This is a genomic window from Steroidobacter sp. (assembly GCF_036402275.1).
Taxonomy (GTDB): domain Bacteria; phylum Pseudomonadota; class Gammaproteobacteria; order Steroidobacterales; family Steroidobacteraceae; genus Steroidobacter.
Genome location: NZ_DASWTF010000008.1, coordinates 1 through 41,639 on the forward strand (window position 1 = coordinate 1; position 41,639 = coordinate 41,639).

At 60.5% G+C, this 41,639-nt stretch carries 31 protein-coding genes, 1 pseudogene and 1 riboswitch; of the genes and pseudogenes, 11 read left to right on the forward strand and 21 right to left on the reverse strand.

All coding sequences use genetic code 11. The annotated features are described in order from the left end of the window. Window positions 1–253: 253 nt before the first annotated feature. The 4 genes and pseudogenes from VGD45_RS02500 to VGD45_RS34280 all read right to left on the reverse strand — a co-directional run. The gene (locus VGD45_RS02500) at window positions 254–2,065 is read right to left on the reverse strand and encodes an ATP-binding protein (protein ID WP_331153685.1); all 1,812 of its coding nucleotides are present in this window, start codon (window positions 2,063–2,065) and stop codon (window positions 254–256) included. Then, the gene (locus VGD45_RS02505; RefSeq protein ID WP_331153686.1) at window positions 2,062–3,258 is read right to left on the reverse strand and encodes a hypothetical protein; all 1,197 of its coding nucleotides are present in this window, start codon (window positions 3,256–3,258) and stop codon (window positions 2,062–2,064) included. The genes VGD45_RS02500 and VGD45_RS02505 overlap by 4 nt, the downstream gene beginning before the upstream one ends. A gap of 515 nt (window positions 3,259–3,773) precedes the next feature. After that, on the reverse strand, window positions 3,774–4,133 hold the full coding sequence (locus VGD45_RS34275) for an integrase domain-containing protein (protein WP_414717551.1): 360 nt from the start codon (window positions 4,131–4,133) through the stop codon (window positions 3,774–3,776). Window positions 4,134–4,150: 17 nt separating this feature from the next. After that, a pseudogene (locus tag VGD45_RS34280) lies at window positions 4,151–4,276 on the reverse strand (phage integrase N-terminal domain-containing protein); the annotation flags it as partial. Window positions 4,277–5,062: 786 nt separating this feature from the next. On the opposite strand from VGD45_RS34280, the gene VGD45_RS02510 reads away from it, so the two are divergent. Next, window positions 5,063–5,515 carry a YaiI/YqxD family protein gene (locus VGD45_RS02510; protein WP_331153687.1) on the forward strand — a complete coding sequence of 151 codons (453 nt, stop codon included), beginning with the start codon at window positions 5,063–5,065 and terminating at the stop codon, window positions 5,513–5,515. Window positions 5,516–5,614: 99 nt separating this feature from the next. Here VGD45_RS02510 and VGD45_RS02515 read toward each other — a convergent pair whose 3' ends face one another. Further along, on the reverse strand, window positions 5,615–6,112 hold the full coding sequence (locus VGD45_RS02515; protein ID WP_331153688.1) for a helix-turn-helix domain-containing protein: 498 nt from the start codon (window positions 6,110–6,112) through the stop codon (window positions 5,615–5,617). 226 nt (window positions 6,113–6,338) lie between these two features. Between VGD45_RS02515 and VGD45_RS02520 the strand changes: the two genes are divergently transcribed. Beyond that, a complete protein-coding gene (locus tag VGD45_RS02520; RefSeq protein WP_349263197.1) occupies window positions 6,339–7,493 on the forward strand; it encodes an MFS transporter in 1,155 nt (384 codons plus the stop codon). Between the two features lie 88 nt (window positions 7,494–7,581). Here the strand turns inward: VGD45_RS02520 and VGD45_RS02525 are convergent, their stop codons facing one another. Together VGD45_RS02525 and VGD45_RS02530 are read right to left on the reverse strand one after the other, a co-directional pair. Beyond that, window positions 7,582–8,037 (reverse strand): hypothetical protein, encoded by a 456-nt coding sequence (locus VGD45_RS02525; protein WP_331153690.1) that lies wholly within the window; start codon window positions 8,035–8,037, stop codon window positions 7,582–7,584. After that, window positions 8,025–8,375 carry a hypothetical protein gene (locus VGD45_RS02530; RefSeq protein ID WP_331153691.1) on the reverse strand — a complete coding sequence of 117 codons (351 nt, stop codon included), beginning with the start codon at window positions 8,373–8,375 and terminating at the stop codon, window positions 8,025–8,027. The genes VGD45_RS02525 and VGD45_RS02530 overlap by 13 nt, the downstream gene beginning before the upstream one ends. Before the next feature lie 343 nt (window positions 8,376–8,718). Between VGD45_RS02530 and VGD45_RS02535 the strand changes: the two genes are divergently transcribed. Continuing rightward, window positions 8,719–14,091 (forward strand): hypothetical protein, encoded by a 5,373-nt coding sequence (locus VGD45_RS02535; protein ID WP_331153692.1) that lies wholly within the window; start codon window positions 8,719–8,721, stop codon window positions 14,089–14,091. Continuing rightward, entirely contained in the window at window positions 14,088–14,606 is a 519-nt protein-coding gene (locus tag VGD45_RS02540) for a hypothetical protein (protein ID WP_331153693.1), read from the forward strand. Before VGD45_RS02535 ends, VGD45_RS02540 begins: the two co-directional genes overlap by 4 nt. 24 nt (window positions 14,607–14,630) lie before the next feature. On the opposite strand, the gene VGD45_RS02545 is transcribed toward VGD45_RS02540, so the two are convergent. The 7 genes from VGD45_RS02545 to VGD45_RS02575 all read right to left on the reverse strand — a co-directional run bounded on the left by VGD45_RS02545 (window position 14,631) and on the right by VGD45_RS02575 (window position 24,437). Continuing rightward, a complete protein-coding gene (locus VGD45_RS02545) occupies window positions 14,631–18,419 on the reverse strand; it encodes a right-handed parallel beta-helix repeat-containing protein (RefSeq protein WP_331153714.1) in 3,789 nt (1,262 codons plus the stop codon). Window positions 18,420–18,548: 129 nt separating this feature from the next. Next, window positions 18,549–18,806 (reverse strand): hypothetical protein, encoded by a 258-nt coding sequence (locus VGD45_RS02550; RefSeq protein ID WP_331153694.1) that lies wholly within the window; start codon window positions 18,804–18,806, stop codon window positions 18,549–18,551. A gap of 140 nt (window positions 18,807–18,946) precedes the next feature. Further along, complete coding sequence (locus VGD45_RS02555) at window positions 18,947–19,591, reverse strand: c-type cytochrome (RefSeq protein ID WP_331153695.1); 645 nt, start codon at window positions 19,589–19,591, stop codon at window positions 18,947–18,949. 613 nt (window positions 19,592–20,204) lie between these two features. After that, window positions 20,205–21,368 (reverse strand): hypothetical protein, encoded by a 1,164-nt coding sequence (locus VGD45_RS02560; RefSeq protein ID WP_331153696.1) that lies wholly within the window; start codon window positions 21,366–21,368, stop codon window positions 20,205–20,207. 29 nt (window positions 21,369–21,397) lie between these two features. After that, the gene (locus tag VGD45_RS02565; RefSeq protein WP_331153697.1) at window positions 21,398–21,625 is read right to left on the reverse strand and encodes a hypothetical protein; all 228 of its coding nucleotides are present in this window, start codon (window positions 21,623–21,625) and stop codon (window positions 21,398–21,400) included. 57 nt (window positions 21,626–21,682) lie between these two features. Then, window positions 21,683–23,485, reverse strand: coding sequence for an ATP-binding cassette domain-containing protein (locus VGD45_RS02570; protein WP_331153698.1), 1,803 nt, complete (start codon window positions 23,483–23,485; stop codon window positions 21,683–21,685). Window positions 23,486–23,501: 16 nt separating this feature from the next. After that, window positions 23,502–24,437, reverse strand: coding sequence for a hypothetical protein (locus tag VGD45_RS02575; protein WP_331153699.1), 936 nt, complete (start codon window positions 24,435–24,437; stop codon window positions 23,502–23,504). Window positions 24,438–25,214: 777 nt separating this feature from the next. On the opposite strand from VGD45_RS02575, the gene VGD45_RS02580 reads away from it, so the two are divergent. Next, window positions 25,215–25,916 (forward strand): lasso peptide biosynthesis B2 protein, encoded by a 702-nt coding sequence (locus VGD45_RS02580; protein WP_331153700.1) that lies wholly within the window; start codon window positions 25,215–25,217, stop codon window positions 25,914–25,916. A gap of 12 nt (window positions 25,917–25,928) precedes the next feature. After that, window positions 25,929–27,800: an asparagine synthase-related protein gene (locus VGD45_RS02585; protein ID WP_331153701.1), complete on the forward strand. Its 1,872-nt coding sequence runs from the start codon at window positions 25,929–25,931 to the stop codon at window positions 27,798–27,800. Here the strand turns inward: VGD45_RS02585 and VGD45_RS02590 are convergent. The 3 genes from VGD45_RS02590 to VGD45_RS02600 all read right to left on the reverse strand — a co-directional run bounded on the left by VGD45_RS02590 (window position 27,787) and on the right by VGD45_RS02600 (window position 32,910). Then, window positions 27,787–29,958, reverse strand: coding sequence for an alpha/beta hydrolase family protein (locus VGD45_RS02590; RefSeq protein WP_331153702.1), 2,172 nt, complete (start codon window positions 29,956–29,958; stop codon window positions 27,787–27,789). The genes VGD45_RS02585 and VGD45_RS02590 overlap by 14 nt on opposite strands. Then, the gene (locus tag VGD45_RS02595) at window positions 29,952–32,342 is read right to left on the reverse strand and encodes a TonB-dependent receptor plug domain-containing protein (RefSeq protein WP_331153703.1); all 2,391 of its coding nucleotides are present in this window, start codon (window positions 32,340–32,342) and stop codon (window positions 29,952–29,954) included. Before VGD45_RS02595 ends, VGD45_RS02590 begins: the two co-directional genes overlap by 7 nt. Window positions 32,343–32,628: 286 nt before the next feature. Next, window positions 32,629–32,910, reverse strand: coding sequence for a helix-turn-helix transcriptional regulator (locus VGD45_RS02600; RefSeq protein WP_331153704.1), 282 nt, complete (start codon window positions 32,908–32,910; stop codon window positions 32,629–32,631). Between the two features lie 248 nt (window positions 32,911–33,158). Between VGD45_RS02600 and VGD45_RS02605 the strand changes: the two genes are divergently transcribed. The 3 genes from VGD45_RS02605 (at window position 33,159) to VGD45_RS02615 (ending at window position 36,362) form a co-directional block, all read left to right on the forward strand. Beyond that, window positions 33,159–34,844, forward strand: coding sequence for an MFS transporter (locus VGD45_RS02605; protein ID WP_331153705.1), 1,686 nt, complete (start codon window positions 33,159–33,161; stop codon window positions 34,842–34,844). Between the two features lie 67 nt (window positions 34,845–34,911). After that, a complete protein-coding gene (locus tag VGD45_RS02610) occupies window positions 34,912–35,544 on the forward strand; it encodes a glutathione S-transferase family protein (RefSeq protein WP_331153706.1) in 633 nt (210 codons plus the stop codon). 58 nt (window positions 35,545–35,602) lie between these two features. Next, a riboswitch (yybP-ykoY riboswitch) is annotated at window positions 35,603–35,776 on the forward strand. Between the two features lie 4 nt (window positions 35,777–35,780). Next, the gene (locus VGD45_RS02615; RefSeq protein WP_331153707.1) at window positions 35,781–36,362 is read left to right on the forward strand and encodes a TMEM165/GDT1 family protein; all 582 of its coding nucleotides are present in this window, start codon (window positions 35,781–35,783) and stop codon (window positions 36,360–36,362) included. Between the two features lie 16 nt (window positions 36,363–36,378). Here VGD45_RS02615 and VGD45_RS02620 read toward each other — a convergent pair whose 3' ends face one another. Then, window positions 36,379–36,768, reverse strand: a complete 390-nt coding sequence (locus tag VGD45_RS02620) for a YchJ family protein (RefSeq protein WP_331153708.1) — start codon at window positions 36,766–36,768, stop codon at window positions 36,379–36,381. Next, a complete protein-coding gene (locus VGD45_RS02625) occupies window positions 36,765–37,703 on the reverse strand; it encodes a GlxA family transcriptional regulator (protein ID WP_349263198.1) in 939 nt (312 codons plus the stop codon). Before VGD45_RS02625 ends, VGD45_RS02620 begins: the two co-directional genes overlap by 4 nt. Window positions 37,704–37,813: 110 nt before the next feature. On the opposite strand from VGD45_RS02625, the gene VGD45_RS02630 reads away from it, so the two are divergent. Continuing rightward, window positions 37,814–38,605 carry an SDR family oxidoreductase gene (locus VGD45_RS02630; RefSeq protein WP_331153710.1) on the forward strand — a complete coding sequence of 264 codons (792 nt, stop codon included), beginning with the start codon at window positions 37,814–37,816 and terminating at the stop codon, window positions 38,603–38,605. 4 nt (window positions 38,606–38,609) lie between these two features. On the opposite strand, the gene sulP is transcribed toward VGD45_RS02630, so the two are convergent. After that, on the reverse strand, window positions 38,610–40,760 hold the full coding sequence (gene sulP, locus VGD45_RS02635; protein WP_331153711.1) for a sulfate permease: 2,151 nt from the start codon (window positions 40,758–40,760) through the stop codon (window positions 38,610–38,612). A 77-nt stretch (window positions 40,761–40,837) separates the two neighbouring features. Next, window positions 40,838–41,167, reverse strand: a complete 330-nt coding sequence (locus tag VGD45_RS02640; RefSeq protein WP_331153712.1) for a KTSC domain-containing protein — start codon at window positions 41,165–41,167, stop codon at window positions 40,838–40,840. A 121-nt stretch (window positions 41,168–41,288) separates the two neighbouring features. Between VGD45_RS02640 and VGD45_RS02645 the strand changes: the two genes are divergently transcribed. Beyond that, window positions 41,289–41,600 carry an HPF/RaiA family ribosome-associated protein gene (locus tag VGD45_RS02645; protein ID WP_331153713.1) on the forward strand — a complete coding sequence of 104 codons (312 nt, stop codon included), beginning with the start codon at window positions 41,289–41,291 and terminating at the stop codon, window positions 41,598–41,600. The last annotated feature ends 39 nt before the right edge of the window (window positions 41,601–41,639 follow it).

A 41,639-nucleotide genomic window follows, 5' to 3' on the forward strand; every position in this document is an offset into this window, starting at 1 on the left:
CTTGTGCTTGATGATGCTCTGATTTAAAACATTCATTGCGGGGTTACTCTTCTTGGTTAGGTGATTGCCTGGTAACAACCATCGAACCGGGTAACCCCGCTCTTTGCAAGAGGGGTGTCAGATCAAGTCGAAACTAATACATATAACTGGGCGCAAAGTTGATCTGTGACTCCGCTTTCCCCTTGATCACGCCAATTCCAAAGTCTGGGATATTGGCTGAGCTGGCAGTCAAATGGCGCATCAGCCCCAACCGCTATGCCGGAACGTTTGCCCCAGCAGCTTCGCTCCACAATTGTTCGAGATCAACATCTTCGCTGGCCGGCTGCTTGTCTCGATCAAGCCGATCGACTTGCAGCACCATTGGCAAATCGAACGCAGTTCCGGTGACAACGCAGCTACCCTGCGCAAGGCCCGGAATAAGACTGCGAGACAGTGCATCCAACGTGGTTATGGTGTTGTCGATCAGAAAGAGATCGCGATCATTGACCAGTCGATGAATAAAGAAATTGTGAAGTTGCGACACGATGGTAGGTGAGATATCAGCCGGACGTTGACTTGCAACCGTCACGAAAACTCCGAACTTTCGCCCCTCCTTGATTATTTCCTCGAATTGCTCCAGGCGATAATCCTTCCAGCTCTCACTTTCACGGGTTGACTGCTGTGACAAAATATTGTGCGCCTCATCCACGATGAGATGCACTGTCTTGTCGGGAGGCGTAGCCACCGTATCTTTGTGAAAATTGTAATAGTGCTTTGCGAACAGCAGCGGCAGCACTTTTTTGGTCTCGTTGTTGCACCGCCTAAGTGAAATAACTGTAAGTAGTTTCTCAGGAGGCGTCGCTTGCCCAATTATTAGAACTTTTCGAAGACTTACCAGCGATGACTCGACCCGCTTCAGTAATGGTTGAATATGATCGAACTGCACATAACCATTAATGAGATCACCGATTAGCTGAAGGTTCACTCTCAACAACAGCTGATCGAATGCATCCAAGCCACTAGCGTCTATCATTTCAACTGTAGGCGCGACTTCCGCATCGTAGCCTAAACCATCTGGATTAAACCAAGTTCCATTGCAGACAAATCTTGAGTGCACAGAATTCCAGCTCACATCCTTGAGTAGATCAATCAATGCTTGATTGGCCACCATTCTCGCCACTGATCGCATCAGATCCAGCGTAGCGGCTTTCGGCTGCCCAGCCGAGAACGCGTCTCGAAACTTCCTTTTCGCAAAGGCCGTGAGCGACCCCGGATTCTGTTCATAGCGTCGACGACCCTCTATCACCCGATTGAGAAAAGGTCGCTGTGTATTTGGTGTCGCTTGGAACAGCAGAGACAATGTCTCCAGATCCCAGAACTCCTCAGCCTTGAGTGGAAACAACGAACCCGGCAGTTGTTGACCCGCAATGTTCGATGACTGTGTCGCGAGTAAATAAACCATCTTCGATGCACTGGGGACCAGTTGGTTTCCTGTGTACTCGCCATTAAAATCAAGAATTACAAATTTGCTCTTTCCTGCTATGGCTTGCAACTTCTGCTCGAATAGGACTGTATATAGCTTTGCCAGTGTGTTCGACTTGCCACTACCGGTGTTTCCAAATATTCCGATGTGACTATTAAACAATCGCCTCCATGGAAGGCTAACGGCAATCTCCTCCTTCAGCATTCGACCTATCCTGAAGAAACTTGTTGCCCCACCGCGGTCAAATATGGACGCAATACGCTCCTCCTGCAGAAGAAAGGCTGCGTCTTTAATCATCGGCAAATACTTGATGCCTTGCTTGAATCCAATCTGATCAAAGAATCCTATGGGACGTGCCTCAACCTTGCGGATATAGCCCACCTTACCGTTTGTACTATCGACCCGCGTCTCGTCCAAATACTCGCCCTCAACGACACATATGATCTCGCGGAAACCTCTCTGGATCGCGAGATATTCACGGATCGAAACGCCTTTGTACTTCTCACCGGCGTAGAAAAGAGTCTCCTTGCTGGACTCCTCATCGATTCTTAGAGTGATCTTCGTTCCGTTGACAGCGATCACCTCACCAACGCGGATCGTCATGCAACATTCTCGTTCGCTGGCACGGCTGCCACGAGGGGAATGACGGCCGGCTGCCCTTGAATGTTCGCCGGCGCCATGGCCTCTACAGTCTTCTCGGTTCGGCCAGTGAAGATCTTGCTGTTAAACGCCGAGAAGTCCAACTGTTCATCATTGTCAAGCGTTATGCATTTCACGTTGCTGTATTGCCGGAACTGAGCGGATAGTATTTCGTGGGTAGACTTCCCATAACAACATATGAAAACTTGGAGATGAGGATTCGAGAGAGAACGCTTGACCAAGTTTAAAATGTGCTCGTCTGCGAAGGAGAAACCAAAGGTAATCAAGACTGCGTTTGGCTTCTCTAGCTCATAACTCAACAACCGTAGCATCTGGTAATAATGCTCTTCATACACCGTTTCGTGGAACTTCCATTTCGTGGGATTTACGACGGGAATAATTTCGTACTTTTCCCAGAAGGCGTCTAGCTCCTCGGGCTCGAACTCTGGTTGGACCAACTGCGCCAGATTGAACTCGGCATTCATCAACCCAGCCGAGAACGCGGCCAGCTTCTCTCGAGCGGCCCCATCCAGGAGATCATTACCAGTGTTAATCGAGTAGTTGACCTCGATCCCATCCTCAGCTTTGCTCCAATAAACCGACCCGTGCAGGTGGATGAGATTGATCTGCGGAACACTACTCTTATGTCTATCAAAAACGCCCGTTTGACAGAGAAAGCTATTGAAGTTGCGAGCCTCTAGCAATTTTCTGCGAAAGCCTCTCGTTCCATCGTTGAGAACGAAGTCATACGAACCGCGGCGAAGCAGGTCGTCCGCAACGAGCGGAATACAACCATCGTAGTTTGTGGTAAAGAGATTGCACCGCCGATCGAGAGCCGGCCGCCTTTGAAGCATGCTCAGCACCGTCTCCAAGAACATCCGATAGTTTGCAAGTACATTCTTGCCGACTTCGTCTGTAACTGAGCCAACATCTAAAAGCTGCGCAGGCCGTATGCATGATACGTAGTAGTGCATGAATAACGGGATGTATCGTTGATCTTTCGCGTTCTCGAACTGGGTTGCAAGCTCCTCAAGTGTCCAGCGCTGCCCGTTTTCCGTTCGAAGTCCCAGCTTCAGTGTTGGAAGAACTCCAAAGGACGCTCCCGAGCCAAGGAGAAAATTGATGTCCTTGTCATAGATTTCGCCAAGAGAAATCACAAATCTCCCCTCTTTCTATTAACCCTAAAACCCCGGCGCCCGCGTCTGCTGCCTTTCGCATGACGATAAGCCCTCTCAGATGCGGCAAGCAACGTGTGAGATCACATAACGCTCGCCACTGAGACGCCCCTGTCGGAATTCATTACATTGCACTCAAGCGTCACGAGACACAGTTGCTTCTCTCAGCATCCTGCTGCAGTGCCCGTACCGACCAGGATGCGCCCACCGTGAGGCAGAGCAATGGGCCCGCAGAACGGTTGCAACGGCGAACCTAACCGCTGGGGGCATACACGCTCGCAACGTATCGCCCTCGGCCACCATGACCGAGATCCAGAGAAGTCGCCGTACGTAGCCCTCACTTCGATACGCCTGGATACGATCTTCCGAGAAAGCATAGCGGGTGACGTGGCTCTGAAGGCCGGCGCGGTTGCAAATGTTTCTATATATGTTCGCCGCTTGCTTCAGGCTCGTTGTTTCAGCGCCATTGGCTTCGGGTCACAAGGAAGCGTGTTCCGCTAATTTCCAGGATCTCCAGCGCGTGCTGCGCGGCTGCGAGAGCTCGCCCCACGTCCGCAGGATGTACCTCCCTCGGCCGTCCATTCTTGGTCCCGGCCGAACACGCGCGCGCATCCGCTCTGCGCCAATTCGCGGTGCAAGCGATGTAGCGTGTCTTCCTGGCCGGCGCGAACGGCTTCCATTGCCCGAAGTCCGAGCGCTCGCTGTAGCCCCAAAAGTGCGCCGATCTTCGGTCTGCCCAATCGTTCCATGCGTTCCTGGAACGCACGAATCTTGGCGTCCGACAGCGGCTGCTTTGTTCCAATGCGGCTGCCTTGAGGAATACCCAGTGATCGATTGCTATAAGCGGGACTGCGCACCAGCCTTGCTTACCGACATGCTTCAGTACCGCACGCAAATGGCTCATCTCGTTTGCTACCGTTCGACCTGCAATTCCGATCTCCAACCGATCTCGGACGAACGCTTGCAGATGTTTGCCGCCAATCTGCGCGGCGGAGTGAATCCCGTAGTCTGCTCCCGCATTACTCTGGCGAACGTTTTAATGTTTTGCTCCGCGCCTGTCGTGTGAGATGTGCGCGACCCGATTGATAGCCGATCCGCTGAAGATCGGCCTGAAGCTCTGTTCTTCTGCTCATCGCTCTCTACCTCGTCATTTCGATCCACACAGTCACTTCGATCCGCACATCCGGGCAATCCCGGCAGAATTTTTTTCCTGCCTTCTTCCATCGCGAACGGCCGGATGTGCTACTCCGGCCTGTTGAGTTTCGTGGCCTCACCACAGCACGTGCCGGTGGCATGAGCTGTAGCTCGCGCGTGAGCGCGAGATCGAGGCTGCCCTTGGCGGGCCGCTCACGGTGGCTGACGTCGACGGAAGGAGCTTCGTTGCGCCGACCTCCGTGCGGTCCCTTACCCTCCCCATTTTCAAATGCGCGTCACGTCCTGCGTTGCCATCATTTGGCACCGCCTTGCGCGGCAAACTACGCAGTGAACGCCGACATCACCTCTTCGACCAGCGTTCAGCCATCCGGCTGACAGACGCCATGGGGCCGGTATCGCTCGAAGTTCTCAGGTTGCACCATGTCTTCCGCGACCTTGAGAAGGTCGATTGCATGCTTCAGACAGACGAGTTCATCCGTGATCGGTCGGTGTGTCATCGCGCACCTCTCCGACGGCGCTTGCTCTCTTCAGACATCCCCCGCTATCTCGAGACCCAGATCGTGAAGACCTGCACGAGGTCCGCTCCGCTGCTGTAAAGTCATCGCACCAGAAGCGAGAAACTGAGAGCTCGATGCAGATTTGGGTCGATGCAGACGCCTGTCCAGGCGCAATCAAGGAAATTTTGTTTCGCGCCGCCGAGCGCGAGCGCGTGCAGATCAATCTGGTCGCGAACCGGGCATTGCGGATCCCACCATCGCCGTATATTCGCTCGTTACAAGTGCCGCCCGGACTCGACGTTGCAGACGCACGCATCGTTGAGCTGCTCGCTGCGGCGGACCTGGTGATCACCGCAGATATTCCGCTGGCAGCGGCGGCAATCGACAAAGGTGGCCATGCCCTAAACCCGCGCGGCGAGTTGTACACGAAGGACAACATCCGGGAGCGACTGTCGCTGCGGAACTTCATGGACGAGCTGCGTGGCAGCGGCGTTGCGACGGCCGGACCCAGCGCGCTGAGTCAACGAGACCGACAGGCATTTGCAAACAGCCTCGATGCGTTCTTGGCAAAGCGCGCGCGTCGGTGAGCGCACGCCAAATACACTGGCGATGCGCGTGGTGAAACCCGCCTCACGGACGATAGTGACTACGTTGCCGGACACGGCATGACGAAAGTGCGGCTTCCCTCACTTGCGAGCGGGCAGTCGCGCCGTGACTCGATGCGGTTGAGATTTTTCGTCAGTCTTCTGGACGCGCGTATCATTCCAGCGCAGCACGCGCCCATCCCTCGACCGAAGCTCCAGGCGAGCGACAGGCTTGCTCTTTGCGGTATCGACCAACAAGGAGTGACGCTCACCTTGCCGATATAAGTGACCTTCGCCCCATTGGCGAAGCGCGACAATGACGAGAAAAAGTCCGCGCCCCCGCTCCGTCAGCACGTAATCCCGATAAGCGCTGCCGTCCGAAGCCGGCTCCGTCGTGAGCACGCCACGCTCGATGAGATCGCGCAGCCGGGTTGCCAACATGCCCTTGGCGATGCCGAGTCCCGACTGGAAGTCGCTGAAGCGCCGCACGCCGTCGAGAGCGTCGCGGACGATCAGCAACGACCACCAGTCGCCAATGACATTGAGCGCCCGAGCGACGGGACAATCCGCATCCGCCGCACTGCTTCGCTTCGCTACCACCACGCGTCCTCCGACTTATCGCTGCATATCTGGTCCTAAAATAGAACTAGATTTCGCCGCCCGCAAGTGGTCTCAATATAGGACCAGATTCGGAATCGAGGCTGCGGTCAGCATGACGGAACTCGCGGGTAAGGACGATGAGGCGATTGGCGCCGGGGTGCGTCAGCACGACCAGTCCTATGGACTGACACACACCCTGCTGCTCGTGCTTGCCGGCGGCTGCGGGATGAGTGTCGCCAATGTCTACTATGCGCAGCCGCTGCTCGATTCGATGGCCGCTGCCTTCGCGATCGGCCCGGCCTCGATCGGACTTGTCGGCCTGCTGACCCAGGCCGGCTATGCGCTCGGCCTCCTTTTCATCGTGCCGCTTGGCGATCTCGTCGATCGTCGAAAGCTCGCCGTCGCTCAAACCTTCCTGTTGGCGATAGCACTCGTCGTTGTCGGCACGGCACATCATGCCGGCGTGCTGTTCGGTGCGATGATCGTTGTTGGGCTGCTGGCGGTGGTGGTGCAGGTTCTCGTCGCCTTTACCGCCACGCTCGCCACGCCCTCCGAACGCGGACGCGCGGTGGGTCTCGTCACCAGCGGTGTCGTAGTCGGCATTCTCTCGGCCCGATTCGTAGCGGGGGCTATCGCCGATCTGGGTGGCTGGAGGTCTGTTTATCTCACCTCCGCTGTGCTGATGTTTCTCATGAGCGCCTTGCTCGCTTGGCTCCTGCCGCGCAATGCCGCCACACCGACGTTCGAAAGCTACGGAACGATACTGCGCTCCATACCCTCGCTGTTCCTGCGTGATCCGCTGCTGAAGGTCCGCGCCGTCCTGGCGCTCCTGATCTTCGCAAGCTTCAGCACGCTGTGGACCGCACTGGTCTTGCCGCTGAGCGCAGCGCCTCTATTTCTGTCGCATACCCAGATCGGTCTGTTCGGCCTGGCTGGATTGGCCGGTGCTCTCGCCGCTGGCGGCGCTGGGCGCCTTGCCGATCGTGGACTGGGACAATGGACGACCGGAATAGCGCTGGCCCTTCTGACCAGTTCCTGGCTGCCGATCGCATTCCTGCATTCCTCGCTAATTGCTCTGATCGTCGGCGTCATCCTGCTGGATCTGTCCGTGCAAGCGGTCCACGTAACCAATCAGAGCCTGATCTTTGCTGCGCATCCTGAAGCCCGAAGCCGCCTGGTCGGTGGCTATATGGTGTTTTATTCCATCGGCAGCGGCATCGGCGCGATCTCGGCAACGACGATCTATGCTTTTCGCGGTTGGCATGGGGTGGCCATTCTCGGCGCGGCCTTTAGTGCAGCGGGCCTAGTGTTCTGGTGGCTGACCCGCCGTATCGGCGAGCGGCGTGGCGACTCAAGCGAGGCTCACTGCGGCAACTCATAGCGATTGGTAGGTTGCTGTCAGCGAGCGTTGTCGGCGCGAACTCGCGAACGGTGCCGTTTGGGTCGGCGATCTTGGTCTGATCGCTCATCTATCGCTCACAAAGCATCCAGTTGCTCTCGGACAGCGACGCCCAAGTGCCCCAGGAGACGAACCGGCCATCGTCATCGTAGAAGAACATTCGCACGGCCCTTTCCTCGCAACGCCAACCGGGAACTGTCGCCATCTCGGCCACGACGAACCAGATCCTGGGCCCATCCGTCCAGGCGAACCATGCTTGCAAGCAGCGTTGCGCCCGCATGGCGACGCGCTCCAACGCAGGCGGCAGATCGGCTGGCGTGAGCAGTCGTCGTGCGGTCTCGGGTACATAGTGAGTAGTGACGGCGAAGCGCTGGACCAACCATTCGACGAGCAGCAGGCGTTTGCAGGGGCACGACGAATCCCCGATCGTGCATTCCTCGTCTGCAGATAGCTCACCATACGCAACTGAAGTTACGCACAGTCGTGGCGGAGCGAGCTCCCTCGCATCGTCCGTTACAGCGCGCATTGCTGCCACGTGCCGTCTTTCAAGCACGTCCAGAGTTGCCATGCTTCCAGCCTGCCGTCCCCCTTGTACGAGCCCACGTGAAGCGCCGGGCAGCCACGTTCGCGTGACAGCTCCAACGACATCTCAGCTGTGAAAAAACCGATCCACTCTTGATTGGCCCAGGCGCTCCACACCCGTTCGCTGTTTTGCGCCTGGATCACGATCTTTTGCAGAGCGGAGGGTAACTCGCTGCGGTCGGTCACCTTGCGAGCGTTGCCCGGTAAATATCCGCCCGCTTGCAGCAGCGACTCCAGCAACGCGGCAACGCGTGATGGCCTTTGATAAGCGAAAAGCGTCATGGTCTGCATCGTGACTCCCGGAATGCGTGATATCGGAATGTTTCCTCTCACGCTTAATTATGTAGGCACGTAGTCGGGCACTGTAGGAGCGCACGCCTGCAGCAACCATCGACTAATTCACGAACTGCAGCGCAGACGGACGTGTGTAACCTGACGAAAGTTATCCCTACGTAGTAGTACGATTGGTGAATACGTTTCCGGAAAGCTTCCGAGACGGCGACATAACGGCAGATGTATCGGCCGCATTATGTCGTTAATACATTCGTTCGAACGCCCGATCCTGCCCGCTGATACACTGCAGCATAAGGTTCAGGACGCCAACAAAAGATAAGGGTCAGCGGGCGTGCGTAAACAAGTATCACGTTGGGTGATGGCGGGACTGTTGTGTCTGCTCGCCGCGGGCTGTGGCGGAGGTGGTGGCGGCAGCGGAGGTGGCGGCAGCGGTGGCTCCGTCAATCCCCCACCCGCCCCATTGGACACGACCCCCAACGCATTCGAGTTCCAGAAAGTCGACAATGCGACGCGCGGCTCATCGGTCACCTCCCACAGCGTGACCATCACCGGCATTTCGGCGCCGGTCCCGATCAGCATCACGGATGGCGAATACTCGATCAATGGCGGCGCCTTCACCAGCAGCGCCGGAACGATCAGCGAAGGCCAGTCACTCACGGTTCGCGCACGCGTCTCGACGGACTATTCCCGCGCCACGCTGGTTCGTGTGACGGTGGGCTCCGCAACCGTCGAGTTCGAAGTGGTCTCGGAAGTGCCCGACTACGTTCCCGACAGCGTGGCGTTCGACGGCCAGGACGTCATCTACCTGTTGAACAACAGCTACGGCCTGGTGTTCCGTTGGTCGCTCAACGAAGAGCGCTATCTGGATGCATATCCCGTCGGCTCCAATGGCCCGACGCCGGCAAAGATGGCGTATTCGAGCGCTCATCGGCGCCTGTACCTCGGCCTCAGCACCGGCGCGATCCAGTACATCGATGTGACTTCGAACAGCAAAGCCCTCGTTCCGCTCGCGAACGTATCGGGCATGGGCGGCCTGGTGGCCGTGGGCAATTATCTGCTCGCCCAGAGCCCAGGCAGCTCGCACACTGTGCTCGACAGCGCCGGCGCCGTGACGAGCCAGGGCGGCAGCTGGTATTCGAGCTACCCCTCACGGGAATACGCATGGGACCCGTCCACCTCGCGCGTCTACTTCTTCCGGGACTACACCAGCCCGAACGATCTGCACTATGAAGTCATCGATCAGGCGACCGGCCAGATCGCCTCGATGGGCGAAACGCCCTATCACGGCGCCTACTCGATTCAGCCGCCGATTCGAGTCTCGAACGGCGGCCAACACGTTCTGCTCGGCAGTGGCGATATCTACAACCAGAACGGCCTGACGTGGACCGCCTCGTTGGGCTCGCAGATCGCGGACGCGCGCTGGTTCGCAGATGACTCGGTGGTGACACTGACGAGCGCGAACAACCAGACCACGCTGCGTCGTCTGAGCGGCGAGCGGCTGACGAATGTCGAACAGCGCACTTACTCCGGCCAGGGCGTTCGCATCGTAGGCACGGACGCGAAGATGGCGGTGATCGTCGTGAACAGCGACGCGGTCCGCATCAGCATTTACGTCCCCAATGACGACAGCGATGGCGATGGCGTGACGAACACGCAGGATGCCTTTCCGCTCGACGCCGCCGCATCCGTCGACACCGATCGTGACGGTTATCCCGATGCCTGGAACGCCGGCCGCACTCAAAGCGATAGCACGACGGGCCTGACCCTCGATGCCTACCCGCAGGATTCGGCTTGCTATCTCGGCTCGCATGGCGACGGAGTGAACTGCGACTACGGCGCCACCATCCCCAGCTACGCGCCGGATCAGGTGGTCAGCAGCGGCGACACCATTTACCTGTTGAGCACCGCCAATAAACGCGTGTATCGCTGGTCGATCGCGAGTGGGCGTTATATCAATCCGTTCGTAGCCGGCATCAACCAGGGCTTCGGCGCCATTGCGCCGACCAAGATGGCGTACTCGAGCTCGCATCAACGCTTGTATCTCGGGTACACCACCGGCGCGATCAGATACATCGATGTGGCCGCCGGTAACGGGGCCGAAGTTGAATTCGCGAACACGGCGATGGCTGTAGGCGGCCTGGCGGCCGTGGGCAACTACGTGATGGCGCAGGATCACAGCGGCGCGTGGGCGACTCACTATGTGTTCAGCAATACCGGCGCCCTCATGGCCAACCCGGATTGGAACTACTACTCCAGGGAGTACGCCTGGGATCCGACAACTTCGCGCGTTTATTTCTTCCGCGACGACACGAGCCCGAATGACTTGCATTACGAAGTCATCGACCAGAGCAACGGCCAGATCACTTCCGAGGGTGAGACGCCCTATCACGGCTCTTACAACATTCAGCCGCCGATCCGAGTGTCCGCAAACGGCCAGTACGTCCTGCTCGGCAGCGGCGATATCTACAATCAGAACGGGCTGACGTGGGCAGGCTCGATCGGTTCGCAAGTTGCGGACGCGCGCTGGTTTGCGAACGGCACGCTCGTGACGCTGACCACGGCGAACAACCAGACCACGTTGCGCCGCCTGGGCGCGAACCTCGCTACGTTGGAGCAGCTCACCTATAGCGGCACCGCGCTGCGTGTGGTCGGCTCGGACTCGCGCATGGCGGTGGTCGTACTCAACAACGGCACCGTGGAATTTCATGACTATGTGCCGAACAACGACAGCGACGGTGACGGGGTCCCGAATGCCTCGGATGCCTTCCCGCTCGATCGTGCCGCGTCAGTGGACAGCGATCGCGACGGCTATCCCGATGCCTGGAACCCAGGCCGCACACAGACTGACAGCACCACGGGTCTGACGCTGGACGCGTATCCGCAGGACGCCGCCTGCTATCTTGTCTCCCACGGCGATGGCGTGAACTGCAACTACAGCGCCACTGTTCCGAACTATGTGCCGGATCAAGTCGTTCAGCAGGGCGATATCGTTTATCTGCTGAGCACCGCCAATCGGCGCGTGTATCGCTGGTCGATCGCCACCGGCACGTATCTCAATCCGTACGTGGTCGGCATCGATCAAGGCTTCAGCACGCTTGCCCCGAGCAAGATGGCGTACTCGAGCGCGCACCAACGTTTGTATCTCGGCTACAGCACCGGCGCGATCCGCTATATCGACGTGAGCTCGGGCAGCACCGCCGAGATCCCGTTCACAAACACTGCGATGGGCATCGGCGGGCTGGCCGCGGTCGGCAATTACTTGTTGGCGCAAGACGGCAGTGGCGCATGGGGCACTCACTATGTCTTCAGCAACACCGGCGCCCTCGCGGCGAATCCGGATTGGAACTATCACTCACGTGAGTTCGCGTACGACCCGGTGACTTCGCGCGTCTACTTCTTCCGCGACGGCATGAGCCCGAATGACTTGCACTACGAAGTGATCGATCAGAGCAACGGCCAGATCACTTCCGAGGGTGAGACGCCCTATCATGGGTCTTACAACATTCAGCCGCCGATCCGCGTGTCCGCGAACGGCCAGTACGTCCTGCTCGGCAGCGGCGATATCTACAATCAGAACGGGCTGATCTGGGCGGGCTCGATCGGCATGCAGGTCGCCGACGCACGTTGGTTCGCGGACGGCTCGCTGGTGACACTGACGAGCGCGACCAACCAGACGATGCTGCGTCGATTGGGCGCCAACCTGCACACGCTCGAGCAACTGACCTTCACCGGTCAGGCGCTGCGTATCGTGGGCTCGGATACACGCATGGCGCTGCTCATCGTCAACAACGGCGCCGTGCAGTTCCATATCTACGTGCCCAACGACGATAGCGACGGCGACGGCGTTCCAAACACCTCGGACGCCTTCCCGCTCGATCGCGCCGCCTCGGTCGATACCGATCGCGACGGCTATCCCGACGCATGGAACGCGGGCCGCACGCAAAGCGACAGCACGACGGGATTGACCCTGGACGCTTATCCGCAAGACGCAGCCTGCTATCTTTCGTCGCACGGCGATGGCGTGAACTGCGACTACGGCGCCACCATCCCGAACTATGTGCCGGATCAAGTCGTGACTCACGGCGACACGATTTATCTGCTCAGCAGCGCCAATCGACGCGTGTATCGCTGGTCGATGGCCACGGGCTCGTACCTGAATCCCTATCCGGTCGGCGTCGACCAGGGCTTCACCACGCTCGCGCCGACCGAGATGGCGTACTCGAGCGCGCATCAGCGTCTGTATCTCGGCTACAGCACCGGCGCGATTCGTTATATCGATTTGAATTCGAGCAGCGGAATCGAGACGCCGTACGTGAACATCGCGATGAGCGTCGGCGGCCTCGCCTCTGTCGGCAACTACATGCTGGCCCAGGACGGCAGCGGCGCGTGGGCCACCCACTATGTGATCGATCAGGGTGGCGTCATCGTGGATCAGGCCGACTGGAATCACGTGTCGCGCGACTATGCCTGGGATTCTGTCAGCTCGCGCGTGTATTTCTTCCGGGACGGCATGAGTCCGAACGATCTGCACTACGAAGTCATCGACCAGGCGACCGGCGCGATCGCCTCGGCCGGTGAGACGCCCTATCACGGCGACTTCCCGATTCAAGATCCGATCCGCAGCTCGGGCGACGGCAAATACGTGGTGTTGGGCAGCGGCGATCTCTATTTCCAGCAGAGCATGAGATACGCAGGCTCGCTGGGCCGCTCGATCAAGGACGCGCGCTGGCGCGACAATCTGCTCATCGACCTCGACATCAACGATCGCGTCGAGATCAGAGATGCGCAGAGCCGCACCGTACTCGCCAGCTACCAGTATGCGGGCCAGCCCGTCGCGCTGGCGTTCGGCGCGACGGAGACTTATCTGGTGCATGCGATGAATGGCGCGACGGCGTTCGTGAGATTGCCCTTCTACGATCAGGACAGCGACACGCTGCCGCGCTGGTGGGAGCAGCTGTACGGGCTGAGCGATTCGAACCCGGCGGATGCGCTGACAGATCTGGACGGCGACGGCGTCAACAACCAGACGGAATATCAAAATCACTCGAGCCCGACGCTCGATGACACCGATGGCGACGGCCTGACCGATCAGCAGGAGATCGTCACCTACTCCACCGACCCGGCGCACATCGACAGCGATGGCGACGGGCTCGACGACTATGCCGAGGTCATCACGCATCAAACCGATCCCTGGGGCCAGGACACCGACGCCGATAGCTTCAACGACCTGGACGAAGTCCTCTATGGCGGCGATCCCACCGATCCGGCCGGATTACCCCAACCATTGACCAGCTACAGCGAATCGTTCGAGAACAACCCGGCCCTCGCCGCCTGGACGACGCCGGCTCTGAGTAACGCCGGCTGGGTTATCGATCCGACCACCGCCTACCACGGCTCGGCGAGCTACAAAACCGCAACGATCCCAGGTAACAATCAGATCGTCAGCACGCGCTTCAGAGGTTACTTCGCGGCCGGGCAACTGAGCTTCCAGGCCAAGGTCGACACCAACGGCTGCTGTAGCATGCTCGCCGTCTTGCTCGATGGAACAGTGGTGCGCCACGCGCCCGGCGGTAATCAGTGGAATCAGGTGTCCATCGCAGTGCCGGCGGGCCTGCATGACATCGAGTTCCGATACGAAAAAGACATCATCTACGACCCCAATGGCGACGCCTGGATCGACAATCTGATCTTCACTGCGCAATGAACAAGACCACGCTTTATGGAGCGATCGCTCTCGGGGCGATCATCGCCGGCGCGCTCTATCTGAGCTCGGCGGGCCGTAACGCCGAGGCGCCCGCATCGGCTCATCAGGCGGGCTCGGCCACAGTGGCTTCGGGTCTGCGCTCCGATGCGACTCCATCCGGCGGCACGGTCGCGCAACCCAGCCCCGTTGGACAACCTCAACGTGCGGACTCGACGCCGCCTGCGGACCCGAGGCTGGCGGCGTTGGCCGTGTCTCCCCCCAATGATCTGCTCGAATTCGTCACGGATGGCAGCGGCAAGGTGATCGCGGAAATCGACAAGGATCCAGCGAGCATCAGCTTCAAGAAACCTTTGCGCGAGTACACGTATGCCGGCGACCGAGTCATCGGTCTGACTGCCTACCGCTACCTGCCCGACCAGGTCGAGATCAGCCGGACCCGCGTTGCATACAAACCCGATGGCAGCGTCGATGAGTTTGCACAGGCGACGAGCTATAGCGACCCTGCCACGAAGTAGCTCGCGCCATCTCCTGCGAGTTGGTTAATTGCCCGGCGGCGCCGCCAACGGATTGCTGAAATCGACCGTCGGACGCTTCGTCGACGTTGGCGTGTCGGTCAGGTCCATGATGGCCGCGGCGATCGCGGCCGAATCGGCCGTGCCCCACCAGTTGTTGGTGAAGTTCAACACCACGGAACTGTTCGCCGGATAGTCATCCTCCACGAAGACGCTCCGGCTGCCATGAGAAAGGATCTGATTGCCGGCGCTCACGACCGGCTGCGGCCCGGGAAAGTTGACGGCGGTCAAATAGAACCCGAAAAAACAATTGGCGATCACGCTGTTCTGGATCGTCGGCGCCGACGCGCCGCTCATGGAAACGCAGTTGGCAGCATCGTTGAGGTTGTCGATGGTGCTGTTGCTGACGCTCGACGTGCTGGCCCCGCTGAAGGCGAGGCCCGAGTTGCTGAAGTTACGGATCGTGCCATTGGTCAGGGTGAACGTGACGTCGTTCCGCACTCTGATGGCATTCGCGGCCCACTCGACCGACACGTTGTCGAGCGACACGCTGGCGCCAGCGACTGCTTCAATGCCGCCCCAAGAGCCGCGTGTCGGTGACGGCTTGCCCGAGGTCAGCGTCACTGGCGTGCCCCCGCCAACGATCTGCAACGAACCGGCGACGCGCACCACGGCATCTGCGGCATGGAACCGGAGCATCGCACCGGGCTGAATATCGAGTGTCGCGCCCGCAGGCACCAGCAACGACCCCATCACTTCATAAGTTGTATTCGCGGCGAGTGTCGAGTTCCCAGTCAGCGCGCCACCCACGAAATTTCCAGGCATCGGCGTGCCACTCGCGGCATTCAAGGGATTGCCAAAATTGACCGTTGGCAGCGTCGTCGACGGCGTGTGGTCGCTTAGATCGTAAATGGCGTTCGCTATCGCTCCAAGATCGGTCGTGCCCCACCAGTTGTTGGTGAAATTCAAGGTCAGGAAGCTGTTCGCCGGATAGTTGCTATCGGCATAGACACTGTAGGTGCCGTGAGAAAGGATCCGGTTGCCTCCGCTCACCACCGGCTGGGGGCCGGCGTTGTTCCACGCTGTGAGATACACGCCGTACTTGCAATTGGCGATCAGCGTGCCCTGGATGGTCGGAACGGCGGCGCCGAGCATGCGGACGCAGTCGCCGACGTCGTTGAGATTGTCGACGATGCTGTTGCTGACGCTCGCCGTGTTCGTTCGGTCGAAAACGATGCCGGACTCGCTGAAGTTACGAATGGTCGTGTTGTTCATGGCGAACGCGGCGCCGTTTACGGCGCTGATGCCCTGCGCCGCCCACTCGATTCGCACGTTATCGAGCGATAGGTTTGCGCCGTTATTGCTCTGAACACCTCCCCAAGATCCGCGGGTCGGCGACGACTTACCCGAAGTCAAGAGCACCTGCGCACCCGTGCCTCCCGCCTGTAAGGTACCGAGTACGCGCACTGTGGCAGTGGTGGCGTAGAAACGCAGCGTCGCACCAGGTTCGATGGTGAGCGCCCCGTTGTAAGTCACGATCAAGGCTCCCATCATTTCGTAGGTTGTGTTGCCGGCGAGCGTGGTGTTGCCGCTCACGTAGGTCGAGAGGAAGTTTCCGGGTACCGCCGTGCCGTTCGGGCCATTGAGGAACCCGCTGTAATCGACTGCGGCTCGCCCGGCGGCGGCTATTGGATTATCGGCCACATCGCTAATGCTGTTAGCAAGCGCCGTCAAATCAGTTGTGCCCCACCAGTTGCCAGTGAAGTCGAGGGTCAAAAAACTGTTCACAGGATAGCTGCCGCTCGTCGTGTGGACGCTGCCGCTGCCGTGAGACGTGATCTGGTTGCCGGTCACGATCGGCTGCGGACCGCCGCTGCCGTTGGCCGTCAGATAGAAGCCGTACTGACAGTTGGACACCCGATTATCCTGAATGGTCGGTGCGGCCGAACCCGTCATATCGAAGCAGTGACCGACATCGTTGCTGTTGTCGATGATGCTGTTGGCGACACGCGACGTGCTGGCGTTTTCGAAGACCACACCGGAGTCTCTGAAGTTGCGCACCGTGCTGTTGGTCATGACGAACGTCGCGCCATTCGACACCCGGATGCCCGAGCTCGCCCACTCGACCAGCGCATGATTCAGAGTGACATTGGACCCCGTGCCGAATCTCAAACCGGGCCACGAGCCACGCGTCGGTGTCGCCTGATTGGAGGTGAAAGTAACATTTGCAGCCGCGCTGCCGTTCACTGTCAGCGTGCCGCTCACAGACAGACCGCCAACGCTGGCAAAGCGAATCTGGGTTCCCGGTTGAATAATGAGCTGCGCGCCAGCAGCGACCGTGAGACCTGCCGCCGCCACGGTATAGGGCTGCGCCGGATTGCCGGGCGTCCACACGACCGTGCCGCTGATCGTGCCGCTCTGATTGCGTGACACGTAATTGTGGTAGTCGACACTGACGGCGTTGGACGGATCGCTCTCGTTGCCATTCTCGACCGCGGTCGTATAGAGCGTATTGGTGTCGTCGATCAGAATCGCATTGAATGAATAGTTACCCGAGCCGTCCGCGACGGTCGTCGCTTGTAACAATCCATTGACATACAAATGCACCGGTTGATTGGCACCGGCCGTTCCAGAAACGGGCATTGGGTTTTGCCCGGTAGAGGACCCGGCGTCATTGAGTACCGGCGCCGCTGGACCAGGGAGAGGCGACAACCCCAACAGGTTGTGTTCATCCTCCGGGCTCGCCGCCTCATACATGAGGTAGACGGGGCTGGAGCTGATGACATACCAGCCGGCCGAGAGATTCGGACCGGACACAGTCGAGCCAAAGGACGCCGTGCCCGGAGCCGTGAGGCTGCCGGAACAAGTCTGCGTCTCCGGCGCATTCGCGCCCTTGTACAGTGTCAATGTAACGTTCGGATCGGCACATGCGACAGAAACGTACTGCGCATCGACTGGCAGACCGTAACGACGACCGAAGCTGTCGATAGTCCAGAACGCGGTGACATCGTTACCATCGCCGTCGTCATATTGAACCGCTGCGATGGGAGCGTCCGCGACGACGCGCAGCGCGCTGCCTTGACCTTGCGTGCCGCTTGCACCAGCGGTGACTGTGACCTGCTCGCCCGCGTTCAACGTGTAACTGGCGCTGGTGCTGTCGCTTGCATAGACGGTGACCGAGGTTCCGTCGCCCAGCGCGGCGACCACTGTCTCCTGCGATCGGATGCCGAAGAGTTCCTCTGCGGCCGGCGCGACCGGATAAGCATCGATCGCCGCACCACCCGAGTACGCAACGTGGGTGAGGACGATGGGGACATCGGAAGTGATGCGCCCGGCCAGTCCATTGACTTCGCCCGCATCGAACTCATTGACGACGCCCTCGGCGGCGTTGAACTGATAGGTGTCGGCGCCTACCTGGATCGTCACCTGCGCAGTGCCGCTCGGACTTAAAAAGAAATACCGGTGCGCGCCCGCGATGTGCGGCACGACGAATGCGGTGCCGGCGAAGTCGTCCGGCGCCAGCAGATCGGCCGCATCTTCGTTGCTGCCGACGGTGAAGAATCCAGTCCCGGAGAACTTGCTGCCCGCCGAGAACAGCGTGGCCGGCACGGTCGCAGTCTCATACCGATTGAGTGTGACCTGCTTGCTTCCGAAAGTGATGGTGGTGTTTGGCTCCAGACTCATCAGCGAAAGAGCGCCGGTGAGCGGCTCGGGGCTCAGCACGTAGTACTCGTGCGGCGGTAAGGTGCTGGCAACGGCGTGCGCGCCAACCAAACCCAGCAAACAGAGAACGATCTTCGGCCAGCATCCATGCATGCGCTTCACAGAGTCTCTCCCACGCTCGTTGTCCGCGCATTTCATCGATGCGCTGAATGTCTGCCTAAGTATCAGTTGCGATCATGCTGTGTCAACAGAACGCCGACATGTTGAGTGTTTCCCGGATGCTCAACGCCTTTTTATGGGGTACACACGCTTTAGAAAACGGGTCCCTCCTCGCTCGTCAGCGTCGTCGTCACGCTCGTAGCCATCGGGATTCTCCAGAAACTTATTCACATCGCCTGAAGCCAAACCTTCAGGCTCTTGCAGCTCATCTGCTCCGACTCGGCGGACATGCTGCTGGGCGCGTCGAATCGCATCCCTTATGGGATTGGCGCTCTTCTCCCGCTGCTTGTCGATCAAGTTCCTGATTTTGTCCTCGCCCATAACAACACCCTACAGCCGCAGCTCGAGCAAGATAGTCAGCGCGAGAAACCTATGCAAATCCAAAACACTGGTAACGCTCTCTAACTCGTGCTTCTGGCCGGCCATGCGCGGTTTCTACGTGGACCTGCTCTGCCTTGCTCTCAGTCATTGACCGTCCCGTCGCTGTTCATTCTGTCGCGATTCTTCACTGGACCTCGCATGCGCGACAGATAATCAGCCACGGCAGTGGCCTCTTCAGTGTCCAGGCTGTCGAGAAACCGCACGAGATCCGCATCGACATTGAGTCGATGCCACGAGGCGATGCTTCGCATCTGACGCACCAGGTATGCACAGTGCTGGTCGCGCACGGAGGGAATGAAGCCGTCGTCATCGCCGCGGCCATCTTCTTCGTGACAAGACGCGCATTGTTCCTGAAAGATGGCTTCGCCGAGCTCAAGGCTGCGCCCGTCGCCCGTCTGCGGAAAGCTGGTCCGCGGCAAAGAGTTCAGATAACCGGAAACGTCAGCCCAGGCCTGCTCGCTCGACAACTCCGCCTGCGAGACTACGGCGTGCATCTCCCGGTTGGAGCGCTCCTCCTCGATTAAATCCGACAGCTGCTTCACCAGATAGGCGCGCCGCTGTCCGGCCAGCGATGGAATGACTTTCGCCGCACTTCCGAGCGCCTGCGGACCGTGACATTGAGCGCAGTAGGTGGAGTAAAGTTTCTGTCCGCTCGCTGGCTTCTGATCCAGCTGCAAAGCGTTGCGTACCTTCTCGTCAACGGACAGAGGAGAAGCTTCGGACATTCCTGTCGCCAGCGAACACAGGATAGCCGCCATGAGCGCTGGCATACGATACGCATCGCGGAACCCCATGCAACGGCCTTGCCCCGCTACAAAGTCTCCGCCGCACGGACCGGCGTGGCCACCGGTGGATCCCCCTAACTCACCCGCGAAAGCCCGGTGTTGTTCAAACCCGCAGCGCGTACAACTTTTCATAGATCGCTGGCGCCCATTAACTTGAACGGCCACATTCGGCCCACGCTCCACACTCCAGCTGGAGTGTCTACTGTTAAATTCCAGCCCGCCACATACGCACTGCTCTCATATAGAGCAACTCAAGAATGCTGCCAAAAATCCTCCACGTGGAGGATTGCTCCCGACGGGGACGATATCGACCGAAATGAGAGGTTCACTCCCGACTCACGGCCCCGACCAGGAAGCTTGAATCGAAATGGCTTCCTTACCGATGAAGCGCCCCGCATCACTTGCTTCAACACCGCGCGTTCGGCAGCGGGACGACGATCTCGAATTCCGACTCGGACGCGCACTTCGGCGCCCGCTGCGCCGAGGCTACTGTGCTCGCCGACGAGTTGTGGTTGACTGAGTCCGAGCTGACGTGATGAGTCGGGCTCACGCCCTACTCTACGCGCGCTTCCTGAACGAGCCTGGCGCACGCGTCACGGTCGTACGGGAGTTTCAGCCCCTTGAAATAGGCGCTGGCATTGCCGAATTTTGGATCCCAAAGCTCGGCGTTCTCCACGAGCGCGCGCAAGTATCGGCGTTGGGCCTCAGTCTCGATGACGCCGTTCTGTTTTGGGAAGGCGGCGGACAGCAACGGTCCCCATTCGTAGTCCACAGCAAATTTATTCGTCGCGCGCGCCACTGCGATGGCGGCGTTCACGAGCCGATCGAAATCTTTCACTTGTTGAACCAAGCGCTGAACCACACTAAAGCGCGGCCGCATCGAAAACTGCGGAGGCCGCTCGACGAACCACCCGTCGATGTCGCCCGCATGCACTTCCAGCACTGTGAGCAGCTCTTTGATCGCGCGTTCGTCGGTTGAAAGGCTCGGCGCTAGCGCCGCGCACGTGCGCACGGCAGGCGAGGCATCGCTCAAGAAAGCTGTGGGCGCAAATCCGAGCTCGCCAAGAGCAAGCACGTACGTGCTGCGCTCATCCGAACTAGTGGCCTCCCGGACAAGAGACAGCAGACGCATCTCGAGCTGCGCTGCGTGATGTCGCAACGATTGAATCTTTGCGAATCTCACGGCGCCCATGAGCGCGTGCATGCGACAGCTCGCATCGCCGTCAGAAGCTGCCTGCAGCATCGCGTCCATCAGGACCGGCGCGGCCGAAATGCATGCCAGCACCCCTCGCGCCTGGAACGAATTTACCGCGTCCTCATTCTCGAAGATTTCTTCGTAGATGTCTTCCGCATCGAGGAAGGGCTCGATATCGAACGCGGCCATGCGTTCGAGCGTCTCGATGTCGGTTTCGGTCATTTCGAGCGATTCAGGCACGGCAGCGAGAAACGCTAACAGATCGGGTCGAATCGACTTGCCGCGATCGATTCGCGCGTCCGTCAGCAATCCCGCAATCACCCGCGCCACGGGTCCAGTGGCCGGATAGAGCGTCCCCTGATGGATGATCGCGCTCCATAGATGATCGAGTGCTTCCTTCCTCGCTTCGGAATCTTCGCCGAGCAGAGCGCGCAGGTGGTCTGGCGTATCCGTCGCGCGGCCGTAGGCGTGGTGCAGCCTCTTCCAATCGATATCTTCCAAGGCCGCCAATCCGTTCAGCATGCGTGAGTGTCCTCGAATGGGCGCAGCGATCAATTGCCAGCAGCCGCGGCCTCCGACTTCTCTTTCTCCTTGCGAGGATAAGCCACGCCGTTGCTGAGCGGACGGCTGTAGTCGACCGGCTCGGAGATCAGCGAGCCTTTGAAAGAATGCAGATTCGACCGGAACACGACTCGCCTGTCAACCGTCAGCACCGGAGTCTTGTAGGCGCAGGTCGACCTGCTCCGCTGGCGCAGATCAATCGGCTGCAGCAGCTTCACAACGCGCAGCTGCTGTCGGGATTCGCGAGGTCCAGATGACGATGAGAGACTGACGCGTCAGCTCGCCGCAGGCGCTTGCATTGTCTGCTGTGCCTTCCACAGCGCCGAGTAGCGCCCCTGTGACCGGACCAGCTGCGCGTGCGTTCCGCGTTCGACGATCGTACCTTCGTGAAGCACGACGATTTCGTCCGCGTGTACTACGGTCGAGAGGCGATGAGCGATCACGAGCGTCGTGCAGCGCTGGGAGATCTCGCGCAGGTTCTGGAGTATCTCCCGTTCGGTGCGGCTATCCAGGGACGATGTCGCTTCGTCGAAAATATAAATGCGAGGACGCTTGAGTGCTGCTCGTGCAATCGACACGCGCTGCCTCTCTCCACCGGACAGCTTGATGCCGCGCTCACCGACGCGCGTCTCCAGCCCTTCGGGCAGGCGCTTCACCAGTTCATCGAGGTGAGCGAGCCGTGCGGCTCGTTCGATATCGTTGCGTGAGCTGCCAGGCCGTCCCAGGCCGATGTTGTACGCGAGCGTATCGTTGAAGAGCACCGTGTCCTGCGGCACGATCGCGATTGCCCGACGCAATGTCTGCAGCGGAACGGTTGCGATTTCGATTCCATCGAGCAGGATGCGACCGCCGTCGGGCTCGACCAGGCGCACCAGCAGCCGAACGATGGTGGATTTTCCTGCGCCGCTTGCGCCGACGATGCCCAGCGTTCGACCGGCAGGAAGAGCGAAGCTCACATCGTTGAGGATGGTTCGCTCCGAGCGATAGGACAGCCTTACATGATCGAACTCGAGCTCGCCGCGCCCGGCAGCAGCGAGATCCCCATCGTTGTCATCCAGGCGCTCCGGAGGCTCGCGAAACAGCTGTAGCATCCGATCGAGCATGCCGAGCCCCTGCGTGATCGCTTGCACGGCGCGCCCCATCGATTCCAGCGGCTGCAGGACCTGCAACATATAGGTATTCACGAGAACGAAGTCGCCAACCGTCATGCGATCCGCGCGCACCTCGTGCACGGCGTAGACGATCGCGGCAGCGAGAGCGCCCGCATGCAGCGTTGCGACGATCAAGCCATTAGTCGCGGATCTGCGATAAAACTGGACCCAGCGACTCTCGCTCTCTCCGAGCGCCTTGCTGACCTTGTCCTGCACGACTTCTTCCGCGGCGAACAACTTCACCGTTTCGTAGTTCATGATGCAATCGGTCATGGCGCCGTTGGCGTCGCCGCGCGCCGCGGAGGCCGCTTTGGAAAGAGTCGATACCTGGCCGGCGAAGTGACTGAAGGCCACGGCGTAACAAAGCATGGCTCCGCAGAAGATGGCGAAGAACACAGCGTGATCGAAACGCAGCAGGATGACTGCCGTGGTAACGAGTTGGACGCATACGGGCAGCAGCGTGAACACCAGGTGGTTCATGATTCGCTGATATCCCTGGAGCCCGTTCTCGAGGCTCTGCGTCACGACGCCGGTTTGTCGTTCGACGTGATAGCGAAACGGCAGCCGCATGGCGTGACTGAACATCCGTTCGCTCAGCGTCCGGACCATGCGACGTTCCGCGCTCGAGTAGGCAAGCGTGCGCAACTCGCCCGCGCTGCGCGACAGCCATTGACTCAGAACATAAAGACCGACCAGCACGCTCAATGACAGCGCATGGCCGCCGGCCTCGCCCGTGAATCGATCCACGATCAATTTCAGCGCCACCGGACCGAGCGGCGTGAGCGCGCCCGAACCGACGACCAGCAGCAGCGCGAGCAAGAACCGTCTGCGGATGAGCGGGCTCGCTTGCGACCACATCAGCGCCGCCACTTCCCTCAGGACCGATTCCTGGCCGCGGATGCGCGAGCGTTGTTGAGCTTTGGTCATGAAGGCCCAGCGACAATCAGGTCATCGCCGGGATGCTCGCCTTCTCCAGAGTCAGCTTCGCCTCCAGCACATGATTCATGCGCATTACCGGTACGATGGTCCGGACCCGGTCGTCGAAATAATCCTTGAACACCGACGGACGCGGCGACCTGACGTACTGCTCCCGGTCCTGCTTCACGTCTCCCGGTAGCAGCAGCTCGTACTCCTCCTCGCGCGTGACCCTGGTGAGCAAACACGGTGCGTGAGTAACACCCAGCTCGCGCAACGCAAAGACGCGATGACTACCGTTCTGCAGATACACCCGGTTACCGGCGTGAACCGCGCTGATCAAGTTGTCGCTGAAGCCCACGAACAGAACGATCGCGCTGCTCACACAGCCGGAGGGCTGGTAATCGCGGATACAGCCGGCCTCGAGGTTCACGACATCCAGAAACCGCAAATCGTTCGACGCGGACGAGAATGTGTACTCGCCGTCGTTCGACTGGACCACGCGCACCGGCGGGTGACGCTGCTCGGTGTTGCCTATGGCCAGCCGCATGATGTCCTCGGCTCGCAGCGGGCTGGGCAGCGCAGCCTTGATCTCCTCGACGAAGCGCAGATTGATGGTGTGCTGATAGACCACCATGCGGTCGATCTCCACCATGCGCCACTCGCGTGGCGCGAAATGCCTGAGCCTGCGCACCGAGGGCTGGCTCAGGCCCAGCTCGGCCAACTCCCGCATCTCCTCGGGCAGCGGCTCGATCGACGGATTGTCGGGCCAGCCGCGCTCGTCTGTTTCGAGCTGTCGATACATCTCTCTGCCGCGCCACCACTTCGCCGCCACATCCCCTTCATGAGCGCGCAAACCGTCGATCGTCTTGCCGCGAATGTAACGAACAAACTTTGCCAACGGCGGACGCCCTGTGAGCAGAACCATATCGTCGACGGGCAACTCAGCGGCTTGCGCATTCATCTCGCGATCCCCCCAAGTGACGGTGTGTGATGTCGCAAGACAGCATTAAGAAACACGACCGTCAAGCTTGCCGCGGTCATTGCGAAGAAACATCGGGGACACGGCGAGTGTCAGAGTTGGAAACGTTGAGTTCGAGCCCCGCGCGTGTTTTCTCTGGAGAATGCGACAAAGCGGTAACGCGGGATGGATAACTTTTACAACATCAAAATAATCGAAAACTGTCACGCGCAACCCAATTCCAAGGAACCGACGACGCATTGTGAGATCGGCTTGCGCTTATCCCGCGCAAGATATGAACGCCCCTGCCCGCCATATCCTTTCCGCCTGAGCAATCGATCGCTCAACTACGTCCACGGATTCAGCAGCCTGCGCCATTGTCATATTTCTGTAACATTTCTGTCATCTGCAGTCAACCGTCGCTCTCGGCGCGCGACCGCGCAGCCTGCGAATCTCACATCGCGTGACGCTCGCGTTGCATTGCGTTGACGATCCCGTGGCGCACTTCTTAGCGTGGCCCTGCCATCACGGTTGATGGCGATGCTTAAAGTCACAAGGAGACAGTCATGAACGAGCTCATCGAGCTGGGATATGTGATGGAAGAAACGAAAGCTTCACCGCGCCATGGCGTGGAGGATTTTGACTCCTCGACCGGCGGCTAACCGCTGAGCCAATCGCGTCTCCATCCGGAGGCGCAAGGGGATGCACGAGGGTGCACACCGTGCATCTCCTATGGCCGTTCGCCTCATTGGAAACCGCAAGCATCATCGGACCACAGTCATGGACGAAACCGCCGATTACTATCTCGCCAGGCACGCGTACGTGTGCGTGCTTCGAGATCGCATGGTCCTGCTGGACACCGCTAGCGGAAAGTATCTGGCGCTGGATGCGTCCTCCGCCTGCTCGCTGCGTAAACATGTGAGCGGATGGCCACAGTTGGAATCGGCCAACGCCAACGAGGCGGCGCTCGATCTGCTGCTGAAGCGGCAACTGCTCACCAGAAACCCCTCGCGAGGCAAACCAGCGACTCCCGTTCAGGTGCTTCGTGCGAACGCCTGGCTCGGCGAGGTGCGCCCCGCCGGGTGTCCGGACTTGAGCGCGCGACAGGTATGGCGATTTTTCAGGGCGACGACGATCGCGCACGTGAGCAAGCGAGCGGCGCGCCTGGACTCCATCGTTCGCCGCTTGAGCCGGCGTAAGGCCGCGCATCATCCTCATCGGTCCGTTCCGCTCGAGACCCTCGACGAACTGGTGCGCGCCTTCGACTGGCTGCTCCCGCTCGCCTTCGACAAGAAGGATAACTGCTTTCTCTATTGCCTGGCGCTGGCGGAATTCCTGGCGTACCACCGCATCTTCCCCGACTGGATCTTCGGCGTGCAGGACCAGCCGTTTCGAGCTCATTGCTGGCTGCAATACCGCGAGCACATGCTCACGGACATCCCCTTCTGGGTTCGGGAGCTCACCCCGATCATGGTCGTTTGAGGAACGAATCCAATGTATCGATACGTTGCTTTCGCATGGAACCACGAGAATCCGCGCGCTACGCAGGAAGTCCGGCGACTGCGGCGAGAGCTCGAGACTCGTCTGCCGGAGATCCGCAACGTCCTTGGCGCCCAGGGTCTGGTCGTTTACTGCGCGAGTGACTCGCCCGCGTCGTGCGATGTGTATCCGGCGCGAGGCGAGCCGGCGGTGGTCGTGGGCAAATTGTTTCATCGCGAGATGAACGAAGTCGAGCTGCCCAAGCGTGTCGAACTCGACGAGACGACCACGCGAGCGGTGATGCAGAGTCAGGGACGATGCCTGCTCGATCGCTTCTGGGGCGGCTATGTCGCTTTCATTCACGACGAGGCGCGTCGTAGCACGTTCGTGGTTCGAGACCCGAGCGGCGACATGCCTTGCTTTGTCACGAGCGTGGATGAAGTCAGCGTCGTTTTTTCCTGCACGGAGGACTGCATCGCGCTCGGCTTCCGGCGCTTCTCGATGAATTTGCAGTACGCCACCGCCTTTCTAGTGCGGCCATACTTCGACGTCCGTGAGACTGGACTCAATGAGGTGTCGCTGGTAGCTCCCGGTGAATGCCTGGAACTGCGAGCCGGCGTTGAACACCAGCGACACTACTACTGGAACATCGTCGACATCGCCGCGGACAACCCCATCGAAGAGCTGAAGGATGCTGTGCAAGCAGCGCGCAAAACCGTGCTTGCCTGCATCGGCGCGATCGGGGCCGATCATCCACAACTCACGCTTCGGTTATCCGGCGGACTCGACTCCTCCATCATGCTGGCCGGCCTGATGCGAGCGCCATCGCAGCCCGACGTGACGTGTTTGCACTACTTCGACGATCACGCGGGCGCCGACGAGCGGCCGTTTGCCCGCCTGGCCGTCGAAGGCGCCAGCGCCACCTCCGGCCGCGCCTGCAAGCTGCTGGAGTATCGACGCATTCCCACGAGCTTGGATTTCGAGCAACTCGCGAGGTTCCCGCGCACCGCATGCCCGAACCGCTACGTCGCCTATCTCACCACGCATTGCATCGGCCCCGTCACCACAGGGGACGGTCATGGCGCCTTCTTCTCTGGCAGCGGCGGCGATGGAACCTTCGTAAGGCTGCGAGACGCCTCGGCGGTGAACGACTATGTTTGGCGCCACGGCTTGGGGAGGCACCTGCCGCGGATCGCCCTGGAATCGGCGCAATTTGGCGGCACCTTCTATGGCGTGCTGGCCCGAGCGATTCGAAACGGCATGTTCGCGCGAGATCGAACCTTGGATCTCGGCAAGCTGCATCACATGATCGATCCCGCGGCCTTCGAAGCCATCCATGCCGATGCGGACCGCTTCGTTCCGGCATGGAAAAAAGCGGTCGCGGCGCCGAGCACGCGACTGTCGCCCGAGAAACTGATGCACATCGAATCGATGTCGGTATCGTGGCGAACCATGGATCCGTTCGAGCGCGTTCGCGGCCGGGAATGGTTCGCTCCATTCACCGCTCAGCCGGTCGTCGAGCTGTTCGCGCGCATGCCGATGTACGTTCTCATGCACAGCGCCCAAGACCGCGCCGTCGCGCGCCGTGCCTTCGCGCCCTACCTGCCGGCCGGTCTCCTGGCGAGACGGACCAAGAGCTACATGGACGATTTCTTCTTGAACGTGACGCGTCACAATGCCGCATTCCTGCGTGAGACGTTTCTCGATGGCGTTCTCGTGAAGGAGCGCATTCTGGACCGGCGCAAGGTCGAGCACACTCTCTCGAGGGTGCACGTCGACTCCGACAGCCTCGTTCTGAAACTCATCGGACCGCAACTCGTCATGGAAACGTGGCTCAGAAACTGGCAGCGAACAGTGCAACCCGTGGCTCGAGCTACGGCAGCTTGATCTCAGGCGCCGCGCTGTGAGAGAGCGGCGTCACCGGCTCGCGCGCGAGATGTTCGTCGATCCATGCGATCGATGCGTCGAGCACATCTCGCCAGTCCGCCGGTCGCTGTAAAGAGTGCCGCTCTTCGTCGTAGAGACGCAGTTGCGCTCTCACGCCCTGCGCCTGCCAGGCCGCGAACATCCAGGGATAAAGATCGCCGGCGCGCCTGGCGCCTCGATGCTCCACGAACATCGTGGGCGTCGAGACTCCGCCGACCGAGTCCATGACGGAGATACGACGATACTTCTCTGGATGTTCATACGGAGCGCCGAGCATCCACGTGATTTGTTGATGCATCTGCCCGCGGCTGCCCCACGCCACGCTGTAGTTCACGCTGCCGCTGCCTTCTTTGGCGATCGCCGCTTTGAAGCGGTCGGTGTGCGTGACGATCCATGTCACTTGTTTGGCGCCATGGCTGTTGCCAATGACCGCCATTCGTCCGGCGTCGGCGATGCCCTGATCGATGACTGTCTGCACCTGACACATGATGTCTTCGAAGTCACGCTCGAAGTCGCTACCGTCGCGGGCAATCTTGTCGAAGCCATACAAGCCGCTGGCCCGGTAATCGGGGAGCAGCACCGCGTAGCCCTTCGCAGCCCACAGATCATGCTCGAGCGTGCTTCTTACCAGCACGCTGCCTGGCACATAGGGGTCAGGCACGCTATCGAGGCCACCGCGTGGGCCGCCGTGAACATCCACGAGCAGTGGATAGCGATTGCCGGGCGCATAACCGAGCGGCAACACGAGGATTGCTGCCGGACGCACGCCATCGGTGCTCTGACACTCGACAAAACGGCGCACGCCTCGCGCGTAGCGCGCCAGCTTCGACGGCGCTTGCCAGACCACACGCCTGTCGCCGACCGCCCAGGTCGAGCCAGCGCGACGGTTGCTAGCGATCGACAGCGAGCTGTTTCCGTACAGATCTTTCTCCAGCCAGGCCAGTTTGGTGGCGTCCGGAGAGATCGCCGCGTGACCAGGTATCCCACCGATGTCGCGTTCGCTACCGTCGAGCGAAAGCGTCGCCGTGCGTGACAGGAGCGGATGCGCGCCCGGTTTGGTTATGAGCAGCGTCCGCCCGTCGAGCCAGCCGGCGCCTTGACGAGGATCGGCAGATACCAGAGTGATGCGACCGTTTGCCAGCGAGGCGACGGCCAGTTGTCTGCGCAGCTGATACGCCAGACCGTCCTGCTCGTACGTGAACGCGATGTCTTCTCCGGAGGGAGCGACAGCGAGGAATCCGCTGCGGTGGTTCGGCGTCTGTCCGCCGATGTTGCTGATGAAAGTGCGCCACGCGCCGCTTCTTGTATCGAATCGCAACAGATCGGTGCGCGGCGATGTCTGCGTGCGGCCTGGAACCGGCGTCTGGGCGACGCCCATGATCGTTCGCCCACGGTCGAGCCAGGCGAGCTGGCCAACGCGGTAGCGCCTCAGCTGGGCGACGCGGCGCGGCTCGCGACAATGCTCGTCGATCGTCCATAACACCACGCCATGATTCGATGGTGGCTCCGGGTGCAGCGTATCGAAAACACGAACAGCCGCGTCAGTGTTGCTCGATCGATCGTCGGAGTGTGCGGTCGACTCCGTATAACCGATCGCGAACGCCAGCCTCTTACCATCGGCAGTCAGCGCGAGCGCCTGGAAGCCGCTCGCATTCGGTATCAAGTCGCGGTCGCGGAGCGAGCAAAGTCGCTGTCCGTTCGAGCGCGCAAATGCGATTTCATGACCGTTCGCACCGCTGACGTAGTACGCCACCGTATCGCCACGCGGAGCCGCGACCGGCCGATATCCTGGACCGATCACGGTGATTTGCGCCGAATCGACGTCGATGCTGGCGATGGCATAAGCGTCGGAGATTCCATCGTCATCAGGCGCGATGTCACGCGTCGTTTGCACGTCGTCGAGCGCCATGCTGAGCAACACACGCCGGCCGTTGTCCGCCCAACTCAGCTCCGGCATGGCCGCCAGTTCCGGCTTGCCCAGGATGAGATGATCCATCAGCACGTCTGGCGTGACGACGATTCGTCCGTTCGGGGCGGCTCCGTTGTCGACGACATCGCCGGTCGCGCTCGCAGCGATACTCCACGCAGCGAGCAGAACGTATGCAAGGCGTCTCACCATTGCTTGCTCACCGTCAGCGACAGCATGCGGCCGCGAGGATCGGCGTTCGCGGGGTCGTAACCCAAGCCGTAATATCGGTCGTCGACGTACGGCGGATCCTTGTCGAGCACGTTCAGCACACTCAATGACATCGCAAGGCCGTCGAGCCAGAAGCCGGAATTTTCACCCGCGACCGTGTATTTGAAAGTCCAGTCGAGCGTCGTCCACGAGGCAATGTTCTTCGGGGCCATCGGCGTCGTGTCGTCCGAGCGCAGCAGCGTGCCGCGCGTCGAGTAGTCCGTCGTGTAGTTGACCGATAACGTGCTGCTCCAATGCACGCGGCTCCAGGTCGCGCTGCCTCGCACTCGCAGGTCGACCGGCTTGTACAGCCTGTTCAGGATGTCCTGCTCGGGACTGAACGGAGTCAGCTGTTCGTCGAAGGTGAGAAAGTAACTGCCGTCGAGCGTGAAATTCAGCTGGTTGTTGTCCCATGTAACATCTTGTGACAGCGACAGGTCGAGGCCCTGCACTTGCACCGAAGCGAAGTTCTGCTGCCGGACATCGACGATCGCGCCAAACGACTCCACGGGCGAGGCGCACGCGCCGTTGGCGCTCAGTGCAACCGTGCAACCTAGAACGCGCGCCCTGTCACCAGCCAGGTAACGCGCCACGATCTCGTTGAACTCGGCATCGGGCACGTCGCCGCGAAGCGTGACCTGCGATCTATAACCCGGTGTCGTGAACACCGCCACGGGGCTGGCGCCCACCCCCTGGATCCGATCGTCGTAATCGATATCGAAGTAATTCAACCGCGCCCGCAGACCGCCAGCGACCGCGGCGTTGAATTCGATACCCGCCGTGAAAGTCTGCGCCGTTTGTTCCGTGAGACCGGTGTTACCCCCCGAGAGAATCAAACCCCGAGCGACGCCCGGCAGCCGGTTGTTATAAATGACGCTGGTGTTGAAAAACGGATTCTCCTGGGACTGATATAGATTGGGCGCCTTGAACGACGTGCCGTAGGTCGCGTACAGGCTCAGGGCGGCAAGCGGCATCCAACGCAACCCATAGGTCGGATCGAACGAGCCGCCGAACGTGTCGTACTCGTCATAGCGACCCGCCAGTGAAAGCGTGAGAGGTGCGTGAGCGCGGTTGCCTCGTTCGCCGAACGGCGCCGAGATCTCCGTGTACGCCGACCGCACCGTCACTGATTTGGTGCCAGGCGACGCCAACAATGCGCGGCTACGAAACGTCTGGTAATCGAACGTTTCTTTGCGATACCCGGCGCCCGCCGCCAACTTCACGGCGCCCCACGGCAGCGGGATCAGATCGCCGCTGACCAGCAGGTCCGTCGACCACAGGTCGTACTTGGTGTCGTACGCGAAGTCATAAGGAACGGCTGCACCCTGCGCTGGATTCTGCAACTGTCGCGAGAATGCGGTGCCCTGGTCGTAGCCGCCACTGAATTGCGCGCGCCAGGTCTCGCTGAGCTCGACGCCCACGCCCACGCTGCCGCCCATTTGTTCCCTGCGGACATTGGTGCCGAGATCGAGGTCCTCGTCCCAATCCCAACGCTCGCTGTCTCGCCGGGAATACATTGCGTTCGCCGAAGCGATGACGCGGCTGCCGATCTCCTGCTTGCCGAACACGGAGACGCCGTGTCGCTCCTCACCCGGCAACAAGGCTCTGGGGCCGTTCTTGGAACCGGGCGCATTGGCCGAGAAATCGCGGTCATAGCGGCTGAGCGCCGCTTGATCCAGATATTCATACGCGGCCAGCACGTTGCCGGAGCCCCACTGCGTGCCGAGCACCTGGCTCACTTGCTTCTGCGACAGGCCGCCGCGAGTGCTGTCGCCATAACGCACGCGAGTTTCGGCGCCTGAGAAATCCTTGCGCATGATGAAGTTCACGACGCCGCCGATCGCATCCGACCCATACAGGGCCGACGCGCCGTCCGTCACGACCTCGATACGTTCCACCGCGGCCAGCGGAATCATCGAAATGTCGCTGTACTCGCCTCGTCCAGCCGCAGCCAGTCGGCGGCCGTCGACCAGCACCAAGGTGGACTCCGAACCGACCCCTCGCAGATTGACGCCCGCACCCATGCCCGGATCGAAGGGCAGTCCTTCGATGGCGTCACCGGACGTTTCGCCCGACTGTGAGCCGCCGAAATTCTGGGGCAACAGCGCAAGAAACTCCTCCGCGGTATTCGCTCCCGCCTTGTCGAAATCCTCACGCGAGAACACCAGCACAGGAGCGACTGGCTCGGCGCTGCGAATATGCGTTCCCGTGACCACGACCTCTTCGGCTGCTTCCTCGGCATCCGCGTCCGTCAATGTCTGTGCGCCAGCAATATCACCGATCAGCACGCACACGATCCAAGCCACCAAATGGCGATCCACTCTCATGACACTCCCTCTCGATGTATGCGGTTAATGCAATGCCGCGCTGTCGTGTTAGAAGACAATCAACATCGGGTCGCTGATATGACCGGGTAGCGCGACGAGTTCAGCCGTGCCGACACCCAAGAAAAGCGCGAGCCTTATCCCACAATCGCTGTGCGTTGTGTCGAGAGAAAGAAAACATTCACACGCCTGTCACCAGGATGTCATTGCTCGATTAACCTGAACGAAGATTTCGAGAAAGAGACGACGCACGACGCCGCGCGCGTTTTACATTAGTTGTAGTTGTTCGTTAGAAGCGACCGCGCTTCACCCGACGATCCAGATCTTCGAAGTCGTCGTCGCGACAGAGCTGTTCGAGCAACTGCAATGAGTTCTCGCCGATACGCTGGACGATCCACACGAACTCTCGTACTCCGACATCGCGCACGCCGGTCTCGATTTTCGAGACATACGACTGCGGACGGTTCAACCGCCGCGCCAGTTGCGCCTGGCTGAATCCGGCCCTCAATCTCGCGTCTGCAATAGCCGCTCCGACAGATGCGTTGGTTCGGCGAACGCGAGGCTTGCTCATGGCTGGCCCTCATCGATCTCACACCCGGTGACGCTCACGTCATTCGCCTCGGCTTCGAAGATCTCGAGCACGGCTTCTTCCTTGCGCGACCTGGATGGTTTGTATTGTCGTGCTTGTGCGCCGCGCCCCGCCAGCGCCCCAACATCCCCACTCGGGATATTGAAACGCCTCGGGTCCTAATCGTCGGCCGGCCCGATCTATCCAGGATTGCCTCCCTCGATTCGCGCGGCTCGCGGTATCATTGCGCGATGCTTCAGGCCACCACCGCCCCCGCCGACGCCGCCCCTGCCGTGTCGGCGCTGTCGCCGTTCCGTTTTCCGGTGTTCCGCTCGATCTGGTTCGCCAGCGTGCTGTCGAATCTGGGTGGGTTGATTCAGACCGTCGGCGCGTCCTGGATGATGACGTCGATAGCGGATTCGGCCGACATGGTGGCGCTGGTGCAGACCTCGGTCGCGTTGCCCATCGTGTTGTTCTCGCTGTTCGCCGGCGCCATGGCGGACAGCCTGGATCGGCGGCAGGTGCTGCTGGGTGCGCAAATTTTCATGCTGGTCGTATCGACCGCGCTCACCGTGTTCGCGTGGCTGGGCCACATCACGCCGTGGCTGCTGCTGTTGTTCACGTTCCTGATCGGCTGTGGCGCGGCGTTCAATGGGCCGGCCTGGCAGGCGTCGGTGGGCGACATGGTTCCTCGAGCGCATCTTGCCGGCGCCGTCGCGATCAACAGCATGGGCTTCAACATCGCACGCAGCGTGGGGCCTGCGATCGGCGGCGCGATCGTGGCCGCGGCTGGAGCGGCGGCTGCGTTCGGTGTGAATGCGGCGAGTTACATTGCTTTGATCTGGGTGCTCGCGCGCTGGCGACCGCAGCGTCCACCGCAACTCCTGCCTAGAGAAACACTCGGCAACGCCATCGCTGCCGGCATTCGCTATGTTTCGATGTCGCCCGCCATTCGCAGAGTTTTGATCCGGGGCGCGGTGTTCGGCATCGGCGCGAGCTCGGTGATGGCGCTGCTGCCACTCATCGCACGAGACCTTTTGAGCGGCGGCCCGCTGACGTACGGCCTGTTGTTGGGCTCATTCGGCGCGGGTGCAGTGATTGGAGCGTTGAGCAGCTCGCGACTCCGTCAGAGACTTGCATCGGAGGGACTGGCGCGTGTCGCATGCGTGGCGTTCGCGGTCGCTGCCTGTGTTTCTGGAGTCAGCACGCACATAGCTCTGACCGTGCCGATGATGATGATCGCCGGCGCTGCCTGGGTACTGACGCTCTCGACGTTCAATGTCACAGTCCAGCTAGCAACGCCACGCTGGGTCGTCGCACGCGCGCTGTCGTTGTATCAAGTTACTACGTTCGCTGGCATGGCGGCCGGCAGTTGGTTGTGGGGTGTGATCTCCGCGAGCGATGGAGTACGCCTCGCACTGATCGCGGCCGCCATCGTCATGCTGATCTGCACGGCGATGGGCCTGCGCATCCCACTCTCGGAAACGGCCGATCTGAATCTGGATCCACTGCGTCTGTGGCAGGCGCCTGAAACCGCGGTGCCTGTGGAGCCGCGCACGGGCCCGGTGGTGATCACCGTCGAATACAACATTCGCGAAGAAGACGTGCTCGAGTTTCTGAGCACGATGGCGGAACGACGGCGCATTCGCAAACGCGACGGCGCGATGAATTGGATGCTGTTACGAGACCTGGCCGATCCGCACGTCTGGGTCGAGCGCTTCACCACGCCGACCTGGCTCGAATACATCCGCCACAACAATCGCATTACCCAGGACGACGCGGTCATTCCACAGCGCTTGCGAGAGTTGCATCAGGGCCCGGGTTTGCCCGTGGTCCGGCGCATGATCGAACGTCAGACCGGAGCACTACCCGCCGGCCATGTCTCGACTCCTCACGACTTGGCGGAGCCCATGACCGACCCCTCGCGTTCTTCCTGAATGTCACAAGCGTTCCGCACGTTCGTTCGCTAGCATCGAAACCCACATCAAAAATAGGGAGATGTACGTGCTGACTTTGTATCACTGCGCCGATGCGCGTTCCCTGCGCTGTTTGTGGGCATTCGAAGAGCTCGGTCTGCAGTACGCACTGAAGGTGCTGCCGTATCCACCGCGGCTCAAGGCTCCCGAATTTCTCCAGATCAATCCTGTGGGCACGGTGCCTTATCTCGTCGACGGTAACGTCACCATGAACGAGTCCGCTGCCATCCTGCAGTACCTGGCGGTCAAGTATGGCGATGGCAAACTCGCCGTCGGTGTCGACGAGCCGGCGTTTGGCGCCTGGCTCAATTGGCTCAGCTTCGGCGAAGCCGGGCTCACCGTGCCGCTCGCATCAGCGTTGCGTTTCAGCTTTCTCGAGCCGGAGGAGAAGCGGCAGCCCGCGTTGGCCGAGGGCTTTCGCACCACGTACTTCGAGAGACTCGGCGCCGTCGATGCGGCGTTGGCCAAGTCTAAGTACCTGTGCGCGGACCGCTTCACGGCCGCCGACATCTCCGTAGGCTATGCCCTGCACCTGACCGCTCGAATGAAGATGCTCGAACGCGCGTCGCCACGCGTGCAGGCGTATTTCGCCGAGTTGCAGACACGTCCCGCCTATCAGCGGGCAAAGGAAAAGCAAAAGGCCGCCGCGCCCCAAGCCTGACCGACCTCACGGGCGGCGCTGGACGAACTTGTCTATCGCCGCTCAACCCGCTATCTTCCGCCCCGTCACTGGGGAGTAGCCGCCTTACGCAACGTAAGGAGCCGACGTCAACAGACTTGGTCGAAGACCATGGCGTCGGCGGCATCAGCTAGGCGAGACCTTTGACTTCGTCCGCGGCCGGGGCCGGCGGTGGGGCGAAGTCATGGGTATTGCGCCGCTGGCCCCTGGAGTCATTCGTGGAAGCCTTGGTTACCTCGCTCGGCATGGTCGCATTTGCCGAGATGGGCGATAAGACACAGCTGTTGTCGTTCGTCCTCGCCGCTCGTTTTCGCGGTCAGCATTGGCCCATCATCGCGGGCATATTCGTCGCAACCATTGTCAATCACGCCCTCGCGGCGCTGGCCGGCGATTGGATCGCCGCCAAAGTCAGTCCCGACGTCCTGCGTTGGATTCTCGGCGGCGCCTTTCTCGCCTTCGCCTGCTGGGCGTTGATTCCCGATACGCTCGATGAGTCCGAGCAGCACACCGCGAAGTACGGCGCTTTCCTCACGACAGTGGTGCTGTTTTTCATCGCCGAGATGGGCGACAAAACTCAGCTCGCGACCGTGGCGCTCGGCGCGAAGTATGCAAGCCTGATCGCAGTGTCGATGGGCACCACGCTCGGCATGATGGCGGCGAACATCCCGGCCGTCCTGCTCGGTGAAACACTCGCCAAACGTTTTCCTTTGAGCAAGATGAGATTCATCGCCGCCGCGCTGTTCGCGATCTTCGGCGTGATGATTCTGCTCGAGGTGAATCTGGGCCTGGGCCTCTTGTGATTGACATGAGCCGCCGTCAGGCGCGTATGTCCCCGTCGACATACAACCAGCAACCCTCTTCTTTCACGAAGCGACTGCGCTCGTGCAGCCTGGCGGCGGAACCTCCACCGATGCGATACCGGGCGATGAATTCCACTTCGGCGGAATTCTCGCCCCTCTGAGCAGTGTCGACGATCTTCAATCCGAGCCACTTCTGATTACGGTCGAACGCGATCGACTTCGGCCGCTGCGTGGCGTGCCAGGTCGCGAGCAGATAGGGCTCGTTACACAGAACGAACGCCGTATATCGCGATCGCATCAGCGACTCGGCATCAGGTGCGGGAGCGCCGCCGTGCCAACGACCACAGCAACGCTCGTACTCCAGCGACGAGCCGCACGGGCAAGTGGGTTTGTCTGATCGCTTCACGCCGCCACTCCGATCTGACGACGCAGAGCTTGAGGCGGCACTCCATAGGCGCGCAGGAATGCACGTCGCATGCGTTCACGGTTGGCGAATCCCGTCTCACGAGCCACCACTTCGATCGGATGCCGCCCCTCCTCCATCATGAGCCTGGCCGCTTCGAGGCGCAGCGTTTCTATCGCCTTGGCCGGCGACCGTCCCGTCTCTGCGCGGAATGCACGACTGAACTGTCGTGGGCTCAAATGGACGGCATCCGCCAGTTGATCGACAGAGTGCAGCGTCCGCAAGTTGCTCCTCGCATACGCGAGAGCACTTTGAATACGATCCGATTTCGGATCGAGCTCGAGCAGCGCCGAGAACTGCGACTGCCCACCCGCGCGACGATGAAACAGCACCATCTTCCTCGCCACGTTCCGCGCGATATCCAGTCCCAAATCTTTTTCCACCATGGCGAGTGCGAGGTCGAGGCTGGCCGTCATGCCTGCCGACGTCCACACCGGACCGTCAATGATAAAGATCCGATCTTCTTCCAGCGTCACCCGTGGATACATCGAGCGGAACTCACGAGCGAAATGCCAATGCGTGGTTGCGCGACGGCCATCCAGGATCCCGGCGTCCGCGAGAACGAACGCTCCGGTGCAGGGACCTGCGATACGCCGTGCACTCCGAGCCGATTTGCGCACGAAGTCCAGCAATTTTGGACTGGACTGAGTGATGGTGGTCGCACCACCGAACATCACGGTGTCGAACCGCTGTCTGCCGAAGCGCTGTGTGTCGACGACAGCGCCGATGGATGTGCCGATCTGGCCTCCCGACTCCGAGAGCACAGTCACATCGTAGAACGCGCGACCGATCTCGCCATTGGCCATCTCGAATACCGACAAAGGCGCCAGGCTGAGCACCTGGACTCCGGGAAACAGCACCAGTCCGACGCGATGCATGGCGGCCACCCACGATGTCCTGAAAAGTGGCATATACGACATTCCGGCCACCGACCGCAAGCCTATATTCACCTCAACCCGCCACTGCGGTGGTCAACGAGGAAACGGTCATGAGCAATCACAGGGGCACTGCCCTCATCACAGGCGCTTCCACGGGCATCGGCGCCACCTACGCCGATCGTCTCGCGCGACGCGGCTACGATTTGATCCTGGTGGCGCGCAACCGCGAGCGTCTCGACGCGCTCGCACGCCGAATCACCAACGAAACTCAGCGCTCCGTCGAAGTGCTGACCGCCGACCTCAACAATCGCGCGGATCTGCAGCGCGTGGAAGACAAACTCCGCGCCGACGCGAGCATCACGATGCTGGTGAACAACGCCGGCGTTGCATCTGTAACACCGCTGGCAAACTCCGACGTGGCGCAGATGCAGAGCATGATCGAGCTCAACGTCACAGCTCTCACGCGACTCACCGCTGCAGTCACACCTGGGTTCGTCGCGCGAGGCTCCGGCGCCATCATCAATATCAGCTCCATTGCCGCCGTGGCCCCGGAGTTATTGAATGGAGTCTATGGCGGCACCAAAGCGTTCGTTCTCGCCTTCAGTCAATCGCTGCACCACGAGCTCGGCGGCCAGGGCATTCGAGTGCACGTTGTATTGCCGGGCGCCACGGCCACGGATTTGTGGAGCAACGCCGGCGCGTCCCTCGAAGTTTTGCCGAAGGAGATCGTCATGACCGTGGACGATATGGTCGACGCCGCGATTGCCGGATTCGATGCAGGCGAGTTCGCGACGGTGCCGGCACTGCCCGATATCGCCGACTGGGAAGCGTTCGAATCCGCACGGCTTGCGCTCAAGCCCAATCTCTCGCACGCCAAGCCAGCGGCGCGTTACGGCTTCTGACAACTCAGGATGAGTGGCGACGCTGCATGGCTTCGCCACTCTTTTCCTGAAAGCGCCGGACGGCGGCGTCGATGGTGAAAAAGAAGTGATCGCCGCCGAGCGCGGTGTAGAGGCCCGAGCGCTGCATCACCTGGCGCACCGGCGCTTTGACGCCGGCGATATAAAAGGTAATGCCTTTTTTCTTGAACTCGTCGGACAGCTGATGCAGGGCAGTGTCCGCCGAGGAATCCAGATCGTTCACTGCGCTGGCGTCGAGGATCAGGGCCTTCAACTCGCCCTCGTACCCGTCGCAGATCTCATGAATGCGCTCTTTCAGGAATACCACGTTGGCGAAGTACAACGATGCGTCGATGCGCAGGATCACCAGCCCTGGAAGGGTCTCGCCTTCCGGGAAATGCTCGACGTTGCGAAAGATATTGGTGTTCGGCAGGCGCCCGAGGATGGCCGTGTACGGCCGCGTGTTCAATGTGATGAACAGCAGAATCGACGCGACCACTCCCATGAACAACCCTGCCATGACGCCGAAGATCAGCGTGGCGGCGAACGTGAACACCAGTAGCAAGCCTTCCGTGATCTTCACGTTGAACAGATACCGGATCTCGCGTGTATCGATCAATCGCAGCGAAGACACGACCAGGATAGCGGCGAGCGTCACATCCGGCAGGTAACGAAACAACGGCGCCAGGAACAACAACGTCAGCAGCACGCAAAAGGCGGTGACGATGGCCGAGATCGGCGTCTTCGCGCCGGCCGTGGCGTTCAGTGCGGATCGGCCAAGGCTACCCGAGACGGCATAGCCCTGAGACACGCTCGAGCTCACGTTCGCCAGGCCCATAGCCGTCAGCTCGCGATTGGCGTCGATGTCATAGCCGTGTTTGTTGCCGAGAGACTTGCCCACCGACACAGTTTGCGCGAAGCCCACCAGCGCCATGGTCAATGCTAGCGGCAACAGTTGTTGGACTTGCGTCCAATCGAGCTCGGGAACGCTCAACTCCGGCAGGCCGCGCGGCACTTCGCCCAGCACGCGCACTCCATGCTGTTCCAACCCAAATAGAAAAGACAGAGCCGTGCACACAGCCACCATGGTCAACGGGCCCGGCGCTTTCGGCGAAAGTTTGCTGAAGCCCAGCAACAGCAAAATGCAGCTGACGCCCATGGCCAAGGTCGCGGGATTGGCCTCACCGGCGCGCGACATCACATCCAGCATCGCTTCGTATAAATAAGGGAACTGTTGCTGAGGAATGCCCAGGAAATGATGCAGTTGGCCCAGCGCGGTGATGACCGCGATGGCGGAAGTGAAGCCCGCGAGCACGGGATAGGACAGAAAGTTGACCAGGAAACCGAGCCGCAGCGCGCCCATGATCAACTGCGAAACGCCGATGACCGCCGTCAGCAACGTGGCCAAAGCAATGTATGCAGTCGTTCCGGCGATGGCCATGGTGCTGAGACCGAGCACCAACATCAGCGAGTCCACGGTGACTGGCCCGACCGATGCATGTCTGCAACTGCCCGTGAGCGCATACACGATCATGGGCAGGATGGATGCATACAGCCCCATGACGGGCGGCAAGCCAGCCAGCAATGCATAGGCGATGCCTTGTGGCACCAACAGCGCCGCGACCGTGAGCCCGGCCATGAGCTCGGTGCGCAGCTCGAATTTTCCATACAGCTCGCTGGCGTTGAAGACCGGCAACGAACGTTTCAGGAACGCTCGCCAGTCGCGCACATCGGTCGCCTCCTTGACCGCGACACCCGCCTTGCTGATGGCGCGTTGAACGCTCGCCCCGCGCTCTTCCTCGTGATGGCGAACGTAATGATCGGCAGCGGCGAACAGCGTGCGCTCGCTGGCGGAGTTCGGCGACGGCACCTGCACGGCTTGCACAATCAACTCGTACGGGCCAATCTTGATGCGCTCGCCAGGATGCACCAAGTGCCGTTGTATGCGCGTGCTGCCGACGAATGTGCCGTTGGAGCTGCCGAGGTCCTCGACGACGCAGCCGCTGGCTTCGTTGATCAGCACGGCATGTTTCCAGCTGACCTGCGAGTCTTTGAGATGAATGCCGCTGCCTGGATCGCGGCCGATGACGGTGCTGCCGGCGGTCAGTCCATAATCGCGGTGGGAGCCGTCGACGCCTCGCACGGTGACCTTGTTCATAGATGTTATTCTCGCCCCAGGGGCATGATACGCCCCGGTCGACTGCAGTGACCATGCCCGTCCGGGCAGCTCAGGGCTCAGGTCGACTCATTGTCGATGCGCCGGAACTCGAACCGGTCGCGAATGTGCTGGTTGAAAAATTCGCCCTTGGAGAAGGACCGGCGCATGGCGTCGTAAGTGTCGCCGGGTACGTCCAGGTAGATGTAACTTCGGCCGGAGCGAAACAGCACCCGCAGCTCTCGCCGGTTCGCGTCGTACTGGAAAGACTGGATCACCGTCGACGGCATGCCGCCCAAACGTGCCGGCCGGCAGGCGGTTCCTGGTGTGGCGTCCCGGAGGACACCTTGCGGATTCGCCTTATTGATTCGTGACGCGAGTGGCTTGCGTAATGGCCTCGGCGGCCCCATGGTGCATCCTGTGGACCGTCGCTGTGGATTTTTCCCCGACGGGGAACAAGTCCACCGCAGTCCGAGTCCTTTCAATAGGCTATGCCCCATTCCACAGACCCGGGGCCCGAAGGAAGCTCGCATGCAGGTACAAGTCAATCACGACAATCGTGTCCGCCTCGCCGGAGACACCGCCGAACGGCTGTCCAGGACGGTCGAGGATTCTCTGGCCAAGTTCGCCGATCGAATCACCCGAGTGGAAATGCACCTCGGGGATCTCAACGGAGGCAAGGGAGGCCCAGACAAGCGCTGCATGCTGGAAGCGCGCATGTCAAATCTGCAGCCCATCGCTGTGACTCACCACGCGCAGACTTTGCAACTCGCCATCGATGGCGCGCTGGAGCGACTGGATCACGCGCTCAGCCACGCCATCGGCAAGCTCGAAACGCACTGATCTGTTGATATAGCCGCGGTCGTACTTCGCGTCGTCGCC

What these genes read in the sequence shown, in the direction of transcription:
- VGD45_RS02595 (WP_331153703.1), bottom strand. Translation starts at nt 32,342, where the DNA reads ATGAGAGTGGATCGCCATTTGGTGGCTTGGATCGTGTGCGTGCTGATC.
- VGD45_RS02510 (WP_331153687.1), top strand. Translation starts at nt 5,063, where the DNA reads ATGCAGATTTGGGTCGATGCAGACGCCTGTCCAGGCGCAATCAAGGAA.
- VGD45_RS02570 (WP_331153698.1), bottom strand. Translation starts at nt 23,485, where the DNA reads ATGACCAAAGCTCAACAACGCTCGCGCATCCGCGGCCAGGAATCGGTC.
- VGD45_RS02575 (WP_331153699.1), bottom strand. Translation starts at nt 24,437, where the DNA reads ATGAATGCGCAAGCCGCTGAGTTGCCCGTCGACGATATGGTTCTGCTC.
- VGD45_RS02550 (WP_331153694.1), bottom strand. Translation starts at nt 18,806, where the DNA reads ATGGGCGAGGACAAAATCAGGAACTTGATCGACAAGCAGCGGGAGAAG.
- VGD45_RS02580 (WP_331153700.1), top strand. Translation starts at nt 25,215, where the DNA reads ATGGACGAAACCGCCGATTACTATCTCGCCAGGCACGCGTACGTGTGC.
- VGD45_RS02540 (WP_331153693.1), top strand. Translation starts at nt 14,088, where the DNA reads ATGAACAAGACCACGCTTTATGGAGCGATCGCTCTCGGGGCGATCATC.
- VGD45_RS02585 (WP_331153701.1), top strand. Translation starts at nt 25,929, where the DNA reads ATGTATCGATACGTTGCTTTCGCATGGAACCACGAGAATCCGCGCGCT.
- sulP (WP_331153711.1), bottom strand. Translation starts at nt 40,760, where the DNA reads ATGAACAAGGTCACCGTGCGAGGCGTCGACGGCTCCCACCGCGATTAT.
- VGD45_RS02640 (WP_331153712.1), bottom strand. Translation starts at nt 41,167, where the DNA reads ATGGGGCCGCCGAGGCCATTACGCAAGCCACTCGCGTCACGAATCAAT.
- VGD45_RS02530 (WP_331153691.1), bottom strand. Translation starts at nt 8,375, where the DNA reads ATGACGCTTTTCGCTTATCAAAGGCCATCACGCGTTGCCGCGTTGCTG.
- VGD45_RS02555 (WP_331153695.1), bottom strand. Translation starts at nt 19,591, where the DNA reads ATGTCCGAAGCTTCTCCTCTGTCCGTTGACGAGAAGGTACGCAACGCT.
- VGD45_RS02525 (WP_331153690.1), bottom strand. Translation starts at nt 8,037, where the DNA reads ATGCGCGCTGTAACGGACGATGCGAGGGAGCTCGCTCCGCCACGACTG.
- VGD45_RS02630 (WP_331153710.1), top strand. Translation starts at nt 37,814, where the DNA reads ATGAGCAATCACAGGGGCACTGCCCTCATCACAGGCGCTTCCACGGGC.
- VGD45_RS02600 (WP_331153704.1), bottom strand. Translation starts at nt 32,910, where the DNA reads ATGAGCAAGCCTCGCGTTCGCCGAACCAACGCATCTGTCGGAGCGGCT.
- VGD45_RS02500 (WP_331153685.1), bottom strand. Translation starts at nt 2,065, where the DNA reads ATGACGATCCGCGTTGGTGAGGTGATCGCTGTCAACGGAACGAAGATC.
- VGD45_RS02605 (WP_331153705.1), top strand. Translation starts at nt 33,159, where the DNA reads ATGCTTCAGGCCACCACCGCCCCCGCCGACGCCGCCCCTGCCGTGTCG.
- VGD45_RS02625 (WP_349263198.1), bottom strand. Translation starts at nt 37,703, where the DNA reads ATGCATCGCGTCGGACTGGTGCTGTTTCCCGGAGTCCAGGTGCTCAGC.
- VGD45_RS02520 (WP_349263197.1), top strand. Translation starts at nt 6,339, where the DNA reads ATGAGTGTCGCCAATGTCTACTATGCGCAGCCGCTGCTCGATTCGATG.
- VGD45_RS02645 (WP_331153713.1), top strand. Translation starts at nt 41,289, where the DNA reads ATGCAGGTACAAGTCAATCACGACAATCGTGTCCGCCTCGCCGGAGAC.
- VGD45_RS02590 (WP_331153702.1), bottom strand. Translation starts at nt 29,958, where the DNA reads ATGGTGAGACGCCTTGCATACGTTCTGCTCGCTGCGTGGAGTATCGCT.
- VGD45_RS02560 (WP_331153696.1), bottom strand. Translation starts at nt 21,368, where the DNA reads ATGCTGAACGGATTGGCGGCCTTGGAAGATATCGATTGGAAGAGGCTG.
- VGD45_RS02545 (WP_331153714.1), bottom strand. Translation starts at nt 18,419, where the DNA reads ATGCATGGATGCTGGCCGAAGATCGTTCTCTGTTTGCTGGGTTTGGTT.